Genomic DNA, 57671 nt, shown 5'->3' with positions numbered 1-57671 from the left:
TCCTTGAGGCATGTGACCTTAATGTGATGGGCATGAGAAGGGCTATGTGGCAGATGAAAAATGCAGGATGGTTTTCAAATGTAAAGGGCTTTCTTATCGGACGCCCGGCGCACTTCGGAGAGGAAATGTTTGGCATAGACCACAGACAGGCGCTTTCATCACTGCTTAGAGAGTTTAATGTGCCAATCATCATGGATCTGGATATAGGTCATATGTCACCGATGATGCCTGTGGTATGCGGAAGCATGGCAGATGTCAGCTTCGACGGAAGCAACTTTACAATTTCGTATGATATAGAGCAGTAGATTGGAGGAAAAATGATTAGATTAATAAAGAAAAAAGCAAAGAGTATTGTATGTAGCGTGCTTGCTGCGGTGACACTGTTTACGATGAATCCGGCAGTATTTGCAACAGAGACAGCTACGCAGACTGATACAGTTTCAAGCGTTGATGTATCAGGCAGTGACAGCAGTGACGCAGCTGATAAGAGTAACACAGACAGTACTGCAGACAGCACAACGACAGCCGGCAGTGAGGCAAACGACAAGGTGACCATCAGCAAAAATGATAAGCCATACTTAAGTCTTGGAGCAGACCTCACACCGGATCAGAGAGCGACAGTGCTTGGATTTATGGGAATCGAGCTCACTGATCTGGACAAATACGATGTGGTCTATGTAAATAATGATGAGGAGCACAAGTACCTCGATTCATACATCAGCAAGAGCGAGATTGGCAAAAGATCACTTTCCTCAGTACTCATTACAGAGGATAAAAAGGGCGCGGGTCTTAGTGTTTCCACGCACAATATCAATTACTGTACGGTAGGAATGTACAAGAATGCGCTTGCCACAGCAGGCATAGCTGATGCTAAAATCATAGTCGCAGGCCCTTTCCCTATTTCCGGAACGGCAGCACTTGTAGGCACACTAAAGGCATACGAGGAGATGACAGGCAAGAAGCTTGACGACAAGGTGACAGACGCAGCGATGGATGAGCTTGTCACAACAGGAGAGCTCAACAAGAGCATTGACGGCGATTCGAAGGATATCGAGGCAATGATTGCAGACCTAAAGAAGCAGCTTGCCGATGGAAGGCTCAAGGATGAGAGCCAGATAAAGGATGCGATAAAGGAGGCTGCAAAGGATTACGACCTGAAGCTTTCTGATGATGATATTGCAAAGCTGACATCGCTTCTTATGAAGCTTAAGGATGCCAATATCGACTGGGATTCAGTCATCAACCAGGCACAGGACTGGGCATCAAAGCTTGGCGATAAGATAAATGACCCGGGCTTCTGGGAAAAGCTTGGTAACTTTTTCATGGATTTATGGGATAAGATAAAATCACTGTTCAGCTAGAAAAAGCTACAGGAGACAGTAAGAATAAGCAGAATATGAATCAGGCAACTCCCTGAAACGTAAGCATGTGCTACACGTTGAAGGGAGTTTTTTTATCATTAATAAAAAAATAATAAATTTCTGCCGAATACATTGATACAAAGGTCATATTCTATTATAATTAAATGGATAATGGATTAATGTAAACAATGCACATAAGAAAGATGGGATTTGATGATAAAGATAAATAAATTTCTGGCAGCCTCTGTCGTAACATTGTCATTAGCCGCATGTGACCTGGCACCATACAGCAGCATAGCAGTTTATGCGGATCAGGCGGCTAAGGTTGTGTGTGATGAGAGATACTGGGTAGCGGCGAGAAGCGGACCGGGCACAGAGTATGAGCTGGAGCACAAGCTTTCAAACGGTAAGGATATTATTATTCTTGAGCAGACCACAGGTGCAGACGGCAAGGTGTGGTACAAGGCAAAGTACAATCTGGCAGCAAATAACGAGGAGTGTGTAAGCTATATCAGGTCTGATTTTGTATCAGCAGGTACCGGCACAGCTGCATCAGACAATGCGCAGACAGGGGATGCTTCAGCAGACACCGGCAATGCGGATGCCATACAGCAGAATAATGAGGAACAGCTTGCCCTTGCAACCGCATCGGGAGCATATGCTACAGGTACGATTACAGGTGGCAATGTGTATGTCCGCAATGCAGCAGGCACATCTGGCACTACCAAGGTTGTCTCACTCAACTGGAACCATCAGGTTGACATAATTGGAGAGACCAGGGTAAACGGTGTGGTCTGGTATAATGTCAAGGGTACTTTAAACGGCAAGGCATTTACGGGCTGGACTATCAGTACATACATAAAGGTGACATACAATAATAGTGGAGACAATACTGATTTTGTCACGGCTATGAAGAATGCAGGCTTTCCAGACAGCTATATTCCAAACCTTACAGCTCTTCACAATAAGTATCCAAGCTGGACATTTGAGGCTGTAAATACAGGTTTGAATTGGGATACGGTGATTGAAAATGAAAGTGTAAACGGACTTAATCTGGTATCCAAATCAGCAGACAATGCCAAGAAATCCACAGCTGCCGGAGCATATAACTGGTCAACAAATACGTGGGTTGAGTATGAGCCGGGCTGGGTGTCAGCAAGCAGTGCTTATATTGCTTATCTCATGGATCCAAGGAACTTCCTTGATGAGACCAATATTTTTCAGTTTCAGAGTCTGGCATACAGTCCGAATGAGGCACTTGAAGGTGTCAAGTCCATAGTAAAAGGCACATTTATGGAGGGAACAAAGACCTATTCCAACAATGGTGAGAAAATCAATTATGCAAGCACGTTCATGGATGTGGCAAAGAGCAGTGGAGTAAGTGCATACCATATAGCATCGCGTATAAAGCAGGAGCAGGGACAAAAGGGAACGAGCCCTCTTATTTCGGGTACATATTCCGGATATGAAGGATATTATAATTATTTTAATTTTAGTGCAACCGGAAACACGAAGGATAAGATTTATAAAAATGGTCTGGCTTTTGCCAAGAAGCAGGGCTGGAATACAAGAGCAAAGTCCATAAGCGGCGGAGCTGTAAAGGTGGGCAGCAATTATATAAATAAGGGTCAAAATACACTGTATTTTGAGAAGTTTAATGTAGTAAATACAAGCTCGCTGTATTTCCATCAGTACATGGGCAATGCCACAGCGGCTCTTACTGAGGGACAGAGTCTGGCTAAAGGATATTCAGACAGGAATCAGGCTTTTGTATTTAAAATACCTGTATACAACAATATGCCATCGTCAGCAGTGGGCTTCGATAAAGCTGGCGATACCAATAACTATCTGCAGTCGCTTGCGATAAGTGGTGTAACACTCACACCGGCCTTCAATGGAGCGACAACAAGCTATTCAGCAGTTGTTTCAAATGCCATAAGCTCAGTGACTGTTTCGGCAGATGCAGTTTCAGGAAACAGTGGTGTTTCAGGCACAGGAAGCTATTCGCTTGCTGTCGGAAATAATACAATTAAGGTAAAATGCAAGTCGCAAAGCGGTGATACAAGAACATACACTATCAATATAAACAGGCAGGCGGCATCTGCAAATAATGCAGGTGACAATAATAATCAGAACAATAATAACCAAAATAATACAGATGTAAACATAACATCAGGTAAATACAGTATAGGTACTTATATTACAGGCATTGAGCCTGGAACCGGTGCAGCTGATTTTGTGAAGAATATAGCAGTATCAGCATCAGGTACTGTAAAGCTTTTGACAAGCTCAGGCTCAGAAAACAGCGGAAAGATTGCAACAGGCAATAAAGTGGCTGTTTATGATGCTTCAGGTAATCTGAAAAAGACATACGATATTGTTATATATGGAGATATCAATGGTGATGGTGCTGTAAATGCTCTTGATATGATTAAGCTCAACAGACATATCTTAGGAAAGGGAACACTCACAGGTGCTTATCTGGAGGCAGCTGATGCTAACAGAAAGCGTGATGGTGGAAATGCCCTTGATATGATAATCATGAACAGACATATACTGGGCAAATCAAAGATATCGCAGAATTAGAAATGTGAGGAAAAATATGAAGAAATTATTTGGATGTATATTATCACTTGTTATGGCGGTGATGCTTGTTTTCGCACCTGCCGAGCATGTATATGCGCAGGGACTTGGATTAAGTGTCAGCTCAAGCTCTGTAGCTGTTGGAAAAACAGTCAAGGTGACGGTTTCTATGCCGTCAGGATATTTTGGTACAGTAGTTATCTCAAGCTCTGACGAGGGAGTGCTGAGTAACGGAGGCGATGGTGTGGCAAATATTGGTGACGCTGCCGGATATCCTACATCGCAGTCATTTTCATTTACAGCGAAGGGCGCAGGAAGCTGCACTATAAAGGCGTATTGTACAGTGGTAGGAGATGCAGAGGGTAACGATGCCGGAGGCACAATCACAGGTGCCAGCACGAAGGTGACCGTAACAAGTGCTTCATCAAACAACGATTCAAACAGCAACAAGGACAATTCGGGCAGCAATACAGGAAATGACAGCGATGCAAATAAAGATAATGAAAACAAAGAGGAAAAGAAATCCTCAAACGCATCTCTTGGCTCACTTGTTATTTCAGCAGGTACACTTTCACCTGAGTTTTCTGCTGCGACAAAGGATTACACAGCTACAGTAGATTACAGCTGTTCAAGCCTTGCGGTTACAGCAAATCCGGCTGATTCCAAGGCGAGTGTGACATCTGTCACAGGCAATGATTCACTTGAGGTTGGAGAGAATACAGTAAGCGTTGTTGTGACAGCAGAGGACGGCAGTACAAGCACATACAATATAGTAGTTACCAGAAGAGCCGAGGATGATCCGGAGAATGCGGATAAGCAGGATAACTGGAAGAAGTTCAATATAAATGGAACAGAGTGGACTATGGTAAATGACATTCCTGAGGATGTTGTTCCTGAAGGCTTTGAGCACTCAAAGACAGTGATTGACGGTCTTGAATACAATACCCTTCATGGTACCTTTGGTGATATCACACTTGTGTATTTACAGTCAGAAAGCGGCAATGGGCTTTTTGTATATGATGCTGCCCAGAATGCAGCGTATGAGTATGTCCGTATCAATTCCGAGTCACATTTTATCGTAGTTTTACTGCCTAAGGTGGATGATGTGCCTGAAGGATATAATGAGGTCTCGCTCTCCATAGAGGGCAAGGGTGTGGCAACAGCATACCAGACTAAAGCCGAAAAAAAAGATGATCAGACGAAGGATTTTTACCTCGTATACGCCATGAATGACAATGGTGAGAGTGGCTGGTACACATATGATAGCGTAGATGGCACATATATGAGAACCGAGCTCAGTACACCTACAGTGGCACAGGAGGAAAACGATACAACAAAGAGCGAGCTTGTCCCGGGAATTGCCAATAAATATCTTGTTTTAGCTGCAATACTGGTTCTTATTATCATTATTCTGTTACTGTTGCTTATTGTATCAGCTGTGAAAAACAGAAAATATAAGGCAATGGACTATCATGATGACGATGATGATGTAGATGATGCAGCAGAAGATGTATCAAATGAAGCTTTGGAAGAAACAACTGATGAAACTGCGGACGAGATAGCAGATGAGCCGGAAGAAGAGGTTACAGAAGAGTCGTTAGATGAAGTGGAAGAAGAAGCTGCAGAAGAGTCGGTGGATGAAGCTGCAGAAGAAACAGCAGATGAAGCTGTAGAAGAGCCGGCAGATGAAGTCGCAGAAGAAACAGCGGAAGGTGCTGCAGATGAGCAAAAGATGGCTACGGATGAAAATATATCAAATGCATCCTATGTCGGAAGAACCGTAGAAATTACACCTGATTCTAAGAAAGCTGTTGAGAATGAAAACTCTGAGTTTGATTTAAAAGACGATTCAAGGCAGGAAAACGTTTCTGACACAGAAAACGATGCTGATGAGGATGCTTTAAAGAATCAGCTTCAAAGGGCACTTGATGGATTTGTCAATGAGGGAAATAAGCCGTCTGAGACTATAGACAGCAGTGCAAAGGATGACAATGAGGATGACAGCGAGGATGATGATTTGCAGTTCATCGACTTAAATTAGTGAATATGACTGGAGGATATGACTTGAAACCATATACAAGTAAGGCTAAAAAAGCAATAGATTTGGCTGCACGTATATCAAAGAAAATGAATTACAGCTATGTTGGAACAGAGCACATACTGGCTGGCCTTATAAAAGAGGGCACCGGTGTGGCAGCTGAGGTTCTAACAGCCTGCAATGTGGAATATGATAAGCTTATTTCGATGATTGAAGACCTGATTTCACCGGGGGATAACATCGAAGTGATGGACAGGGATGGCTATTCACCAAGGACACAGAGAGTATTGGAGCGTGCATCGGAGGAAGCCGATAGATTTGAGTGCAATGAGATAGGGACAGAACACTTGCTAATGGCTATAGTACTGCAGGGAGACTGTGCAGCTGCAAGACTTTTAAACACCATGGGTGTTAACAGTCAGAAGATGTTTATAGATATTCTTGGTGCGATGGGTGAGGATCCGTCTGCATACAGGGATCTGATGAAAAGCTACAGTACATCATACAATTCTGCGACTCCTGTATTAGATCAGTATTCCAGAGATTTGACAGATATGGCAGAGGCAGGGCTTCTTGACCCTGTTATAGGCAGAAAAAAGGAGATGGAGCGCGTTATCCAGATACTTTGCCGCCGTGGCAAAAACAATCCATGTCTGATTGGAGAGCCGGGAGTGGGCAAGACCGCTATAGTAGAAGGACTTGCGCAGGATATAGTCAGTGGCAATGTTCCGGATATTCTTTTGGGAAAGAGACTGGTTTCCCTTGATATGTCCGGGCTTGTAGCCAAATCAAAGTATCGTGGTGAGTTTGAGGAGCGTATCAAGAAGGTGATAAGCGAGGTTTCAAATGCCAAAAATGTACTGCTTTTCATTGATGAGCTTCACACTATAATAGGTGCAGGAGGAGCAGAAGGTTCGTTAGATGCATCTAACATATTAAAGCCTGCGCTTGCCAGAGGCGAGGTACAGGTAATCGGCGCCACTACCATAGAAGAGTATCGCAAATACGTGGAAAAGGATGCTGCGCTTGAGCGCCGTTTCCAGCCGGTGATGGTTGAGGAGCCGGGTGCGGATGAGACAATAGAGATACTCACAGGATTAAAGGGAATCTATGAAAAGCATCATGGTGTCATCATAACAGATGAGGGTGTGAAAGCAGCAGTAAACCTTTCTGCACGATATATAAATGACAGATTTTTACCTGATAAGGCGATAGACCTGATGGATGAAGCGGCAGCCAGGATAAGGCTTAAGAATCTGACATCATCTGACGAGTTGCTTGCTCTGAAAAAAGAGATAACAGATAAGCAGAACCAGGTGGAAAATGCTTTATCGAATGGAGATCTCGCAGCTGCCGGCGCGCTTATGTCAGAAAAGGAAGTACTTGAAAATAAACAGCAGAAGCTTATGAGAAAGAACCGTCGCACAGGAGCCAAAAACCAGCCTGTAGTCGGCGAAAATGAGATAGCGGATGTAGTATCGGGATGGACCAAAATACCTGTAAATAAGCTTACAGAGTCAGAGGCAGGACGACTTGCAAAGCTTGAACAGATACTTCACAAGCGTGTAATAGGACAGGAGGAGGCTGTTTCTGCTGTCGCAAAGGCAGTCAGACGAGGCCGTGTTGGTTTAAAGGATCCTAAGAAGCCGATTGGCTCATTCCTGTTTTTGGGACCGACAGGAGTAGGTAAGACGGAGGTGTCAAAGGCGCTTGCTGAGGCTGTCTTTGGCAAAGAAGATGCCATGATACGTGTTGACATGTCAGAGTACATGGAAAAGCATAGTGTTTCAAAGATGATTGGTTCACCACCGGGATATGTGGGCCATGAGGAGGGTGGACAGCTCTCAGAGAAGGTCAGACGCAATCCTTTTTCTGTTATACTGTTTGATGAGATAGAAAAAGCACATCCTGATGTGTTCAATATACTTTTACAGGTGCTTGATGATGGTAGAATCACTGATTCACAGGGGCGCACGGTTGATTTCAAGAATACAATAATCATCATGACATCAAATGCAGGAGCTTCTTCTATTATAGAACCAAAGCGCCTTGGCTTTGGCGCTGGTGAGGATGAAAAGCAGGATCACGAGCGTATGAAGAACAGTGTCATGGAGGAGGTACGCCGTATATTTAAACCTGAGTTTTTGAACCGAATCGACGAGACTATTGTATTTAGAGCTCTCAACAAGGATGACATGAAGCATATAGTGACACTTCTTGTAAAGGAGCTTAAGAAACGCTGTAAAGAACAGCTTGATATAGAGCTCACAGTGCGCGACAGTGCAAAATCCTTTATCGTGGACAAAGCCTATGACAGAAAATATGGCGCAAGACCTCTTAAACGAAAACTTCAGGAGGAGATTGAAGACCGTATGTCAGAGGATATTATTACCGGCAAAATTAAGCGCGGCAATAAGGTAATAATTTCTACGAAAAACAAACAAATTTCATTGACTGTTGAGTAGAATTGGATTTATAATTAATATATCAATATAGCTACGGGAGGATAAAAATGGCTGTAATAAGTGAATTAATCCGTACTGAGGAAAACGGAAAGCTCAGCTTCGGAGATTATACATTGGCTGCAAAGGCAAAGCTTGACAATTTTGAGAAGGATGGAGATATCTACAAGGTAAAGACCTTTAAGGAGATTACAAAGCTCGAAAGAAACGGACTCTTTGTATACGAGTCTGTTCCGGGAACAGCGGTTATGGATTTCGAGGAGACTGCTGATACAGTGACATTTACTGTGGAGGGACCTGAGGATGCTCAGATTACTCTTGGCCTTGAAGAGGAGACAGAGTACGAAATTGATATAGCTGGAGCTGTTGCAGGTACTATGAAGACAAATCTCGGCGGCAAGCTCAGCTTAAGCGTAGAGCTTGAGGGTGTTGATTCAGTCGATATCAAAGTATCAAGAAAATAGAGCATATTTTTAGCCCGGTGAAAGCCGGGCTTTTTGTATTTTATAAAGGAGAACAATATGGCAAAAGGAAAGACCTCTGTATTTTTCTGCCAGGAATGTGGTTATGAATCGGCAAAATGGATGGGACAGTGCCCGGCCTGTAAGGAATGGAATACATTTGTAGAGGAAACCGTAGATAAAAAGTCGATAAGCTCGTCGGGAAAAGTAAAAAAAGAATCAAAGGCGGCACAGGTTCTGCCTCTTTCGGCAGTAAAAAGCGAGAAAGAGGAGCGTATAGTGACAGGTATAGCCGAGTTTGACAGAGTGCTTGGTGGAGGAATTGTGAGGGGGTCACTTGTGCTTGTGGGAGGAGATCCGGGTATAGGAAAATCCACGCTACTACTTCAGGTATGCAGGGAGCTTTCACAAAAAAAGGTGCCATTACTTTATGTGTCAGGTGAGGAATCCCTGCATCAGATAAAGATGCGTGCCGACAGACTTGGCGATTTTACGGATTCACTGGAGCTTTTATGTGAGACAAGTCTTGATATAGCAAAAGACGTGATTCAACGAAAAAAACCGGAGGTTGTTGTAATAGATTCCATCCAGACTATGTACAATGAGGAGATAGCGTCGGCACCGGGCAGTGTCTCACAGGTCAGGGAGACAACCGGAGTGCTTATGCAGCTTGCAAAGACTCTGGGTATTTCTGTCTTTATAGTAGGACATGTGACAAAGGATGGTGCGGTTGCGGGGCCGAGGACGTTAGAGCATATGGTTGATACTGTGCTTTATTTTGAGGGTGACAGGTATGAGTCGTACAGGATACTTAGAGGCGTTAAGAACAGATTTGGTTCGACCAATGAGATAGGCGTATTTGAAATGAAGGCGGAGGGACTTGTTGAGGTGGAAAATCCGTCGGAGTATATGCTTAGCGGTAAGCCCGAGGGAGCATCAGGATCAATTGTCACATGTTCCATAGAGGGAAGCCGCCCGATACTTCTCGAGATACAGGCTCTTGTATGTCACAGCTTTTTTAATAATCCAAGGCGTACAGCAAATGGTACAGATTATAATAAAGTAAATCTACTCATGGCGGTCCTTGAAAAAAGAGCCAACCTGTCACTGTCAGACTGTGACGCTTATGTGAATATAGCAGGCGGTATAAGGATGAACGAACCGGCGATAGACCTTGGGATAGTGCTTGCAATCGCATCAAGCAAAAAGGATATTATAGTGCGTGAGGATACCATATGCTTTGGAGAGGTGGGCTTAAGCGGAGAGGTGCGCGGAGTTACCATGTCCGAGCAGCGTGTTGCTGAGGCAAAGAAGCTTGGCTTTAAAAAGTGTATTGTTCCCAAAGTGTGTCTTGCAGGAGTCTCGCATATTAGTGGAATTGAGATTGTCGGTGTGGCAAATATCAAGGAAGCGATAGATGCTGTCAGATAGTAATTGTGAGAATTGCATATAATAAACAGACAATTTAGAAAATTTGTGTTTTTTAAGATAGTTATACTACTTTAATTAATTGCAGTAAATCCGTTGACATATGTGTGCCGGGATGATATTATATCAAAGCTGACTCGCGGGACACATTGAGTTGTAGAGCTTGTGAGTTACATTTTACAGACATGACTTTATAATATTGCTTTGAAAGAAGCTGATTAAATAAGTTATGAAAAAAGTTCTTGACAAATGAAAAACATTTTGATAGAATAAACAAGCTGTCGCAAGACAGAGAACTTAAAACAGAGTTCAAAAAAATAAAAAAGTGCTTGACAAACGAACAGCGATTTGATAAAATAATCAAGCTGTCGCAAGAGAGCAAAACAAAGAACATTGATAACTGAACAGTGAGAAACCTTGAAAGATTTTGAGAATCAATCAGAACGCTTCAATGAAAATTGAAGACCTTTAAAACAGTAAATTCAGATTCTATCTGAATGAACGAATTAGCCAAGTTTAACTTGACTGAGATCAACTTTTAACATGAGAGTTTGATCCTGGCTCAGGATGAACGCTGGCGGCGTGCTTAACACATGCAAGTCGAACGAAGCACTTTATTTGATTTCCTTCGGGACTGATTATTTTGTGACTGAGTGGCGGACGGGTGAGTAACGCGTGGGTAACCTGCCTTGTACAGGGGGATAACAGTTGGAAACGGCTGCTAATACCGCATAAGCGCACAGCATCGCATGATGCAGTGTGAAAAACTCCGGTGGTATAAGATGGACCCGCGTTGGATTAGCTAGTTGGTGAGGTAACGGCCCACCAAGGCGACGATCCATAGCCGACCTGAGAGGGTGACCGGCCACATTGGGACTGAGACACGGCCCAAACTCCTACGGGAGGCAGCAGTGGGGAATATTGCACAATGGGCGAAAGCCTGATGCAGCGACGCCGCGTGAGCGAAGAAGTATTTCGGTATGTAAAGCTCTATCAGCAGGGAAGATAATGACGGTACCTGACTAAGAAGCACCGGCTAAATACGTGCCAGCAGCCGCGGTAATACGTATGGTGCAAGCGTTATCCGGATTTACTGGGTGTAAAGGGAGCGCAGGCGGTGCGGCAAGTCTGATGTGAAAGCCCGGGGCTCAACCCCGGTACTGCATTGGAAACTGTCGTACTAGAGTGTCGGAGGGGTAAGCGGAATTCCTAGTGTAGCGGTGAAATGCGTAGATATTAGGAGGAACACCAGTGGCGAAGGCGGCTTACTGGACGATAACTGACGCTGAGGCTCGAAAGCGTGGGGAGCAAACAGGATTAGATACCCTGGTAGTCCACGCTGTAAACGATGAATACTAGGTGTTGGGAAGCATTGCTTCTCGGTGCCGTCGCAAACGCAGTAAGTATTCCACCTGGGGAGTACGTTCGCAAGAATGAAACTCAAAGGAATTGACGGGGACCCGCACAAGCGGTGGAGCATGTGGTTTAATTCGAAGCAACGCGAAGAACCTTACCAAGTCTTGACATCCTTCTGACCGGTACTTAACCGTACCTTCTCTTCGGAGCAGGAGTGACAGGTGGTGCATGGTTGTCGTCAGCTCGTGTCGTGAGATGTTGGGTTAAGTCCCGCAACGAGCGCAACCCTTATCTTTAGTAGCCAGCGGTCTGGCCGGGCACTCTAGAGAGACTGCCAGGGATAACCTGGAGGAAGGCGGGGATGACGTCAAATCATCATGCCCCTTATGACTTGGGCTACACACGTGCTACAATGGCGTAAACAAAGGGAAGCGAAGCTGTGAAGCCGAGCAAATCTCAAAAATAACGTCTCAGTTCGGACTGTAGTCTGCAACCCGACTACACGAAGCTGGAATCGCTAGTAATCGCAGATCAGAATGCTGCGGTGAATACGTTCCCGGGTCTTGTACACACCGCCCGTCACACCATGGGAGTTGGGAATGCCCGAAGCCAGTGACCTAACCGAAAGGAAGGAGCTGTCGAAGGCAGGCTCGATAACTGGGGTGAAGTCGTAACAAGGTAGCCGTATCGGAAGGTGCGGCTGGATCACCTCCTTTCTAAGGAAATCGAGTAGAGAGTTTTTCACTGTTGAGTTATCAAGCTCAATCTTTCCGGTGGCGATGCGCTTTTGGGAAACACCCGTCCACATCCCGAACACGATGGTTAAGACTGAAGCGGCCGATAATACTATACTGGTAACGGTATGGGAAGGTAGGTGGCTGCCGGATTTATAAAGAACAGCATAGCATATATGCTTTCAAAATAGAACAGGCTCGAAAGAGCTAACCTACATCAGCAGGGAAGTGCTGTTTAGATAGCTGGTTTTACCAGTGATTAGAGATTTTAAGATATTAAGATTTCTAATGACTGATAAAACAGTCAAAAGTCTGTGAGAACTAAAACTGGTAATCACAGCAATGTACCTTGAAAACTTCATACAAATAATTTGATGAATAAATATTCTATTCTTAAGAATATCTAACAATCAAGACATCCGAGAAACAAAACCAAGTTGTGAACAACAACAAAGTTCTTTAAGTTATTAATGATGCAACGCTATGCATCGAAGAGATTAAGCAAAGAAGAGCGCAGGGTGGATGCCTTGGCACTAAGAGCCGAAGAAAGACGTGATAAGCTGCGAAAAGCTGCGGGGAGATGCAAATAATCCTTGATCCGCAGATGTCTGAATGGGGAAACCCGGTACGAAGAACTCGTATCATCCATACGCCAATCCATAACGTATGGAGGGGAACCCGGTGAACTGAAACATCTAAGTAGCCGGAGGAAGAGAAAGAAACATCGATTTTGTTAGTAGCGGCGAGCGAAAGCGAAAGAGGCCAAACCGGAGTGCGTGCACTCCGGGGTTCGGACCGCATTTAAGATTCAGTGATTCTAGCAGAAAGGTTTGGGAAAGCCTGCCGGAGAGGGTGAAAGCCCCGTAAGCGAAAGAAGAGCTGACTGAGCGGGATCCAGAGTACATCGAGACACGAGAAACCTTGATGGAATGAGCGGGGACCACCCCGTAAGCCTAAATACTACTTAGTGACCGATAGCGCATAGTACTGTGAAGGAAAGGTGAAAAGGACCCCGGGAGGGGAGTGAAAGAGAACCTGAAACCCTGTGTTTACAAGCTGTGGAAGTTCTTTAAATGAACAACCGCGTACTTTTTGTAGAACGGTCCGGCGAGTTGCGGATACTGGCAAGGTTAAGCACTTAAGGTGCGGAGCCGAAGGGATACCAAGTCTTAACAGGGCGTTAAGTCAGTATACGCAGACCCGAAACCGGGTGATCTATCCATGTCCAGGTTGAAGTTGTCGTAAAAGACAATGGAGGACCGAAGCCACATCCGTTGAAAAGGGTGGGCATGAGGTGTGGATAGGGGAGAAATTCCAATCGAACCCGGAGATAGCTGGTTCTCCTCGAAATAGCTTTAGGGCTAGCCTCGATTTAGTCTTATGGAGGTAGAGCACTGAATTTCCGCGGGGGCGTCAAAGCTTACCAAAGAATATCAAACTCCGAATGCCATGTAGATGATGATCGGGAGTCAGACTGCACGAGATAAGTTGGGCAGTCAAAAGGGAAAGAGCCCAGACCACCGGCTAAGGTCCCAAAGTGCGTGTTAAGTGGAAAAGGATGTGGGAATTCGAAGACAACTAGGATGTTGGCTCAGAAGCAGCCATACATTCAAAGAGTGCGTAACAGCTCACTAGTCGAGAGTTCCTGCGCCGAAAATGTCCGGGGCTGAAACACGACACCGAAGCCGTGGACTCGCAATGCGAGTGGTAGAGGAGCATTCTTAAAACCGACGAAGCTGTACCGGAAGGAGCAGTGGAGGGATAAGAAGAGAGAATGCCGGAATGAGTAGCGAGAGAAAGGTGGGAATCCTTTCGGCCGAATATCTAAGGTTTCCAGAGTAAAGCTGATCTGCTCTGGGTAAGTCGGGGCCTAAGCACAGGTCGCAAGACGTAAGCGATGGATAACAGGTTTAGATTCCTGTACCACGCATTATCAGAACTGTAGGGACGCATGTGGAAAGCACGAGCCGGGAATGGAAAAACCGGTACAAGCGAGGTAGGTGTACAATAGGCAAATCCGTTGTATAATCCGAAGACGTGATGTGGAGTGAAATAAAGTAGCAAAGCGTGTGAGCCATGTGCCGAGAAAAGCTGCTATTGTGTAATGCGTGCCCGTACCGTAAACCGACACAGGTGGATGAGGAGAGAATCCTAAGGCCGGCGGAAGAAGCATTGTTAAGGAATTCGGCAAAATGACCCCGTAACTTCGGGAGAAGGGGTGCCTGCGAGAGCAGGCCGCAGAGAATAGGCTCAAGCAACTGTTTAGCAAAAACACAGGTCTATGCGAAACCGAAAGGTGAAGTATATGGGCTGACGCCTGCCCGGTGCTGGAAGGTTAAGAGGAGAGGTTAGCGTAAGCGAAGCTTTGAATTTAAGCCCCAGTAAACGGCGGCCGTAACTATAACGGTCCTAAGGTAGCGAAATTCCTTGTCGGGTAAGTTCCGACCCGCACGAAAGGCGTAATGATTTGAGCACTGTCTCGACAATGCATCCGGTGAAATTGAAGTACCAGTGAAGATGCTGGTTACCCGCGCCAGGACGGAAAGACCCCATGGAGCTTTACTCCAGTTTGATACTGGGATTCGGTACTGCATGTACAGGATAGGTGGGAGACGGAGAAGGATGGACGCCAGTCTGTCCGGAGTCGCTGTTGGGATACCACCCCTGTAGTACTGGGTTTCTAACCAGTTGCCATGAACTGGCAATGGGACAATGTCAGGCGGGGAGTTTGACTGGGGCGGTCGCCTCCGAAAGGGTATCGGAGGCGCTCAAAGGTTCCCTCAGAATGGTTGGAAACCATTTGAAGAGTGCAAAGGCAGAAGGGAGCTTGACTGCGACACCGACGGGTGGAGCAGGTACGAAAGTAGGACTTAGTGATCCGGTGGTATAAAGTGGGATTGCCATCGCTCAACGGATAAAAGCTACCCTGGGGATAACAGGCTTATCACTCCCAAGAGTTCACATCGACGGAGTGGTTTGGCACCTCGATGTCGGCTCATCGCATCCTGGGGCTGTAGCAGGTCCCAAGGGTTGGGCTGTTCGCCCATTAAAGCGGTACGCGAGCTGGGTTCAGAACGTCGTGAGACAGTTCGGTCCCTATCCGGCGCGGGCGGAGGATATTTGAGAGGAGCTGTCCTTAGTACGAGAGGACCGGGATGGACGGACCACTGGTGTATCTGTTGTCGACCAACGGCATGGCAGAGTAGCCAAGTCTGGAAGGGATAAACGCTGAAGGCATCTAAGCGTGAAGCCCCCCTCAAGATGAGATATCCCTCCTTCGGGAGTAAGACCCCTTGAAGACTACAAGGTAGATAGGGCAGAGGTGGAAGCATGGCAACATGTGGAGCTGACTGTTACTAATAGGTCGAGGGCTTAATCTGGTTAATAACGGAGAAAAACAAATCGGATTTGTATGAAGTTTTGAAGGTATATTAAAATAAGACGTAATTCCTATTGCGTCCTTTTTCTATATTTGATATAATATTTAAATATAGGGGATTGGTCAAATGGTATGACAGAAGTCTCCAAAACTTTTAGCGGGAGTTCGATTCTCTCATCCCCTGTTCTTAGACCTTGAAGCAAGATAGTTGTTTCAAGGTTTTTTTTGTTTAAAAATGAAAATAGATGTATTATAATGGGCATAAAGTATTTATTTTAAATGATATTAATTTTGTATTTCAAAATGGATTACAAATGTAAGGAGGATTTTTAAATGAAGGAAAAGCTTAAGATTAATGTGACGAAGCCACAATATGTGCAGGTGTCTGATATTACATATGCGCAGGTGGATTCGTGGTATGATCACTGTCGCAGGGATTTAAAACTCGATTTAATATATCCGGAAGATATGTCTGACAAGCGTTATCCTTGTATAGTATGGATATGCGGTGGTGGATGGATGAGGATGGATAAGTCAGCACATCTATCATATCTTAGCACGCTTGCTCATCAGGGGTTTGTTGTTTGCAGTGTGGAATACCGCACATCAAATGAGGGTTGCTATCCTATGCAGATAGAGGATGTGAAGGCTGCAATCAGGTATTTGAAGGCACATGCAGATAGATACAGAATTGACAAGGAACATTTTGGTGCGATGGGAGAATCAGCCGGAGGATTTTTGACATGTATGGCGGCATTGGATCATGATAAAGCTCGTGATGTTGGAGAATATCTTGAAGAGTCAAGCAGTATTCAGGCAGCATGTCCATGGTATCCACCTACTAACCTTAGCACATTTAAGTATAAAGATGCCGAAGAATGCGCAGCATCTATGGAGTCACTTTTACTCGGATATAATATTATGAGAAATATCAAGGAAGCATATAACAGTTCTCCGGTGTCTAAGGTGACAAAAGATGCTCCTCCATTTTTGATTATTCACGGTATAAATGATCAGACAGTTCCGTTTGAGCAGAGTGAAGAGCTTTATGACAAGCTTATTGAAAATGGCTGTGATGCAGATTTGATTGCATTGGAAGGCGCTGACCATGCAGATATGCAGTTTTTCCAGGATGAACTGTGGGATAGGATAATCGAGTTTTTTAAGACTAAATTGGGATAAAATCATGTCATACAGTAGCTCTTAAGAAAATTTTTTTAGTCGGAATAAAGTCTGTTTATAAAGGCTACGATATTTTTTGCAACTGAATAGTTACGATAATTATTATAAATAAAAACCATAGTATCTTAATGCATTTAAGATATCTATGGTTTTTGTGCTTATGAACCATAACAATATTTTTCCAAAAATTTTCACTTGATTTACCCGAACATATGTTGTATAATGCAAACAGATGTTCGAAATGATGTGAGGAGGTCTTATGTTAACGTCAATCAGTGCTGATATTATGGAAAAACTTAAGATTCTGTCTGATGCGGCAAAGTTTGATGTTGCATGCACTTCCAGTGGTGCATCCCGTTCGGGTAATGGAACTGATATGGGGAGTGCATTTGCCAGTGGAATATGTCATTCGTTTACAGCTGATGGCAGGTGTATATCGCTTCTCAAGATACTTTTTACAAATGAATGTATTTATGATTGTAAATACTGTATCAACAGATGCACTAATGATGTTGAAAGAGTGACATTTACGCCTGAGGAGGTATGTAAGCTTACTGTTGAGTTTTACAGACGCAATTATATAGAGGGACTTTTCTTAAGCTCTGGTATCATAGAATCGCCCGAGCATACCATGCAGCTTTTATATACCACGCTTTTTCTTTTGAGAAACAAATATCATTTCAATGGGTATATACACATCAAGGGTATACCGGGAGCCTCCTCTGAGGTCCTTGAGATGATTGGATATCTTTGTGATAGGATGAGTGTTAATCTGGAGTTGCCCACAGCGGAAGGGCTTAGGGCAGTTGCTCCGAATAAGGCGCGTAAAAACATTCTTACACCTATGAGATTTATTCAAAATGGTATAAAGGACAGCCGAATGTATCATGGCAATAGCAGTATGAAAAACCGTATGTATATAGATGAGCAGGCATATTATGAGCAGATGGCCGAAATAAAAGATAGTACTGCAAGATTATCAGAGTATCACAGAAGCCTTAGGGTTGCTACAGATTGCGGGAAGGCTGATAAGCTTGCACAAAAAAGCTGGGAATCAGGCTTAAGTATCAAAAGACCGGACAGATATTATGTGCCGGCGGGGCAGAGTACACAGATGATTGTGGGAGCAACCGGAGAGAGTGATTATCAGATTATATCTGTAGCAGAAGCAATGTACAACAGGTTTGATATGAAGAGAGTATTTTACTCGGCTTTTGTGAATGTTAATATGGATGAGTCATTACCGGGTATCGGGCAGCCGCCACCGTTAAAGAGAGAGCACAGGCTTTATCAGGCAGATTTTCTTATGAGATTTTATGGCTTTAAGGCAGGAGAGCTTTTGTCGGAGGATAATCAGAACTTTAATGATTATATTGATCCAAAGTGTCAGTGGGCTGTAGGTCATCTGGAGTGTTTTCCGGTTGAGATTATGACGGCGGATTATTATACACTTCTCAGGGTCCCGGGAATAGGCACTAACAGTGTCAGGCGTATTATAAAAGCCAGAAAGCATGCAAAGCTTTCGTTTACAGATTTAAAGAAAATGGGTGTCGTGCTCAAAAGAGCACTGTACTTTATCACCTGTGATGGTCGTATGATGTACAATACAAAGCTTGATGAAAGCTATATTACAAGGCATCTCATATATAACGAAAGGCCGGATACTATGCTTTTAGCTGATAATAAATCATGTACTTATGAGCAGATGAGTATATTTGATTTTATATCTGAATAGACAATATTTTGTAAAGCTGCAGGGAGAAGGATGCATGGATAATATAATACTTAGATGTGATAATAATATAAATGGGATTTTTACCGCTATATATGATGCTTTTGTATACAAAAATCAAATGCAAAAAGAAAATCACGAAGTATACCGGGACAATATTTCTATTGAGATAGGCATTGGAGGAAACTATACACTTTTTTCAAAGATGATAGATATTGAAACAGATGAGGTAAAGGTCCAAAAGACAATTTTGACAATTCAAAAGAAGCTAGGTTTTAAGATATATGAGACTGTATTTGATGCTTTGTGCCATTATTCTGGTAATAGAGCAACAATAGTGCTTGGATTTCTTGTCAGAGCATTTAAGGTGGGACAAAGGATTATGGAGCATATGACCGATAAATATGTTATGGAGGTATTTGAGCTTTCAAGAAAGGTAAATAAAGAGGCTGACAAGATAAGAGGGTTTATTCATTTTAGTGATAATGGAAACTATCTGCTGGCGCACTTTGAACCAAAATGCGATATGATACCGGTTGTTATGTGGCATTTTGTGGACAGGTATCCCGGGGAAAATTTTGTAATCTATGATGATAGAAGAAGGTATGCAGTGGTCCACCCGAGGCTTAAGGAGTGCTTTTATATCAATGAAAGTGAATTTAAGCAGCTTGAGATAAGTGTGCCGGTGAAGACAGACAGTTTTGAGCAGTTATGGAAGGTGTATTTTGAGCACACTGATATAAGGGAGCGGTTCAATCCACAATGTCAGCGCAATCTTTGTCCAAAGTGGTATAGGAAGAATATGGTGGAATTTACCTGATTTTTGAAAGAAATCAATTGTTGCGGTTACACTGTGGTGTGTGAACAGTAATATAGTGACAGAAATACCAATAAATGATACAATTTATACATGTATACTTAAACATAACGATACTATATCAGGGTGATGCTATGCAGATATCAAATTTGGTAAGTCAATACAACAATTCAGTGGCAAATGGTGAGCCTATGACAGGAGCAAAGGGCGTTGAAAAGCTGGTATCTTCTTTAAATGAAATGTCAAAAGGGATGATATTTGAGGGAACAGTAAGCAGTGTCCGTGGCAATCAGGTTAAGCTTGCCTTGTCAAATGGTCAGCAGATTTTGGCAAGGCTGGCAGGAAAGTTTTCATTTGAACAGGGACAGTCTGTGTTTTTTCAGGTGAAAAATAATGATGGAGGCACTATAGAAATAAAACCATATACAGTTGATGGCGAGGGAGCCAACCTCACACTTATGGATGCGCTAAAGGCTGCAGGTCTGTCGGTAGATGGCATAAATTTGTCGATGGTGAACAAGATGATGGAAGAGCATATGCCAATTGATAAGACAAGCCTTAATCAGATGTATCAGCTTGTGCAGGATAATAAGGATATTAATGTGACTACACTTGTTGAGTTAAAGAGGCTTGGAATTGAAATTAATCAGGTAAATGCGGCTCAGTTTGAAAATTATGCTAATGACAAACAGGCTATTACAATTGCTATGGATAGTTTGATAGATGAACTGCCGAATGCTCTTTCAGCCGAAGATTTATCAATGTATAAGCTTGTAACCCAGGCGAGGGATATTTTAAATATTGTTACAGAAGGGCTGCCGGAAGAGGCATTTATATCAAGTGAAGCTTCTGATATGTCACAGTATGAGGCAATAATGCGTGATAATAAATCGGCACCTGTAGTAAAAAAACACTTTAATATTGCTGAATTATTTGAATCATTAAACAGTGTTTCCGGTGAATCACAGGATATTCACACAACGCAGAAAATAAACAATGCTCCGGCAACAGATACCATCCTTTTACAGGAGAATGAAACAAAATCAAATACTATTGGATTTCTTTTATCGGATAAGCAGATAGAAGAGCTTAATGAACAGGTCAGGATGCTGCTTCCGGATTTACAGGAAAACAATATTTCTTTGTATTCAGAGGATAGCAGTGTCGTAGGAATACTTAACGATATAAAAAGTATGTTGGAAAATACACCGGCAAATGCCGATACACTGAGACATTTGTTTTCAGGAGAAGCCTTTAAGCTTATGTTGAAGGAGGCTTTAGAACAGCAATGGATGATTAAACCGGGAGATTTAGAGAAGAATCCTAAGAAGCTTGATGGCTTGTACGACAAAATTGAAAAACAGATAACAAATATGGAAATTATTTTGAAAACATCAGGAGTGGTGAATCCTAAAGCAGAGGCACTGGCAGATAATATCCGTGGAAATATTGAATTTATGAATCAGATAAACGAGGCATATACATATGTGCAGGTTCCATTGAAGATGAATGAAAAAAACGCCAGCGGACAGTTGTATGTGTATACAAATAAGAAAAGTATGTCCAATCCGGACAAAGAATTATCAGCATTTTTACATTTGGATTTAGAGCATCTCGGTGGGACAGATGTGTCAATTAAAATGCTTCATAGGAAGGTTACAACTAATTTCTATTTGGATAGTGATGAGTCATATGCACTGGTAAAGCAATTTCTGCCGGTGTTGGAAAAGAGATTACAGGATAAGGGCTATAATTGTGAATTGAATGTAAATAGTGGTTCGAAACAGATGAATTTTGTCGCTGGATTTCTGAAAAAGGATTTGCCACCTACCGGTCAGGTGCATAGATATTCCTTTGACATTAGGGCGTAGCAGTGTATAAGATAATTTACGAATAGTCACAGATGATTAAAACTTACTTCAGAAGGACAGGTGAGTTGTATGCATGGCGAAAATGATAATCGCAACAATAATGGAATAGACATAGGCAAAACAGCCGTAGCTATAGAGTATGTGCCGGGAGAAGCAGCACCTAAAATACTAGCTACAGGCAAGGGCGTTATTGCTGACAAAATTATTGAGAGGGCTAAGGAAAGCAATGTGCCTACATATAAGGACGATAAGCTTGCTGATACACTGTCTAGGCTTAAAATAGGTGATATGATTCCAACGGAGTTGTATGAGGTTGTTGCAGAGATACTTGTTTTTGTTAATGATCTGGATAAGCTTAAGGCAAAAATTGACCAAAGATAGTGTTTAGATTATATGATATGTGAGGCAGTTATGAATAAAAGAAGTGTTGGAAGTATATATGAGCAGCTTGCAGCTGAGCAGTTAATAAATATGGGATATAGTGTACTTGCCTGCAATTACAGAAACCGCTTTGGAGAGATAGATATAATAGCAAAGGATGGAGATACAATATGTTTTTGTGAGGTGAAATATCGTAGAGATAACGGCTGTGGCAGGGCTCTTGAAGCAGTTGGTTATAGCAAGCAGAAAAAAATTATATCAGTTGCAAGGTATTATCTTATGAAACATGGTTTGGATGAGTGGACACCATGCAGATTTGATGTGATAGCAGTGGATGATGACGAGGTTACTGTGTTGAAGAATGCATTTGAGGGCAGTTAATAACTATTGGCTTGGCAGTTACGGACAGGTATTACACAACCGTATATTTCTGTACTTAATAGTTACGAAGTAACTATAAATATCAATTATAAACAGCAATAGTTATCGGTAATATATAGTTGCATAGATATAAATATGAAGACAGACATTGATAAGAATATAAAGATTGATGAGAATATAAAGAAGGATAAGAATATGCAGGCTGAAAACATACACAAAAATGTTGATGAAATTACTATAAATGATTTTGTTGCAAAGAATGATAAAGATGTTCTGGAATTAAAAAAGCACGTCCTTTCAAGCGGAAGTGTTGTTCCTTTGTTATATTTTAAGAAGTTAAATGAGCTTTCTATGATAGAGCATTGCTTTACAACACGTCTTGGTGGACTCAGTGAAGGGATGTTTGAAAGCTTAAATTTAAGCTTTACACGTGGAGATGACGAGGAAAAGGTCTTAGAAAATTATAAAAGGGTGGCGGAGGCAATCGGAGCAGAGGCAGGACAGATTGTTACGACAGACCAGACACATACTACCAATGTTTTGAGAGTTGGAAAAAAGCAGTGTGGCATCGGGGTGACAAGAAAGAGACCATATACAGATGTGGATGGACTTATCACGAATGAGCCAAATGTTGTGCTTGCCACATTTTATGCTGATTGTGTACCGCTTTATTTTGTTGATCCGGTACATAGGGCAATAGGGCTTAGCCATTCAGGCTGGAGAGGTACTGTAAATCGCATGGGAAAACAGACACTTATTGCTATGAACAGGGAGTTTGGTACCGAGGCACATGATGTTATAGCTGCGATAGGACCTTCAATATGTCAGGACTGCTATGAGATAAGTCAGGATGTTGCAGAGCATTTTGTGGATGAGTTTGCGACAACAGACGATCCTCATGCGAGTGATATTCTGCTCTATAAGGGAGACGGCAAATATCAGCTTAATCTTTGGGAATGTAACAGGAGAGTACTTGTGGAGGCAGGAGTACAGGAAGACAATATTGCCATAAGCAATATATGCACTTGTTGTAATCCCTCTCTTTTATTTTCGCATAGAGCAAGTCATGGAAAGCGTGGAAATCTTGGAGCTTTTATGTTTCTTAAGTAATTTTCGCACAATCTATTAAGGAAATAATAAGAAATGCCTAAAGCTATATGTGTTAAAATAGGTGTATCACGTTGGATAGTACACTGTGCGGGAACTGATGCTGCCAGACAGTTTTTGGTTCTTTGAGTTAATATAAAAGTCACAGCGGTACTGGCGTATATGAACAGGGGAGAACGATATGCAGTTAAATTATCGAGATTCAAAGCCTATTTATGAACAAATTAAGGAAGGCATCAGACGAATGATTGTTATGAATGTTATTAAGCAGGACGAAAAGCTACCGTCTGTACGTGTGCTTGCCTGCAAGTATGCAATCAATCCTAACACTATCGCAAAAGCATACAGGGAACTTGAGGAGGAAGGCTATCTTTATACTAAAAGTGGTAAAGGAACCTTTGTTGCTGATGCTAAGACAGCCAGGCAGAGTCTGACAAGGAATTTGAAAATACTCTTTGACCAGGTGGTGACAGAGTTATTTGTGCTTGAAACACCTGTTGAGGAATTGAAAACAAGAATGGATGATGCGAAAGAGCAGCTGAGCATGGAAGATGACTTAGTCAGATTTGTAACACAAGATATGCAGACAGAAGATGTTGTGACAGAGGGTAATGATGATACAGATAAATAATTTAGTGAAAAAATTTGACGATTTTACGGCACTTGATGGTGTGAATATGAACGTGGAAAAAGGAGCTGTCTATGGGCTTGTGGGCCCAAACGGAGCCGGCAAATCTACACTTATCAGGCATATTACAGGAGTAATGAGACAGGATGCAGGGGAAGTGTTTATTGATGGTGAGCCTGTATATGAAAATGCAAGGATTAAAGGGCAGATGGCTTACATTCCGGATGATATGTTTTATTTTTTGCAATCTGATACAATTAATATGATGCATTATTATAAGGGAATGTATCCAAATTTTGATGAGAAGCAGTTTTACAGGATGCAGGAGTTTTTCCCATCTATAGATGTTAAAAGAAATATCAGAAAGCTTTCAAAGGGGATGCAGAAGCAGGTTGCCTTCTGGCTTGCACTGTGCTGTAAACCAAAGCTTATTGTACTTGATGAGCCTGTTGATGGGCTTGATCCTGTTATGAGAAGACAGATATGGTCTATCATGCTTGATGATGTAGCTGTTAATAATACCACAGTTGTTGTATCGTCCCATAATCTGCGTGAGCTGGAGGATGTATGTGATCATGTAGGTATTCTTAATAATGGAAAGATTATGATAGAGAGGTCACTCACGGAGCTGCAGGGCAATATTTCAAAGATTCAGATTGCGTGTCCGTATGGTATGCCTAAGATACCACAGGATTTTAAAGTACTTCATATGTCAAATATAGGAAGAGTATACACAGTTATTGTGCGTGGAGAGCCAGATGCTGTAGTAAAGGCGATTACAGATGGCAAAGACAGTCCGCAGGTAGTGGATGTACTGCCTCTTACTCTGGAGGAAATATTTATCTATGAGATGGGAGGAGAGGACTATGAAGTCAAAGATATCATTTATTAATAGAACAATGCTGCAAAAGAATGTAAAGCTTTACTGGCCAATCTGGACACTGTATACAATAGTGCTATTACTCAACGGTCCGTTTTCCATGTGGAGCAGATTTAAGAATGCAGAGTTTATTTATGGCAAAAACTGGCATAAGTATATGCTTGATATAATATCCCCGGCTATCAGCATGGAGGCGGATATGATTTTTATTTTTGTCATGGCATTGGTTACAGGCATGGCAATGTTCAGTTACCTGTATAATTCGAGAGCTTGTAATATGATTCACTCTATGCCTGTGACGAGGCGGCAGCTTTTTTCGACCAATGTGTTGACAGGTCTGCTGTTTATGTGGATTCCGCAGATAATTAAGTACATTATGTCGTTTGTTATATGTATATCATATGGAAATACTAAGGTGGTACATATTGGAATCAATCTGCTTGCTACAATGGGAATATCTTTTTTTATGTACAGCCTGGTGTGTCTGTGCGCAATGATTACAGGACAGCTGGTTTCTGTAGCAGTGATGTATGCGGTTGTCAATCTGCTGTATGGTGGAGCGGTTATTGCTATTGCCAATGTGCTCACATATGTATCATACGGGCTTTCATATATGGAATTTGTAAGGAAAATAAGTGCTACGTGGTTTGCACCCATGCTACAGCTTCTCAATCGGGTAGGCTTTCATCCGACCATGAAGAATGCAGGGGATGATTATTACTGCATTAAATATACCTTCAGAGGCACAAATACTATCGTAGTCTATGTCATCGCGGCTGCAGTTATATACTTTATTTCTTATAAGATTTATAAGCATAGAGATTTGGAAAATGCAGGAAGTTTTATAGCTATTCCAAAGCTTAAGCCGGTTTTCAGATGGGGGCTTGGCAGTTTGGGAGGATTGATTTTATCTATTGTTGCAGCGTCGCTTTTGCTTGGACTTAGAATCAGCATTGGTGTTCCTACAATTATGATGCTGGCAGTGGTGCTTGGAATCATAGCCTTCTTACTTTTAGAGATGATTATAAGGAAGAATTTTAAAATTTTTTCTAAAGCACTATTTAAGGAAATCATTGCTTTTGGTGCTTTTGTTGTAGTTGTATTTGGAGGTATAACAGTTTACGGAAATGTGCAGGAAAATTATATACCGAAGCTTGCGGATATTGATTCTGCCTGTATAGCCATAGATTTTGATATCAATCTGGAGGGAAAGGATGTTGAAAAGATTTTAGAGACTCAAAAGATACTTATGGCGCAGAAAAAGGATTATTTTAAAAAGAGATATGATGATTCCGGGTATATTACAATCTCATATACATTAAAAAATGGAGAAAAGGTCAACCGTGTATATCATACAACGGATGATTTTAATCCACATAAGCAGTGTAAGGCGATTATGGCGGAGGAAAATAAACCACAGAATATTATTAATGCTATAATGCAGTGTGATACGACAGATATTACCTTTATCAATGGCTCGGCAGAGCAGTATAATGATAAATATGTAGATGTGCTGAATGAGCGCTTTAACGGAAAAGTTGCTGCGGATATTTTTGATGCTGTAAAGAAGGATGTTGAGGCCGGTGTGATGCAGGAATATAATTTGCAGAGAATGCTTGACGGAGTTGATAAGGATACCAGCTATATGTACAATCTTATGCTGAATTTTACAGTGCCAAAGGGCAACAGGATTGGAAAAAGCTGGAATGTCGATGGCTTCACATGGTATGAGGAGCTGTTGGATATACTGGGTGTGACAAAGGAGTATTCTGATTTTGGGGATGCCCGTTCCGATGGTATTGAAACGTATTCGGTCAACATTAGTTTTGGCGAAAACTGTACTAATCTGATAGCTGTTCTTAAAGAAAATGGATTAATTTCATCAAAAGAACCACTTTTGACATATGAATAGTTGTCTCTGTAAATGGTATTGTGATATAATTACTCTGTTATAGATGTTTTGTTTATTATTTTATCATTATTCTGAATAGTTACAATTAGTCTATAATCTAATATGAATTTAGAACAGGAGAGTATATGAGCAGACCAGTAGTGGCCATCGTTGGCCGTCCAAATGTTGGAAAATCTACTCTCTTCAATGCGCTTGCAGGAGAGAGGATATCTATAGTAAAGGACACTCCGGGTGTCACAAGAGACAGAATCTATGCAGATGTATCATGGCTTGATTATAATTTTACCATGATTGATACAGGTGGTATTGAGCCGGAATCCGGAGACGTGATACTGTCACAGATGAGAGAGCAGGCACAGATTGCTATAGACACCGCAGATGTTATTATTTTTATTACAGATGTGAAGCAGGGACTTGTTGATTCTGATTCAAAGGTGGCGGATATGCTTCGTCGTTCACACAAGCCGGTTGTATTAGTTGTCAATAAGGTGGACAGCTTTGAAAAGTATATGACGGATGTGTATGAGTTTTATAACTTAGGAATTGGTGATCCACATCCTATATCTGCAGCTTCGATGCTTGGACTCGGAGATATGCTTGATGAGGTTGTAAAGCATTTTCCGGATTCATCTAAGCAGGACGATGAGGATGACAGACCGAGAGTTGCTATAGTAGGTAAGCCTAATGTAGGTAAGTCATCGCTTATCAACAAGCTTGCCCGTGAGGACAGGGTAATAGTGTCAGATATAGCAGGCACCACAAGAGATGCTATCGATACAGCCATAAAATATGATGGTAAGGAGTATATATTTATCGATACAGCCGGTCTCAGGCGCAAGAATAAGATAAAAGAGGATATAGAGCGATACAGTATTATACGTGCAGTTTCCGCAGTTGAGAGAGCTGATGTTGTCATTGTAGTGATAGATGCTACAGAGGGAGTTACTGAGCAGGATGCTAAAATTGCGGGTATTGCACACGAAAGAGGCAAGGGAATTATCATTGCTGTCAATAAATGGGATGCTATTGAAAAGGATAATAATACCGTAAAGCAGCACACAGAGAAAATCCGACAGATATTAAGTTTTATACCATATGCAGAGATACTGTTTATTTCGGCAAAATCAGGTCAGAGACTCAACAAGATATTTGAGCTCATCGATGTTGTTATAGAAAATAACTCAATGCGTGTTGCAACAGGAGTGCTAAATGAGATCGTTACGGAGGCAGTTGCCATGCAGCAGCCGCCTACAGACAAGGGCAAGAGACTTAAGATATACTATGTGACTCAGGTTTCGGTTAAGCCGCCTACCTTTGTAATCTTTGTAAACGACAAGAATCTTATGCATTTCTCATATACCAGATATCTCGAGAACAGAATCAGGGATACATTTGGTTTCAGGGGAACTGCACTTAAGTTTATTACAAGAGAACGAAAGGAAAATGAGTAAAATGATACTGGCTAGGATTTTAGCATTGGTCGTAGGGTATTTCTTTGGAACCTTTCAGACCGGATATTTTTATGGTAAGGCACATGGAATAGATGTAAGAGAGCATGGAAGCGGTAATTCAGGCACCACCAATACACTTCGGACACTTGGATGGAAGGCCGGTGCAGTTACTTTCTTTGGTGATTTGTTCAAGGCAATCATAGCGGTTTTGATATTTTATTTCATATATAGAAATACATATCCACAGGCTGTTAAATGCATAGAGCTGTATGCAGGCTTTGGAGCGGTGCTTGGACACAATTTTCCGTTCTTTCTCAATTTTAAGGGAGGAAAGGGAATAGCATGTACATCAGGTGTGATACTTGCTGTATGTCCGATTGCGGCTCCGATATGTCTGGTATTGTTTATTCTTGCTGTAGCCATAACAAGATATGTCTCGCTTGGTTCTATACTGGTTGTTATATCGTTTCTGATTCAGGCAATTGTGTTTAACCATATGGGGCTGCTTGGAGTAAGTGGCAATTATGCGGTCGAGTTTGATATACTTGCTGCTTGTTTTACGGCGATGGCTATCTGGCGACACAGAGCCAATATCAAGAGACTTTTAAGTGGAACTGAAAATAAATTTGGTCAGAAGGCAAAGTAATAATAGTTTTTGATTATAATAATTATATAAAATACGAGGCATAGAAAATGAGTAGAGTAGGTATTATAGGTGCAGGAAGCTGGGGTACAGCATTATCCCTGGTGCTTGCAAATAACGGACATTCTGTTGAAATATGGTCAATTGTGGAGAGCGAGATTGAGATGCTTAAAGAAAAGCATGAGCATATTGATAAGCTTCCTGGAGTAAAGCTTCCGGATAGCATTACCTTTACAACAGATATAGAGGAAACAATCAAAAATAACGATATACTTGTACTTGCGGTACCTTCTGTATTCACCAGAAGCACAGCAGTAAAAATGGCTCCGTTTGTGAAGGAAGGACAGATAATTGTCTGTGTGGCAAAGGGAATTGAAGAAAACACTCTTATGACAATATCTGATGTGGTAGAGAGTGAGATACCTTGCGCTGATGTGGCTGTAATGTGTGGACCTTCACATGCAGAGGAGGTCGGACGGCTGCTTCCTACGACTGTTGTTGCAGGAGCAAGGACACAGAAGACCGCTGAGATAGTACAGGATCTTTTTATGAATGAGGTATTTCGTGTGTATACCAGTCCTGATGTGCTTGGAATGGAGCTTGGAGGCTCCCTCAAGAATGTCATAGCACTTGCAGCAGGCATGGCAGACGGACTTGGCTATGGAGATAATACAAAGGCAGCGCTTATTACCAGAGGAATTGCAGAAATATCTGTGCTTGCGATTGAGATGGGAGCAAAGGCGGAGACACTTTTTGGACTGACAGGTATCGGAGACCTTATTGTTACATGTGAGAGTCGTCACAGCCGTAATAGAAAGGCCGGAATGCTCATAGGTCAGGGCTACACAATGGATGAAGCAACAAAAGAAGTCAAGATGGTTGTAGAGGGCATCTATTCAGCAAAGGCTGCACTTGCCCTTGCAGAAAAATATGATGTAAGGATGCCGATTATCGAGGAAGTAAACAGAGTGCTTTTTGAGGATAAGCCGGCAAAGGAGGCTGTCTCAGAGCTTATGCTTCGTGACAGGAAGATTGAGCACTCAAGTCTGGAGTGGAAATAATTAGTTAACAGGTTGGGTAATAAATGGCTATAGACGGTCATATATAAAATTACATCAGGGGAAATTATAAAATGAAAATAAATATAAAAAAATTGACAACCACAGCCAAAATCCCTACAAGGGGAAGTGAATATGCAGCAGGCTATGATTTATATGCCGACATTACTAAGGATCTTGTCATTGAGCCACACGAGACAGCAAAGATAGGCACGGGGCTTTCGATAGAGATTCCTGACGGATATTTTGGGGCAGTTTTTGCCAGAAGTGGCTTAGCTGCAAAGCAGGCACTTCGCCCGGCAAACTGCGTGGGTGTGTGTGACAGTGATTACAGGGGAGAGTATATTGTGGCTCTTCACAATGATGGAACGCAGGCACGCACTATTAATCCCGGAGATCGCATAGCGCAGCTTGTGGTCATGCCATATCTGGCTGTTGAGTTTAATGAGGTGTCAGAGCTTTCTGATACGAAGCGTGGTGCCGGTGGATTCGGTTCTACGGGAGCTAATTAATCACAAATGAGTTACAATTAAAACTAATCTTTACTTAAAAAGGGGGACTTATCATGGAAAATCGTATTGTAAAATTTAAATCAAAGGAGAGTGCAGGCTTAAACTTACACGCTATACCGGGACATTTCGCTACAAGTCATTCGCATATTAATTATTATGTAGATGTGACAAGCATCAAGACCCGTGTGTCCGAGGCAAAGGAAGCTGCAAAGGCTCTTTACACCAAGGTACCGCATCATTCATATATAGATACAATAGTATGTATGGATGGAACAGAAATGATTGGTGCATTCTTAAGCCAGGAGATTGAGCGAAACGGACTTATGTCTGTGAATAAGCACGAGACAATTTACGTTGTATCGCCTGAGATTAACAACGGACAGATGCTTTTCAGGGATAACAATAAGGGCGCTATAGATGGCAAGCATGTTGTACTTCTTCTGGCAACTACCACGACAGGTGAGACGATCAGAAGAGCGATGGAGTGTATCAACTATTATGGCGGTATGGTCACATGTATTGCGTCCATATTCTCAACCATCGATGAGGTCAATGGAGTAAAGATTGATAAGCTGTTTGATGACGATGATGTGGTAAACTACCAGACATATCCTGTTACAGAGTGTCCATTCTGCAAGAAGGGGCTGCCGATTGAGGCTATGGTCAATGGCTTTGGATATTCTAAGCTGTAATTAGTACGTTTATTGCAGTAATTACCTTGTAATTGTTTCGATATCAGACTGTGTTTCGTCATAATGACAACAACACGTTAAATTATTTGGCGGATTGACTATAGCCAATTGACGATATGTTTTGTATTATAAAGATACAAAGAAACAAGGTAACAGACAGTCAAGGCACTGAACAGTTACATATATGTACATAATACTTAGGAGGTATTTTTAAAATGGCAAGTTTATCATTAAAGAACGTTTGCAAAGTTTATCCAAACGGATTTGAGGCAGTTAAGGATTTCAACCTTGAAGTAGAAGATAAAGAGTTCATCATCTTCGTAGGACCTTCAGGATGTGGAAAATCAACAACACTTCGTATGATCGCAGGTCTTGAGGAGATTTCTTCAGGAGAGCTTATCATCGACGGAAAGGTTATGAATGACGTAGAGCCAAAGGATCGTGATATCGCAATGGTATTCCAGAACTACGCTCTTTACCCACATATGACAGTATTTGACAACATGGCATTTGGACTTAAGCTTAGAAAAGTTCCAAAGGATGAGATTAAGGCAAAAGTTGAGGAGGCAGCAAGAATCCTTGACCTTGAGAAATTATTAGACCGTAAGCCAAAGGCTCTTTCAGGTGGACAGAGACAGCGAGTTGCCATGGGTCGTGCAATCGTTCGTAATCCTAAGGTATTCCTTATGGATGAGCCTTTATCAAACCTTGATGCAAAGCTTCGTGTACAGATGAGATCTGAGATTTCTTCATTACATAACAGATTAGGTGCAACAATCATCTACGTTACACATGATCAGACAGAGGCTATGACACTTGGAACAAGAATCGTTGTTCTTAAAGATGGTGTTATCATGCAGGTAGACAGCCCACAGAAGCTTTACAATCAGCCAAACAACCTGTTCGTTGCAGGATTCATCGGATCACCACAGATGAACTTTATAGATGCTCAGTGTGTTGTTGAGGGAGCAAAGGCATTCCTTAAATTCGATAAATACCAGGTTGAACTTCCAGAGGCAAAGGCTAAGAAGCTTATCGATGGCGGTTATGCTGGAAAGAACGTAGTATTCGGTATCAGACCTGAGGATATCTACGATTCAGCAGAGCATCTTGATAAATTTGCTACATGCAAGATTGATTCAGATGTTACAGGATATGAGTTACTTGGTGCAGAGGTATTATTATACTTCACAGTTGCAGGCGCAAATATGTCAGCAAGAGTTGATTCAGATACACCGGCTCGTTACGGTGATCACATTGAGCTTGCATTTGATCCACACAAGATTCATGTATTTGATAAAGAAACTGAATTGACAATTACCAACTAGTTCGTTAAAATTAAATAGTTGTAAATTGACAGACCGGGTGTATAATTTACACCCGGTTTTCTTTTGCGAATGTGTGTGAGGTTCTGAAAAGTTAAGTTACGGTGTTAAATTATAGCAGGGTTACAGCTTATGACTTGTGGAAGCTTTTTACTTGCCTACGTCAGAACAGTAATGAGAGGATAAGAATATGATTACGAATCAGAAACTGAAAAAATCACTTGAGGAAATAAAAAATATTACTTCGTTTGATGCGATTTTATACTCAGCCAAGGGAAAGCATCTGACAGGTACGGTGGAAGAGCCGGAACATAGCGACATTTTTGTGAAGGAGTTTATAGTATCCGAAGAGGATGTTAGGGAAAAAAACGATGCAATCGCATTTGCGGTTGAAATTGATTCAGAGCTTGAGTATGTGCTCGTAATGTTCTGCCCGTATACGAGTGAGAATCTTGTAATAGGCAGGATGGCAGTTTGTCAGCTTCGTACACTTGTGCTCGGTGAGTCAGAGCGATATGACAGAAATAATTTTATTCAGAATATTCTTCTTGGCAATATGCTTGGTTCTGATATAATAAACCGTGCCAAGAAATTACATATAGAAAACAGAAAACGAGTAGTATATGTTATAGATACCGGAAAGAACAGCAATGAGATAGCAGTTGAGCTTGCAAAGAATCTGGCAGATATCAGAAGCGGTGATTTTGTGGTGGCGATGGATGAGCATAATGTAGTGCTGGTAAAGGATGTTGAGGACATAGATTCACCAAAGCTTCAGGAAAAGCTTTCATCTATTGCAGGAAGTCTGGTTGACAATCTGCTTGCAGAGGCTATGATTAAGGTACGGGTGGGCTATGGCAATCCGACGGATGTTCTTCCAAAGATTACAGAGTCTTATCAGGAGGCAAAAATGGCGCTTGAGGTTGGCAGGCTGTTTTACGTGGAAAAGGAAATTATGGCATATGACAGGCTGGGCATAGGAAGACTTATTTATCAGCTTCCAATGAGTCTGTGTGAGATGTTTATCCGTGAGGTTTTTGGTGATGAGGTGCCACAGATACTTGATGACGAGGAGGCAATGTCTACAATCTCCAAGTTCTTCGAGAACAATCTGAACATTTCAGAGACTGCAAGACAGCTTTATGTGCATAGAAATACGCTTGTGTACAGGCTAGAGCGTATTGAGAAGTCGATAGGTCTTGATATCAGAACCTTTGATGATGCTATGATATTTAAAATAGCTACGATGGTGTTAGCGCATATCAAGGATAGCAGGCAGGGCAGATAATATAATTATTACGCAATTTAAAGAAGTAGGAGACAAGTATGGCCAAGAAGCAAACATACGATGAGAAAAGCATAGCAATTTTAGAAGGACTTGAGGCAGTCAGAAAAAGACCGGGTATGTATATAGGAAGTGTCACAACCAAGGGACTAAACCATCTGATATATGAGATTGTGGACAACTCCGTAGATGAGCATCTGGCAGGTGCCTGTGATACCATAAGGGTAACTCTTGAGAAAAACGGTTCGTGTACGGTGGAGGATAACGGACGTGGAATACCTGTAGGTATGCATGCTAAGGGGGTATCTGCAGCGCGTGTTGTATTCTCGACACTGCACGCAGGAGGTAAATTCGACAATTCTGTATATAAGACCAGTGGAGGTCTGCACGGAGTTGGTTCGTCGGTTGTAAATGCATTATCCACATATATGGATGTGGAGATAAGCAGAGATGGCTATATCCACCATGACAGATATGAAAAGGGTGTTCCTGTCGTGGAGCTTGAAAATGGCCTGCTTCCTACTTTAGGCAAAACCAAAAAAACAGGAACAAAGATTAATTTCCTGCCGGATCCGGAGATTTTTGAGAAGACAAGATTCAGGGAAGAGGATGTAAAGAACAGACTGAAGGAGACTGCATATCTCAATCCGAAGCTTACAATCATATACGAGGACAAACGAGGTGATGCGACAGAGCATATTGAGTATCATGAGCCTGAGGGTATTGTTGGTTTTGTAAAGGATTTGGATAAAAATATTGAAAAGCTGCATGATGTCATTTACTTTACAGGAGAGAGTGAGAATATAAAGGTTGAGGTGGCTTTTCAGTATACAAGCGAGTTCCATGAGAATATTCTAGGTTTTTGCAACAATATATACAATTCTGAGGGTGGAGCGCATATCACAGGCTTTAAGACTGCGTTTACAGGTATTATCAATTCATATGCCAGAGAGCTTGGTATATTAAAGGACAAGGATGCGAATTTCAACGGAGCAGATGTCAGAAACGGCATGACTGCTGTAGTGTCAGTAAAGCATCCTGACCCTAGATTTGAGGGTCAGACAAAGACAAAGCTTGACAATCAGGATGCAAACCGTGCAACTGCCAAGGTGACAAATGATGAGGTACCGCTTTATTTTGACAAGAATCTTGAGGTTTTAAAGACGGTAATATCATGTGCTGAGAAGGCCGCAAAGATTAGAAAAGCTGAGGAGAAGGCAAAGACCAATCTGCTCACAAAGCAGAAGTTTTCCTTTGATTCAAACGGAAAGCTTGCAAACTGTGAGAGCAGGGATGCTTCTAAGTGCGAGATTTTCATAGTCGAGGGAGATTCGGCCGGAGGCTCGGCAAAGATGGCAAGAAACCGTATGTTTCAGGCAATCATGCCGATTCGAGGCAAGATTTTGAATGTTGAAAAGGCAAGTATTGATAAGGTACTGGCAAACGCTGAAATAAAGACAATGATAAATGCGTTTGGCTGCGGATTTTCGGAAGGGTATGGAAATGATTTTGATATAACAAAGCTTCGCTATGACAAAATCATCATTATGGCCGATGCTGATGTGGACGGAGCTCATATCTCCACACTGCTTTTGACTCTGTTCTTCAGGTTTATGCCTGAGCTTATTTTAGAGGGACATGTATATGTTGCCATGCCTCCGCTTTACAAGGCTATTCCGTCAAAGGGCGAGGAAAAATATTTGTATGACGATGCGGAGCTTGACAAGTACAGAAAGACACATACAGGCAAGTTTACGTTGCAAAGATATAAGGGTCTTGGAGAGATGGATGCGGATCAGCTCTGGGATACCACACTAAATCCCGCAACAAGGATGCTAAAGCGTATTGAAATAGAGGATGGGCGCCTGGCAAATGATGTGACATCACTGCTTATGGGTAGTGATGTGCCACCGAGAAAAGAGTTCATATACGAGCATGCGCATGACGCGGAGCTGGATGTGTAAGCATGACGATTTTGCTTTTGGTTCTCAGTGGTTCTGAATAGTTAAGCAGTATTTATAATCGGAGAAAGACATGGATAGAAATATAGATAACAATGTAGACAACAATATAATTCAGACCGAATATTCGGAGCTGATGCAGAAATCATATATTGACTATGCGATGAGTGTCATTATAGCAAGAGCCCTGCCGGATGTGCGCGATGGGCTTAAGCCTGTACAAAGGCGTACACTTTATGATATGCATGAGCTGGGCATCAGGTACGACAAGCCATATAGAAAGAGTGCGCGTATAGTCGGTGATACAATGGGTAAATATCATCCACACGGCGATTCATCAATCTATGATGCGATGGTTGTTTTGGCACAGGACTTCAAAAAGGGCATGCCGCTTATCGATGGACACGGTAATTTTGGCTCAATCGAGGGAGACGGAGCCGCTGCCATGCGTTATACTGAGGCAAGACTTCAAAAAATCACACAGGAAGCATATCTTGCTGATCTTGACAAAAATGTGGTTGATTTCATTCCAAACTACGACGAGACAGAAAAAGAGCCAGAGGTGCTTCCGGTCAAGGTGCCGAACCTTTTGATAAATGGAGCTGAGGGTATAGCAGTCGGCATGGCGACAAGCATTCCGCCACACAATTTTGGCGAGGTGGTGGACGGTGTGATTGCTTATATGAAAAATCCTGATATCACCACAGCCGAGATGATGCAGTATATAAAGGGGCCTGATTTTCCGACAGGAGGCATTGTTGCAAATCAGGATGATCTTGCAGCAATATATGAGACCGGACAGGGAAAGATAAAAATCCGTGGAAGAATCGAAATAGAGAAGGGGAAGGCAGGAAAGGACAAGCTTGTCATTACGGAAATCCCATATACAATGATTGGTGCCAATATAGGAAAATTCTTAAATGATGTCTATTCACTTGTCGAGTCAAAAGCGACAACGGATATTGTGGACATAACCAACCAATCATCGAAAGAGGGAATAAGAATTGTCTTAGAGCTTAAAAAAGGTGCTGATGTTGAGGCACTTAAGAACCTTTTGTATAAAAAGACAAAGCTGGAGGACACTTTCGGTGTAAATATGCTGGCCGTCGCAAATGGAAGACCTGAGACGCTTGGTCTTGTACCAATAATAAGGCACCATGTCAATTTCCAGTATGAGATTGCAAAAAGAAAGTATGAGACACTTCTTGCAAAGGAGCAGGAGAAAGAAGAAATACAGCAGGGACTCATAAAGGCCTGCAACGTGATAGATCTGATTATTGAAATATTAAGAGGAAGCCGTGACCAGAAAATGGCAAAGGCATGTCTCATAAACGGAGAGACAGAGGGAATTAAATTCAAGTCAAAGGCTTCAGAGGCCATGGCAGCCCAGCTTTGCTTTACTGAGCGTCAGGCAGCTGCTATCCTTGAAATGCGTCTGTACAAGCTGATTGGACTCGAAATTGAGGCTCTGATTAAGGAACACGAGGAGACCAGGGCAAAGATTGCAGAGTACAGCGATATTTTAGAGCATCGCTCGTCCATGGCAAAGGTCATTATGAAGGAGCTTAAAGCGTTCCGCAAGGAATATGCAAGGGACAGACGCACAGAGCTTGATAATCTCGAGGAAGCAGTTGTAGTCAAAAAAGAGCTTGAGGTATCGGATGTAGTGCTGCTTATGGACCGCTTCGGCTATGTGAAGACAGTAGATACTTCAACCTATGATAGAAACAAAGATACAGCTGACGCAGAGAACAAGCTGATATTAAAGGTCAAAAATATAGATAAGCTGTGCATTTTCACAAACAACGGAAACATGCATCTTGTCAAGGTATTAGACCTGCCTTACGGCAAATTCCGTGACAAGGGCACACCTATTGACAATGTAAGCAACTATGACAGCAGTAAGGAGGATATAGTATTTATAGCACCTCTTATGGATGTTGAAAAGCACAAGCTTATATTTGGAACGAAGTCAGCCATGATAAAGCTCGTGGATGGTGCTGAATTTGTGGTGACACGAAAGACCTCGCAGGCCACAAAGCTCATGGATGATGATGAGCTGTTGTTTGTTGACATGCTTTCAGAGAATGCTACAATGGTAATGCGTTCAAAGAAGGAGATGTTCCTTCGAATCGACTGTGGCACTATTCCTGAAAAGAAAAAGGCAGCAGTAGGTGTCAGGGGAATGAGGCTTGACAGAGAGGATGAGCTTACTGACATTTATCTGCTTAATGACCAGGATGAAAAAGAGGTCGAGGTAAAGGGTAAGCAGGTGGCGCTTCACAGGCTGCACATTGCAAACCGTGACACTAAGGGCGTGAAGAAATAATATATCACATGACAATATAACGTAAAGCATAAACTGTGTACGGTTTTGAGTATGTATGGCCTGGAGCAGTTAAAATATCTGACATGAAAGGAAGCGATGAGCTTGTTGGACAAATTAAGAGAGCTTGGCATTTCAGAAAATCTGATTAAGGAAATTGAAAAGTTTCGCTCGCAGTATCCGGTGGACAAGGAGTATGAGTCAAGAATCCCCGTGCCTACACAGTTTTATTACGGAAGCGATGTGTGGGAACAGGCTATAACAGCTGTTTTGTGTGGAGAAAATCTGCTTTTAGTAGGAGAAAAGGCCACAGGAAAGAATCTTTTCGCAGAGAATCTGGCAGGTGTATTTAACAGACCACGCTGGGATGTGTCATTTCACGTAAATATGGATGCAGCATCACTTATCGGAACGGATACGTTTAGCGCCGGAGAAGTAACTTTCAGACCGGGACCTGTGTATACAGCGGCAAAAACCGGCGGCTTTGCGGTGCTTGATGAGATAAATATGGCAAAAAGTGAGGCTATGGCAGTGCTTCATGCCACACTTGATTTCAGACGTACAATAGATGTGCCGGGCTATGACAGACTGTCGCTTCATCCGGCAACAAGATTTATTGCCACGATGAATTACGGCTATGCAGGCACAAAGGAGCTAAATGAGGCTCTTGTATCACGTTTTGCGGTAATCCGGATGCCTATGATTTCAAAAGAGAGCCTTGTGAAGCTCATAAAGGAACATTATCCTACAATACGTGAAGCGGGAGCAAATGAGCTTGCGGAGGTATTTCTTGAACTGCATACCAAGTGTAAAAATGGCGAAATATCATCAAAGGCACTTGATCTGCGTGGTCTCATCGGTTCAATTGGTATGATGGAAAAGGGCTTAAATATATATGCAGCTCTGGATATGGGTATAACAAACAAGAGCTTTGATGAATATGAGCAGACGCTTATCCGTGATACAATCCGTGCAAGAATCTCAAGGAAGATGAGCAGAGAGCAGCTGTTTTGTTGATATGAGCTTGTGACATATGAAGGAATGGAACATATGGAAGAACAGGATATAAAGGAAGCAAAAAGAGCAAGAAACTTCATATGGATGGCGGCCTGTGATTATGACATAGAGCCGCTTTTTCTGGCATTTGCACCTGATGGATCCGCTGATATTTATCTGAATCTGATTATTGGGCTTGAATACAAGTGGTATGAGCATGACAAGATAGATGCTTTATTCAATCAGCTGACAGGAAAAAACGCTACGTTGTATGAGGGTCTTTTATGGATAGGTTTGGAAAATGTCCTGTATGAAAAGGAGAGACAAACGAGGCCTGCCTTATATGATTTAAGGCTTGAGTACGCGAAAAAGAGCCTTGCAGGAGTCAATAAAAACAGGGAGTATTCGAGGATTGATATAATCAGAAATGCACATTGCAGAAGGATACTTGGAAAACCATCAGGTCTTTGCAAAGAGGATGAAGAGATACTGCATGCTTTTTGTTTTACACCTGATATGACAACGGATGAGATTATAGAAAAAACGAGAGAAAATCTGTGGAAGTATTTCTCGTATAAGCCGATAAAGGTGGTAAAGCCGCAGGGCATATATTTCTTGCAGAAGGTAGCAGGGGCATTTCACTCAATAGGAAAAGTCAGCACACAGTATGTCAGAGCGAATAGCTTTTATGATAAAAATATGGCCTCGGACACAGCAGCTTTGTCTATGGAGCATTCAAAGAGATATCTGTTGCAGTTTGCATTGCAGAAAGATCCAATAGAAGCAAAGCGGTATGTGACAGCCTGCTTTGGAAAAAGCATGTATTCTGACAGGCAGCAGGCCGAGATGGAGAAAAAGCTCTGTGTAGGAAATCACAAAAACTGTCACTTGCTTTTTACCAGAGGTATTTCATCGGAGAAAAAGCAGACTGTACCTGATGAGATTGACAACAAAAGAGAGCGCAGGGAAATTCTTGCATTTAAAAAAGAGACAGCCATGCAATATGACAAGAATAAAGAGCATTTTGAAAAAAACATGGCAGTGTATCAAAACAGTATAAGGAGACTTACAGAAAGCCTTAGAATGCACCTGGAGACAGCAGATGAGACATTTATGGATGCTTCAACACACGGCCGTATAAAGCCTTCGAGAGTATGGAAGGCGCTGTATTTGGACAATCCGCGTGTTTTTGAGCGAAAAGATGAGGTGGAGACGCCGGGCTTTTCTGTCGACATACTGATGGATGCGTCTTCTTCCAGAAAACAGATGCAGCAGAAGATAGCAGCACAGGCATATGTACTGTCAAAGAGTCTGACTAATTGTGGCATACCGGTGCAGATTTACTCATATTGCAGCATAAGAGGCTACACGGTGATGCATATTTTTAAGGAATATGATGATTATGGTGTGGAGGATGAGTTGTTTCATTTTGTTGCGGCAGGAAATAACAGGGATGGCCTTGCTCTGCGCGCGGCATCACATCTGATGGAGCTAAGTCCAAAGCCAAAGAAGTTACTTTTCATGTTTTCGGATGCAAGTCCCCAGGATGATCAGATAGCAGGGGAGGGAGCCTTTTATAAGGACAGGGAGTACACTGATGCTCTTGCTGTTAAGGACACCGTAAATGAGGTGCAGAGGCTTAAAAACCATGGAATAGACGTAATTGGCATCTTCATGGGAAGTGCGCATGACAGTGAGCTTGCAACAAAGATATTCGGCAGAAGTCTCGTGAAGATAAAGAGTATCAACGAGTTTGCCGATGCTGTCGGACGAGTGTTAAATGAGATACTGAACTAGCATTTTAATTAAAAGTACAATAAATTTAAAGCAATGGAGATAACAAATGAAAGCAATATTATTTGATTTGGACGGAACGCTGATTGACTCATCAGAGGGCATCACAAAGTCGGCACAATATGCACTTTCACACTTTGGCATAGATGAGCCTGACAGAAACAGTCTGTTTTTCTTTATAGGACCGCCGCTCATAAACACATTTATGGAGCATTACGGATTTACTAAGGAGAGAGCACTTGAAGCGGTCGAAAAGTACAGAGAGCGCTATAACAAAATAGGTATATTTGAATGTTCGCTTTTTCCAGGAGTAAAGGAATGCATAGAGGCGCTTAAAGCAGCCGGCTATAGGATAGGACTTGCATCATCGAAGCCGGAAAAATCGTGTGAGCGTATTTTGGAGCATTTTGGAATACTGGATATGTTTGATGAGGTGGTCGGAGCTACGTTTGACGGCAGGATAGATACAAAGGAAGAAGTACTTAACGAGGTGATGCGCCGGTGGTCAGACATTCCAAGGGATGAGATGTGTTTAATCGGAGATACTATGTTTGATATCGAGGGAGCAAATCGTGTCGATGTGCCAAGCATAGCGGTAAGCTTTGGCTTCGGCGATGTTAACGAGATGGTGAGTGCAGGAGCGAAAGCTGTGATAGATGATTTAAGGCAGCTTCTGGATGTACTTTCCAAGCTTTTCGATTAGCTTTTATGAAAATGCAATGCATTGAGACCTAAGGTTATAAACAGTAGATAGGAATGGGATTTCATGAATAAGAATTTAAAATTAAGAGCGATAGTGTGGGAGATAATTGTCCCGATTGTGCTTTACTACATTGTTTTTCTGAGCGCAATGTACTTTATTTTTGCGTTCATCGGACACACAGCTTCGACATACATGATAGCGCAGATAATATCTGCGGCAATTACAATACCATTTATGTATTTTGCAAGCTATAAGCCGACACAGCAGATGTTTGTTAAAAAACCAAAGATAGACAGGGTACTTTTTATAAATGTGCTCTGGGTGATTGTGATTACACTTTTTATTTCATTTGCGCTCAATAATATCATCACAATGTCACCGCTTATCGGGCTCTCAGAAGGATATGCCAGGGCGAATGAGAGCTTTTATGCAAGCACTCTTGTAATTGAGCTGATTGGCTCGGCAATTCTTTCTCCGATTATGGAGGAGCTTGTTTTCAGAGGCATTGTATTTGGAAATATGCGCAAAATAATGAATGTGCCACAGGCGGTATTTTTGTCGGCGCTTTTGTTTGGGCTCATTCATTTTAATATAGTGCAGTTTGTCTATGCTTTTTTACTTGGCCTTGTGCTTGCAGCTTTCATGTATAAGTCAGGGCATGTGTATGCGGCTATGATTGGTCATATTACCGCAAATGCGTTTGCTGTTATAAGGACAGAGACCGGTATTTTGAAGTGGACTGTTGATGGCAGTGTAATGGCATGGGTGGTATCTGTCATGTGCCTTGGTGTTGGTGCTGTGATATTTTATTATTATGCGAAGCACACAGAAGGAACTGTTTAGCATGGACCAAAACGGAGTGCACACAAAGTACAAGTATCGTGCAGTTTTACGAATATGAGCAATGCGATTTAGGATAGTTACTGGATGTTTATAAAAATCAGCTATACAATAAAAAGTGTAGCTGATTTTTTTATGATATAAGACATGAAAAGCTACGGTAACACATGCACAATTCAGACACAATTTGTTATTAGGACGTTTTTTAACATAAGTTATTGAAAAAAGTTTTGGAATTTTAAAAAGTAAATTGTACGTATAACCTTATAAAAAAGATAATAATACGGCTATAGTCAGAAAAATAACTTTATAATATTAAGTTATCAAATAATCAGACAATAGCAAGAAAAAAACTATTTACATTGAGCTTTCATAGTTGTAAAATCATAAACAGGAAATGATTCACTTCTTAATAAGTTATCCGTTAACAAATTTACACTAGGAAAGGAAGAACCTATGAGTAAACAATGGAATGAAAGCACAGCCACAGCTAAGGGATTATATGATCCTCGCTACGAGCATGATAACTGTGGAATTGGTGCAGTAGTAAATATCAAAGGTATCAAAACACATGAGACAGTCGAGAATGCTTTAAAGATTGTTGAGAACTTAAAGCACAGAGCCGGAAAAGACGCTGATGGTAAGACCGGAGACGGTGTAGGAATCCTGCTTCAGATTTCTCATAAGTTTTTTAAGAAGGTTACAAAGCCACTTGGAATAGAGCTTGGAGACGAGAGAGATTACGGTGTGGGAATGTTTTTCTTCCCTAATGATGAGTTCAAGACTATTCAGGCAAAGAAGATGCTTGAGGTTATCGTGGAGAAGGAAGGCCTTGAATTTCTCGGATGGAGAGAAGTGCCTACAGAGCCTGATAAGCTTTCTAAAAAAGCCAGAGACTGTATGCCATGCATCATGCAGTGCTTTGTAAAGAGACCTGAGGATGTTGAGAGAGGACTTGAGTTTGACAGAAAGCTTTATGTTGCAAGACGTGTTTTCGAGCAGTCAAACGACAATACATATGTGGTTTCCTTCTCAAGCAGAACAATAGTATATAAGGGAATGTTCCTTGTAGAGCAGCTCAGACAGTTCTTCATGGATTTACAGGATCCTGATTATGAGTCAGCAATCGCCACAGTACATTCAAGATTCTCTACAAATACAAACCCAAGCTGGGAGAGATCTCATCCAAACAGATTTATCGTACACAATGGTGAGATTAACACTATTCTTGGAAACTCTGACAAGATGTCAGCCCGTGAGGAGAACATGGAGTCTCCAAAGCTTAAAAAAGAGTTCCAGAAGGTTTTGCCTGTTATCAATGCGGCAGGATCTGACTCAGCAATGCTTGATAATGCGCTTGAATTCCTGGTAATGAGTGGTATGGAGCTTCCACTTGCCGTTATGATAATGATTCCTGAGCCATGGGCAAACAATTCAATCATGACTCAGAAGAAGAAGGATTTCTACCAGTATTACGCTACAATGATGGAGCCATGGGATGGTCCGGCTTCAATCGTATTTTCAGATGGTGATTTAGTCGGAGCAGTGCTTGACAGAAACGGACTTCGTCCATCACGTTACTATGTGACAGATGATGATTATCTTATCCTTTCATCTGAGGTCGGAGTGCTTGAGATTGACCCTACAAAGATTGTGAAAAAGGATCGTCTCCGTCCGGGAAAGATGCTCCTTGTGGATACTGTTGCAGGAAAAATCATAGATGATGATGAGCTCAAGGAGAGATATGCAGACAAGCAGCCTTATGGTGAGTGGATTGACAGATACATGGTAAATCTTAAGGATTTAAAGATTCCTAACCAGAGAGTACCTGAGTATACAAAGGAAGAGCGCCAGAGAATGCAGAGAGCCTTCGGTTACACATATGAGTCACTCAAGGATTCAATCCTTCCGATGGCTAAAAATGGTGTTGAGGGCACAGCAGCAATGGGTACTGATACACCGCTTGCAGCTTTATCCGGTAACAGGGAGCCGTTATTCAACTATTTTAAGCAGCGCTTCGCACAGGTAACAAACCCGCCTATCGATTCAATCCGTGAGGAGGTTGTCACATCAACCACACTCTATATCGGTGAGGCCGGAAACGTGCTTGAGGAAAAGCCGGAAAACTGCCGTGTACTTAAGATTAACAATCCAATCCTTACAAACACCGACCTTATGAAGATTAAGAATTTAAAGGCCGATGGCTTTAAGGTAGAGGTTTTACCTATTATATATTACAAGAACACAAGTCTTGAGAAAGCTGTAGACAGACTTTATATAGAGGCTGACCGTGCATACAGGGACGGAGCCAACATTATTATCCTTTCAGACAGGGGTGTTGATGAGAACCACGTTGCAATTCCTTCACTGCTTGCAGTTGCTGCATTGCAGCAGTATCTTGTAAAGACAAAAAAGAGAACATCTCTTTCTCTCATTCTTGAGTCAGGAGAGCCGAGAGAGGTTCATCATTTTGCTACACTGCTTGGCTTTGGTGCAAGTGCAATCAACCCTTATCTGGCACAGGATACAGTTAAGCAGCTTGTTGACGAGCATATGCTTGACAAGGATTATTATGCAGCAATCGATGATTACAACCATGCAATCATCACAGGTATTGTAAAAATTGCAGCAAAGATGGGTATTTCAACCATCCAGTCATATCAGGGCTCAAAGATTTTTGAGGCAATCGGTATTGACAAGAGTGTTATTGATAAGTATTTCACAAATACAGTAAGCCGTATCGGTGGAATTACATTACAGGATATCGAGAACGATGTGAATGAGCTTCACTCTGCGGCCTACGATCCGCTCGGACTTGAGACAGATGTTACACTTGACAGCAAGGGAAGACACAAGATGAGAAGCGGAGCTGATGACCATCTGTACAATCCGGCTACAATCCATCTTCTCCAGCAGTCGACACAGCGCGGTGACTACAATCTGTTCAAGCAGTACACAGCACTTGTGGATGAGGAAGAGAAAAATACAAACATCCGTGGACTCATGGATTTCAACTATCCTAAGAAGGGGGTCAAGCTCGAGGAGGTTGAGAGCGTTGACTCAATTGTGACACGTTTCAAGACAGGTGCTATGTCATACGGATCTATTTCCAAGGAAGCACATGAGACACTTGCAATTGCCATGAACTATCTGCACGGAAAATCAAATACCGGCGAGGGTGGAGAGGACAAGGATCGTCTCACAATCGGAAAAGACGGAAAGAACCGCTGTTCAGCAATCAAGCAGGTTGCTTCAGGACGTTTTGGTGTCACAAGCAGATACTTAACAAGCGCACAGGAGATTCAGATTAAGATGGCACAGGGCGCTAAGCCGGGCGAGGGTGGACACTTACCTGGAAAGAAGGTTTATCCTTGGATTGCAAAGACAAGACTTTCAACACCGGGTGTTGCACTCATCTCTCCACCACCACACCACGATATTTATTCTATCGAGGATTTGGAGCAGCTTATATTCGACTTAAAGAATGCAAACAGAGATGCAAGAATCTCAGTCAAGCTCGTTTCTGAGGCCGGTGTAGGAACTGTTGCGGCAGGCGTTGCAAAGGCCGGAGCACAGGTAGTGCTTATCTCAGGCTACGACGGAGGAACAGGAGCCGCACCTAGCAGCTCAATCCACAATGCGGGACTTCCATGGGAGCTTGGACTTGCAGAGACACACCAGACTCTTCTTATGAATGGTCTTAGAAATAAAGTAAGAATTGAGACAGACGGTAAGCTGATGAGTGGCCGTGATGTGGCAATAGCAGCGTGTCTTGGAGCCGAGGAATTCGGTTTTGCGACAGCTCCGCTTGTAACAATGGGCTGCGTAATGATGAGAGTATGTAACTTGGATACATGTCCGGCAGGAATTGCTACACAAAACCCTGAGCTTCGTAAGCGCTTTGCAGGAAAGCCGGAGTACGTTGAGAACTTCATGCGTTTCATCGCTGAAGAGCTTCGTGAGTATATGGCAAAGCTTGGCGTAAAGACAGTGGATGAGCTCGTTGGACGTGGAGATCTCTTAAAGAAGCGTGATAATCTAAGCGAGAGACAGTCAAAGATTGACCTTGACTGCATACTTAATAATCCGTTTGACGGCAAAAAGCAGAGTGTTATATTCGATCCTAAGCAGGTATATGACTTTGAGCTTTCAAAGACAAAGGATATGACTGAGATCATGACACAGCTTAAGAGCGCACTTGAGAGCGGACAAAAGCGCGCGATTGAGATTGAGGTAACAAATACAAACAGATCTCTCGGAACAATATTTGGTTCTGAGATTACAAAGAAATATGACGATACGCTGGATGAAGACACTTTTGTTATCAAGTGTAACGGTGCAGGCGGACAGAGCTTTGGAGCATTTATCCCTAAGGGACTTACACTTGAGCTTGTCGGAGATTCAAATGATTACTTCGGAAAGGGTCTTTCAGGTGGAAAGCTCATCGTATATCCACCTGCAGGAGTCAAGTTTGAGAAGGATGATAATATCATCATCGGAAACGTAGCACTTTACGGAGCTACAAGCGGTAAGGCCTTCATAAACGGTGTTGCCGGTGAGCGTTTCTGCGTAAGAAATTCCGGTGCAACAGCAGTAGTTGAGGGTGTCGGCGATCATGGCTGTGAGTACATGACAGGTGGCCGCGTAGTTATCCTTGGAAAGACCGGAAAAAACTTTGCAGCAGGTATGAGCGGTGGAATAGCATATGTGCTTGATGAGGACAATGACCTTTACATGAGAACCAACAAGCAGATGGTATTTACTGAGGAGGTCTCAAACAAGTACGATGTATTAGAGCTTAAGGAAATGATAAAAGAGCATGTAACACTTACAAACTCAGAAAAGGGTAAGGAAATCCTTGATCATTTCAGTGAGTATCTTCCTAAGTTCAAGAAGGTTATTCCTTACGATTACAACCGTATGCAGATGGCTATTGTACAGATGGAAGAAAAGGGTCTTAACGCAGAGCAGGCACAGATTGAGGCATTTTATGCCAGCACAAGAGGCTAAGGAGGACGCAGATAATGGGAAAACCAACAGGATTTATGGAATATGACAGATGCGAAGCAGCGTCTGTAGAGCCAAAGGAGCGTATTAAGAACTTTAACGAGTTCCATGTGTTCCTTTCAAAAGAAAATCAACAGAAACAGGCTGCCCGTTGTATGGACTGCGGAGTTCCTTTCTGCCAGTCGGGAATGACAATAGCAGGCATGACATCAGGCTGTCCTCTGCACAACCTGGTTCCGGAGTGGAACGACCTTGTATACACCGGCAACTGGGAGCAGGCATATAATCGTCTGCACAAGACCAATAATTTCCCTGAGTTTACATCAAGAGTCTGCCCGGCATTGTGCGAGAAGGCATGTACATGCGGACACTGGGGCAGTCCGGTGTCAGTCAGGGACAATGAGCATGGTATAATAGAGACTGCATATGCAAACGGATATGCAGCTCCAAAGCCACCAAAGGTCAGAACCGGCAAGAAGGTGGCAATCATTGGTTCGGGTCCTTCAGGACTTGCGGCAGCAGACCAGCTTAACCAGAGAGGCCATGATGTTACAGTATATGAGAGAGAGGACCGCGTCGGTGGCCTGCTCATGTATGGTATTCCAAATATGAAGCTTGATAAGAGCATTATTGACAGAAAAGTTAATATAATGAAGGAAGAGGGCATTCATTTTGTCACAGGCTGTGATGTCGGAAAGGATATAAAGCCGGCAGAGCTTTACAAGAAGTATGACAGGGTAATCCTTTGCTGTGGTGCTAAAAATCCAAGAGACATAAAGGCAGACGGAAGAGATGCAAAGGGTATTTACTTTGCTGTTGATTACCTTACCCAGAATACAAAGAGTCTTTTGAACTCTAACCTGACAGATGGCAAGTTTGTATCTGCAAAGGGCAAAAATGTAGTCATTATCGGTGGCGGTGACACAGGAAACGACTGTGTCGGAACTGCAATCCGTCAGGGCGCCAAATCAGTCACACAGCTTGAGATGATGCCTTGTCCGCCTACAGAGCGTGCCGCAAACAATCCGTGGCCACAGTGGCCGAAGGTCTTAAAGACAGACTACGGCCAGGAGGAAGCCATTGCGGTATTCGGACATGATCCACGTACCTACAAGACAACCGTAAAAGAGTTCCACAAGGACAAAAACGGCAACCTAAAGGAGCTTACAATTGTAAGTCTTGAGAGTAAAAAGGACGAGAAGACAGGCAGGTTCATGATGGTTCCGGTAGAGGGATCAGAGAAAAAGCTTCCGGCAGAGCTTGTGCTTATAGCAGCAGGCTTCCTTGGAACAGAAAGCTATGTGGCAAAGGCATTTGGTGTAGAGCTCAATGCCAGAACAAACGTAAGTACACAGGAGGGACATTACGCTACAAACGTAAAAAACGTATACGTGGCAGGTGATAACCACCGTGGACAGTCCCTTGTAGTATGGGCTATCAGAGAGGGACGTGAGGCTGCCAGAGAGGTTGATGAGAGTCTCATGGGATATTCATATCTCTCAGTACAGTAACAAATTATTATAGCAATTCTTCTTAATAAATTTTATTTCATACATTTTATAGCAAAATCCCGGTGCATTGCACCGGGATTTTTGACATACAAAATTATTGCTTTCTAGAGGTATTGGTACTGTGGATAAACTGATTGAAATTTGATTTATAAGATGTTAAGATAGCAGTGTTTGACATGATAATAAAGATATTAGGAGCAGCAAATGAGTAAAACAGTATTTTTTGACATAGACGGAACAATATGGGACGATGACATGGTAATTCCTGAAAGCACCCTAGAGGCTGTGGCAGCCCTCAAGGCAAACGGACATCTGGCATTTATATGTACAGGACGTGCCAGAGCCAGTGTGAGGTCAGAGAAGCTATTAAATATGGGTTTTGATGGAATAATTGCGGCATGTGGCAACTATATTGAAATGGATGGCAAAGTAATATACGAAAATGACCTGAGCGCAGATATGGTACAAAAGGTCATAAGGGTGCTTTCTGAGTGTAAAATGCCTGTAGTGCTTGAGGGCTCCACAGACTATTGGATAGATGACGAGGGCTTTGAGGATGATCCGTATGTGGATTACCTTTTTGAGTCACTTGGTGAGCATGCACATATAATAAGAGGATATGACGGCGAAATAAGAATTAATAAATTCTCCGCTGACGTGATAGATGGTACTGATTATGAGCGTGTGAAGGCAGAGTTTGCCGATGATTTTCTGATACTTGAGCATGTGGAAAATGTCGTGGAGTTTGTGCCGAAAGGAACCTCAAAGGCAACCGGCATCAAATGGCTGTGCAATCATCTGGATATCCCGCTTGATGAAACATACGCGATAGGCGACAGTGTAAATGACCTTGAAATGCTTGAGAGTGTAGGACATGGAATCGCGATGGGCAACTCAATGCCACCGGTTAAAGAAATTGCGGAATATGTCACATCGGATATTTCAGATGATGGAGTGAAAAATGCGTTAAAGCATTACGGATTGATATAGAAAATGTAAAATAAATATTAAAATGAAATATCACTGTTGACATTGAAATGCAATAGTGATATTTTATTTACAGAAAGAAATTAGCACTCGAAAGAAATGAGTGCTAACAGAGATAAAAGGAGGCAATACAATGAAATTAGTTCCATTATCAGACAGAGTAGTATTAAAGCAGTTAGAAGCAGAGGAAACAACAAAATCGGGAATCATCCTTACAAGTTCAGCACAGGAGAAGCCACAGGAGGCTGAGGTTATCGCAGTAGGACCTGGCGGAATGGTTGACGGCAAGGAAGTTAAGATGCAGGTAACAGTCGGACAGAAGGTTATTTATTCTAAATACGCAGGCACAGAGGTTAAGCTTGACGGAGAAGAGTACATCATCGTTAGACAGAATGATATTCTTGCAGTAGTAGAGTAAGATTAATTTACGGATAGAAGCTAAAGATCCGGTACGTTTTACATATCTGGTCATAGCTGCTTACATTTTGGAATTAAATATCAAATATATAAATAGAAAGGTCGTATAAATCATGGCAAAGGAAATTAAATATGGCTCAGAAGCCAGAGCAGCACTTGGAGCTGGAGTAGATAAATTAGCAAATACAGTCAGAGTAACACTTGGACCAAAAGGAAGAAACGTAGTACTTGACAAATCATACGGTGCACCACTCATCACAAACGATGGTGTTACAATCGCAAAAGAGGTTGAGCTTGAGGATGCTTTCGAGAACATGGGAGCACAGCTTGTCAAGGAAGTTGCCACAAAGACAAATGATGTAGCAGGAGACGGAACAACAACAGCTACAGTTCTTACACAGGCAATGGTTCAGGAAGGAATGAAGAACCTTGAGGCAGGAGCAAACCCAATCGTGCTTCGTCGTGGTATGAAGAAGGCTACAGACAAAGCTGTTGAGGCACTTAAGGATATGAGCCAGAAAGTAAAAGGCAAAGAGCAGATCGCTAAGGTTGCAGCTATCTCAGCAGGAGATGAGGAAGTTGGTAATCTCGTAGCAGACGCTATGGAAAAGGTTACAAACGATGGTGTTATCACAATTGAAGAGTCAAAGACAATGCAGACAGAGCTTGACCTTGTAGAAGGTATGCAGTTCGACAGAGGATACCTCTCAGCATATATGTGCACAGATATGGACAAGATGGAAGCAGTACTTGATGATCCGTATATCCTTATTACTGACAAGAAGATTTCTAACATCCAGGATATTCTTCCATTACTTGAGAAGATTGTTCAGGCCGGTGCAAGACTTCTTATCATCGCTGAGGATGTTGAGGGCGAGGCTCTTACAACACTTATCGTTAATAAGCTTCGTGGTACATTCAATGTAGTAGCTGTAAAGGCTCCTGGATATGGTGACAGAAGAAAAGCAATGCTTGAGGATATTGCAATCCTTACAGGTGGTCAGGTGATCAGCTCTGATCTTGGACTTGAGCTCAAGGATACAACAATCGATATGCTTGGCCGTGCTAAGTCAGTTAAGGTTCAGAAGGAGAACACAGTCATCGTTGATGGTGCCGGAGACAAGGATGCTATCGCAGGCAGAGTAAGCCAGATCCGTGGTCAGATTGATGAGACAACATCTGAGTTTGATAAAGAAAAATTACAGGAGCGTCTTGCCAAGATGGCAGGCGGTGTAGCAGTTATCCGTGTAGGTGCTGCAACAGAGACAGAGATGAAAGAGGCAAAGCTTCGTATGGAGGATGCCCTTAACGCTACAAGAGCAGCAGTTGAAGAGGGAATCATCGCAGGTGGTGGATCAGCATATATCCATGCATCAAAGAAGGTTGCAGAGCTTGTTGATACACTTGAGGGCGATGAGAAGACAGGTGCAAAGGTTATCCTTAAAGCACTCGAGGCTCCACTTTACTATATCGCTGCAAATGCAGGACTTGAAGGTGCAGTAATCATCAACAAGGTAAAGGAGTCAGCTCCTGGAACCGGCTTCAACGCAGCTACAGAAGAGTATGTAGATATGGTTGATAACGGAATCCTTGATCCTGTAAAGGTTACAAGAAGTGCATTACAGAATGCAACATCAGTAGCTTCAACACTCCTCACAACAGAGTCAGCAGTAGCTACAATCAAAGAGGACACTCCAGCAATGCCAGCCGGAGCCGGCGCCGGAATGGGCATGATGTAATCGTAGACAATGAGGAAAAAAGAAACCCGTGGTCACACTCGTGTGAACCGCGGGTTTTCTTTTTGACGAATGTCCGGATATGAGCAAGTAGCACGTGAGTGCGGATTGCGAATATACGGAGGCTGGTGTAAGCCAGCCGTGTCTACTATGTAGGTAAAATAACGCCACTGTCCATCAAAAACTTCTTTTCAAACAATTACACCTATGGTATAATGAGCGGTGTTGGAAAAAATACGACAATGAAAATTTATATCGGAGTGAGAATTAATGAGTAAGGTTATAGTAGTTACCGATTCAAACAGCGGTATCACACCTGACGAGGCAAAGAAGCTTGGAGTTGAGGTGATTCCAATGCCTTTTTACATCGATGAGCAGATGTATTATGAGAATATCGATCTGACGCAGGAGCAGTTCTATGAGAAGCTTACGGCAGGCGGCGATATCAAGACATCTATGCCTTTGGTTGGTGATGTAACAGATAAATGGGATGAGTTTTTAAAGGAAAATGATGAGATTGTATACATTCCAATGTCATCAGGTCTTTCAAGCTCATGTGAGACAGCATATATGCTCTCGCAGGATTATGACGGCAAAGTGCAGGTAGTCAATAATCAGAGAATATCAGTTACAATGCGCCAGTCGGTTATAGATGCGAAGAACCTGGCAGAAGCAGGAAAAAATGCAGCTGAGATAAAGCAGATATTAGAGGATGCAAAGTTTGAGTCTTCCATATATATCATGGTAGATACTCTTAACTACCTCAAAAAGGGTGGTAGAATCACGCCTGCAGCGGCAGCTCTTGGCACACTTTTAAAGCTTAAACCGGTGCTTCAGATTCAGGGTGAGAAGCTTGATGCATTTGCAAAGGCACGTACCGTAAAGCAGGCAAAGAGCATCATGATAGATGCCATGAAATCGGATTTTGAGAAGCGCTTCAATAATCCGGATGGCAGCCAGATAAATCTTGAAATGGCATACACGCATGATATTGCAGCTGCGGAGGCATTTAAGGAAGAGGTTCAGGCAGCATTTCCAAATAACGAGATAGTCATGAATCCGCTTTCACTTTCGGTCTCATGCCATATAGGACCCGGAGCGCTTGCAATAGCCTGCTCTAAGAAGATAGAGTATTGTAATAAATAATTATAAATAATTATTAATAGTTACAAAGCATAATAAATATACCACTAAAATCAAGCAGTAACATGGCACAATGTGTCGTGTCAGAAAATACAAGGGAGGCATGTAAAATGTCAAAGGTAGATGTAGTAATAGGATGTTTCTATGGTGATGAAGGAAAAGGTAAGGTAATTGATTACCTTGCAGCAGACGCTGATGTAGCAGTAAGATGCACAGGCGGAGACAATGCCGGTCACACAATCAAAGCAAACGGTGTTAAATATGCAATGCACCTTATTCCGTCAGGTCTCTTATCAGGACATACAATCGGAGTGATCGGAAACGGAGTAGTTTTAAATCCGCAGGTTCTTTTAGAGGAAATCAACAACCTGAAGGAGCACGGATATGATGTAGATAAATACTTAAAAATCAGTGACAAAACGCATGTCATTTTCCCATATCACAGTAAGCTTGATGTAGCGCTTGAGAAGGCGAGACAGGCAAAGAAAATCGGTACTACAGGAAAGGGTATCGGACCTTCATACTGCGATAAGTATGAGAGAAGCGGAATCAGAATGGGGGATTTATACGCACCTGATTTCAAGGAGCGCCTTAAGGAGCAGACAGAGCTTAAGCTTGCACTTCTTAAGGTATATGATCCTGAGACTGATTATACAAAGGAGCTTGATTTCGACAAGATGTTTGCAGAGTACAGTGACTATGCAGCACAGCTTGAGCCATATGTATGTGATACAATCACCCTCTTACACAAGGCACTTGAGGATGACAAAAAGGTGGTTGTTGAGGGAGCACAGGCTACACTCCTTGACATCGACTTTGGTTCATATCCATATGTTACATCATCAAATCCTACAATCGGTGGTATTCTTACAGGAACAGGTCTTTCTGCTTCAGATATCGGAAATGTATACGGTGTCATCAAGGCATACTCAAGCCGTGTAGGTGAGGGACCATATGTGACAGAGCTTCTTGACGCAACCGGAGACAGAATCCGTGAGCTCGGACATGAGTACGGCACCACAACAGGCCGCCCGAGAAGATGCGGATGGTTAGACCTTGTCACCTTAAAATATGCCAAGCGTCTTAACGGACTTACAGCACTTTCTGTAAACCATCTCGACACAATCGGCAAGTTTGATACAATAAAAGTCTGCACCGGCTACGATGTAAACGGTGAGGTAACAGAGGACTTTACCACAAATCTCAAGGTTTTAAACAACGCAAAGCCTGTATATGAGGAGCTAAAAGGCGGCTGGGGCGATGAAATCGCAAGCTGTAAGACTTTCGAGGAGCTTCCTGAGAATGCACAGAAATACATCAGTTTCATAGAGAAATACATCGGAGTACCTGTTAAGTTCATCGGAACAGGTGCTGACAGAGAAGCTATGATTGTGCGCGCAGACAATTAGTACCCAGACAATTAGTACAGTTAAAATATCATAGTATTAAAATTATAAATAATGTACAAAAGAGTGTTCAAAATTCACAAGTTGAACACTCTTTTTTTATACTCTAATATCATAACAATTTAGTAGGAGGAGTATTACTGTGATAGAAATTAGTAATCTCGTAAAGAAATATGGCGACCATATGGCCGTGGATCATCTTTCGCTGACTGTTGAGCCGGGAAAGATATACGGACTTTTGGGACCAAACGGCGCCGGAAAGTCAACCACCATGAATATTGTTACCGGATATATCGGTGCTGATGGTGGAACAGTAAAGATAAACGGCTATGATATATTTGCACAGCCTGAGGAGGCAAAAAAATGTATCGGATACCTGCCGGAGATACCACCGCTTTATGTGGATATGACGGTATATGAGTATCTCAAATTTGTGGCAGAGCTCAAAAAGCTCGACAGGAAAAAGAAAAAAGAAATGATAGCAGATGCCATGGACATGACCGGCATCACGGAGGTGAAAAACCGTCTCATAAAGAACCTTTCCAAGGGCTACAGACAAAGAGTGGGCTTCGCCCAGGCACTTCTTGGCTACCCGGAAATCATCATATTGGATGAGCCTACAGTTGGACTTGATCCAAAGCAGATAATAGAGATTCGTGAGCTTATTAAAAAGCTTGGAGAAAATCATACGGTGATACTTAGCTCGCATATTTTAAGTGAGATAAGTGCAGTGTGTGATCATGTGTTTATCATATCAAAGGGTAAGCTTGTAGCAAGTGATGCCACAGAAAACCTGATTAATCTCATGTCAAAGAACCAGGAAATTAACCTTGTCCTCAAATCAGACGAGATTGGTGCAAGAGGAATGCTTGAGAAGATAGTAAATGTTGATAAGGTCACATTTGAAAAGTCTGAGGAAGAGAATACAGTGAAGGCTATGGTTATAGCAAAGGCAAACTGCGATATACGTGAGGAAATATTTGAGCTTGCAAGTGCAATGCATATGCCAATCCTTGAGATGCATACTGTTGTGAAGTCACTCGAGGATGTATTCCTTGAGCTTACAGGGGAAGGAGATGAGAAATAATGCTTGCAATATTTAAAAGAGAATTCAAATCATATTTCCAAAACGTTATAGGATGGCTGTTTGTTGCAGCACTTCTTGCAGTGTATGGCCTATATTTTTATGTATACAATCTGAAAAACGGTTATCCGTATATATCATATGATTTAAAGGGAATCGGTTTTATTATGATGATTGCAGTGCCAATCCTCACGATGAGATCGCTTTCTGATGAGAAAAAGACAAAGACAGATCAGCTCATGCTGACATCGCCTGTATCTGTCGGAAGGATTGTAGCAGGAAAATATTTAGCGATGGCAGCGGTATACACCATAGACATAGCGCTTTTTGCACTTTCACCGCTCGTGTTGTCAATTTACGGCAAGGTTGCGCTCAGTGAAGCGTATGTGGCTTTGTTTGGCTACTGGCTTTACGGTTTATCATGCATCGCCGTGGGACTTTTTATATCGTCCATATCTGAGAGTGTGATAATATCTGCAATACTTACATTTGCGGCATTATTCCTCTCATACATGATGCAGTCCATCACAGGGCTCATCTCGTCAAGTGGGAATCTGCTCACAAAGGTGCTTAATTGCTTTGATTTGTACACACCATTTGAGAATTTTGTGAGTGGCTGCTTTAGTGTCACATCGGCAGTTTATTATGTGACGGTTATTTTGCTTTTATGCTTCTTGACGACGCAGTCTATCCAGAAGAGAAGATGGGCATTTTCAAAGAAGATGATAGGCACAGGGGCATTTTCAGCAGGAATGATTGTCATAATGTGTGCAATCTGTGTGGTTGTAAATCTTGTAGTGACAGCGCTTCCTGCTAAGTACACATCAATTGACTGTTCGGCTACAAAGCTGTACTCGCTCACAAACGATACAAAGGACAGGGTAAGTAAGCTCGATGAGGATATCACAATCTATGTTTTGAATTCCAAGAAATCAAAGGATGCAAAGATAGATGAGACAATCAACAGATACAAGGATCTTTCGAGTCATATAAAGGTAAAATATGTAGACCCGGCGACAAGCCCGAAGTTTTATCAGGATTACACAGACACGACACCTACCACAAACAGCCTTATCATCGAGAGCAAAAACCGTTCAAAGGTGATTGATTACAATGATATATATGAATATGACAGCTCATCATATTATTACGGATACCAGTCGCAGTCTAGCATCACAGGCTATGATGCCGAGGGACAGATTACAAGTGCCATAGAGTATGTCACAATGGATGCAGATGAGCTCCCGGTAATTTATCAGATAACCGGACACAATGAAACGGAAATAGGAAGCAATTTCCAGAATGTTGTAAGCAAGGCAAATGCAAATCTTAAGAGTTTAGAGCTCTTTAACGAGGAAAAGGTGCCGGAGGATGCAACAGCCATTATCATTAATTCTCCGACTGTTGATTTCAACGAGGAAGACGCACAGAAGGTGATTGATTATTTAAATGGCGGTGGAAAGGCACTGATTGTCGGCTGCTATGCATATAATGACGAGCTTGCAAACTTTAACAAGATACTTTCGGCTTACAATGTCAGCTTCAAGACCGGTGTGGTAGCTGAAAATGACAGCTCAAAATATTATCAGAATCCTCTCTACCTGCTTCCAACGGTTGAGACGACAGATTACACCTCAGATGCAACAGACGGATATGTATTCCTGGCAGGAAGCTGTGCAATCAGTTATCCTGAGGATACAGATGATGTGACATATACAAAGCTGCTTTCTACATCAGACAGCGCAGTTTTAAAGAAGGACTGGAAGAATATCACCACATCGAAGGCAGAGGACGCAGATGAGAACGGACCGTTTACTACAGGTCTTGCTGTAAATGATTCAAGCACCGGCGCATCGATTGTTGTGTTTGGTACGCCTTATGTGGTTGATGATTCATATGACAATGCCGTTTCCGGCAACAATGCAGACATGTTCAAGGATGTTATCACATCAATGACCGGAAATGTTGAGCTTGCATCAAGTGTGATACCGGTGAAGGATTACACCTTAAGCAATATCACTATAAATACGCTGCAGGCGGTTGTTACGGGACTTATCATAATGATTGCTGTACCGATACTGCTTATAATCATAGGAATCGT

The 57671-nt window shown here is 42.3% G+C and carries 39 protein-coding genes, 1 tRNA gene and 3 rRNA genes (2 of these 43 only partly in view); all 43 read left to right on the top strand.

What is annotated here, in order from left to right; translation table 11 throughout:
- Nucleotides 1-305: the 3' end of a S66 family peptidase gene (locus EUBREC_RS10435; RefSeq protein ID WP_012743140.1), read on the top strand. The gene continues 733 nt to the left of window position 1, outside the view; the window shows 305 of its 1038 coding nt (coding positions 734-1038); its start codon lies off the left edge, out of view; the stop codon is at nucleotides 303-305.
- 12 nt (nucleotides 306-317) lie between these two features.
- Nucleotides 318-1361, top strand: coding sequence for a DUF1002 domain-containing protein (locus tag EUBREC_RS10430; protein WP_012743139.1), 1044 nt, complete (start codon nucleotides 318-320; stop codon nucleotides 1359-1361).
- Nucleotides 1362-1574: 213 nt separating this feature from the next.
- Complete coding sequence (locus EUBREC_RS10425) at nucleotides 1575-3947, top strand: dockerin type I domain-containing protein (protein ID WP_012743137.1); 2373 nt, start codon at nucleotides 1575-1577, stop codon at nucleotides 3945-3947.
- Between the two features lie 16 nt (nucleotides 3948-3963).
- The gene (locus EUBREC_RS10420; protein WP_012743136.1) at nucleotides 3964-5985 is read left to right on the top strand and encodes a cadherin-like beta sandwich domain-containing protein; all 2022 of its coding nucleotides are present in this window, start codon (nucleotides 3964-3966) and stop codon (nucleotides 5983-5985) included.
- Between the two features lie 5 nt (nucleotides 5986-5990).
- Nucleotides 5991-8447, top strand: a complete 2457-nt coding sequence (locus tag EUBREC_RS10415) for an ATP-dependent Clp protease ATP-binding subunit (protein WP_012743135.1) — start codon at nucleotides 5991-5993, stop codon at nucleotides 8445-8447.
- Between the two features lie 47 nt (nucleotides 8448-8494).
- Entirely contained in the window at nucleotides 8495-8908 is a 414-nt protein-coding gene (locus EUBREC_RS10410; protein ID WP_012743134.1) for a hypothetical protein, read from the top strand.
- A 57-nt stretch (nucleotides 8909-8965) separates the two neighbouring features.
- Complete coding sequence (gene radA, locus EUBREC_RS10405; protein WP_012743133.1) at nucleotides 8966-10336, top strand: DNA repair protein RadA; 1371 nt, start codon at nucleotides 8966-8968, stop codon at nucleotides 10334-10336.
- A 536-nt stretch (nucleotides 10337-10872) separates the two neighbouring features.
- Nucleotides 10873-12405: ribosomal RNA gene (locus tag EUBREC_RS10400) — 16S ribosomal RNA — on the top strand.
- Nucleotides 12406-12458: 53 nt separating this feature from the next.
- Nucleotides 12459-12576, top strand: a 5S ribosomal RNA gene (rrf, locus tag EUBREC_RS10395).
- A 342-nt stretch (nucleotides 12577-12918) separates the two neighbouring features.
- Nucleotides 12919-15803, top strand: a 23S ribosomal RNA gene (locus tag EUBREC_RS10390).
- Together the 16S, 23S and 5S rRNA genes with 1 tRNA gene alongside form the textbook arrangement of a ribosomal RNA operon.
- A gap of 112 nt (nucleotides 15804-15915) precedes the next feature.
- Nucleotides 15916-15986, top strand: a tRNA-Trp gene (locus EUBREC_RS10385).
- A 149-nt stretch (nucleotides 15987-16135) separates the two neighbouring features.
- Nucleotides 16136-16984, top strand: coding sequence for an alpha/beta hydrolase (locus tag EUBREC_RS10380; protein ID WP_012743131.1), 849 nt, complete (start codon nucleotides 16136-16138; stop codon nucleotides 16982-16984).
- Between the two features lie 259 nt (nucleotides 16985-17243).
- Nucleotides 17244-18719 carry a putative DNA modification/repair radical SAM protein gene (locus tag EUBREC_RS10375; RefSeq protein WP_012743130.1) on the top strand — a complete coding sequence of 492 codons (1476 nt, stop codon included), beginning with the start codon at nucleotides 17244-17246 and terminating at the stop codon, nucleotides 18717-18719.
- 34 nt (nucleotides 18720-18753) lie between these two features.
- Entirely contained in the window at nucleotides 18754-19536 is a 783-nt protein-coding gene (locus EUBREC_RS10370; RefSeq protein ID WP_049757255.1) for a TIGR03915 family putative DNA repair protein, read from the top strand.
- 131 nt (nucleotides 19537-19667) lie between these two features.
- Nucleotides 19668-21404 carry a flagellar hook-length control protein FliK gene (gene fliK, locus EUBREC_RS10365; protein ID WP_041254134.1) on the top strand — a complete coding sequence of 579 codons (1737 nt, stop codon included), beginning with the start codon at nucleotides 19668-19670 and terminating at the stop codon, nucleotides 21402-21404.
- Nucleotides 21405-21473: 69 nt separating this feature from the next.
- Nucleotides 21474-21785, top strand: a complete 312-nt coding sequence (locus EUBREC_RS10360) for an EscU/YscU/HrcU family type III secretion system export apparatus switch protein (RefSeq protein ID WP_012743127.1) — start codon at nucleotides 21474-21476, stop codon at nucleotides 21783-21785.
- 30 nt (nucleotides 21786-21815) lie between these two features.
- Nucleotides 21816-22166, top strand: a complete 351-nt coding sequence (locus EUBREC_RS10355) for a YraN family protein (protein WP_022293721.1) — start codon at nucleotides 21816-21818, stop codon at nucleotides 22164-22166.
- Nucleotides 22167-22301: 135 nt separating this feature from the next.
- Nucleotides 22302-23276, top strand: a complete 975-nt coding sequence (gene pgeF / locus EUBREC_RS10350; protein ID WP_012743125.1) for a peptidoglycan editing factor PgeF — start codon at nucleotides 22302-22304, stop codon at nucleotides 23274-23276.
- Nucleotides 23277-23454: 178 nt separating this feature from the next.
- Nucleotides 23455-23904, top strand: coding sequence for a GntR family transcriptional regulator (locus tag EUBREC_RS10345; RefSeq protein WP_012743124.1), 450 nt, complete (start codon nucleotides 23455-23457; stop codon nucleotides 23902-23904).
- Entirely contained in the window at nucleotides 23888-24793 is a 906-nt protein-coding gene (locus tag EUBREC_RS10340; protein ID WP_041254132.1) for an ABC transporter ATP-binding protein, read from the top strand. The genes EUBREC_RS10345 and EUBREC_RS10340 overlap by 17 nt, the downstream gene beginning before the upstream one ends.
- On the top strand, nucleotides 24768-26693 hold the full coding sequence (locus EUBREC_RS10335; RefSeq protein ID WP_012743122.1) for an ABC-2 transporter permease: 1926 nt from the start codon (nucleotides 24768-24770) through the stop codon (nucleotides 26691-26693). The genes EUBREC_RS10340 and EUBREC_RS10335 overlap by 26 nt, the downstream gene beginning before the upstream one ends.
- A 125-nt stretch (nucleotides 26694-26818) precedes the next feature.
- Nucleotides 26819-28144: a ribosome biogenesis GTPase Der gene (der, locus tag EUBREC_RS10330; RefSeq protein ID WP_012743121.1), complete on the top strand. Its 1326-nt coding sequence runs from the start codon at nucleotides 26819-26821 to the stop codon at nucleotides 28142-28144.
- Nucleotides 28137-28790 (top strand): glycerol-3-phosphate 1-O-acyltransferase PlsY, encoded by a 654-nt coding sequence (plsY, locus tag EUBREC_RS10325; protein WP_012743120.1) that lies wholly within the window; start codon nucleotides 28137-28139, stop codon nucleotides 28788-28790. The genes der and plsY overlap by 8 nt, the downstream gene beginning before the upstream one ends.
- Nucleotides 28791-28837: 47 nt before the next feature.
- A complete protein-coding gene (locus EUBREC_RS10320; protein ID WP_012743119.1) occupies nucleotides 28838-29848 on the top strand; it encodes an NAD(P)H-dependent glycerol-3-phosphate dehydrogenase in 1011 nt (336 codons plus the stop codon).
- 71 nt (nucleotides 29849-29919) lie between these two features.
- Entirely contained in the window at nucleotides 29920-30357 is a 438-nt protein-coding gene (gene dut / locus EUBREC_RS10315) for a dUTP diphosphatase (protein ID WP_012743118.1), read from the top strand.
- Nucleotides 30358-30410: 53 nt separating this feature from the next.
- Nucleotides 30411-31049 carry a type I phosphoribosyltransferase gene (locus EUBREC_RS10310; RefSeq protein ID WP_012743117.1) on the top strand — a complete coding sequence of 213 codons (639 nt, stop codon included), beginning with the start codon at nucleotides 30411-30413 and terminating at the stop codon, nucleotides 31047-31049.
- Nucleotides 31050-31264: 215 nt separating this feature from the next.
- The gene (locus EUBREC_RS10305) at nucleotides 31265-32377 is read left to right on the top strand and encodes an ABC transporter ATP-binding protein (RefSeq protein ID WP_012743116.1); all 1113 of its coding nucleotides are present in this window, start codon (nucleotides 31265-31267) and stop codon (nucleotides 32375-32377) included.
- 187 nt (nucleotides 32378-32564) lie between these two features.
- On the top strand, nucleotides 32565-33662 hold the full coding sequence (locus EUBREC_RS10300) for a PucR family transcriptional regulator (protein ID WP_012743115.1): 1098 nt from the start codon (nucleotides 32565-32567) through the stop codon (nucleotides 33660-33662).
- Between the two features lie 38 nt (nucleotides 33663-33700).
- The gene (locus EUBREC_RS10295) at nucleotides 33701-35623 is read left to right on the top strand and encodes a DNA gyrase/topoisomerase IV subunit B (RefSeq protein WP_012743114.1); all 1923 of its coding nucleotides are present in this window, start codon (nucleotides 33701-33703) and stop codon (nucleotides 35621-35623) included.
- A gap of 70 nt (nucleotides 35624-35693) precedes the next feature.
- The gene (locus EUBREC_RS10290; RefSeq protein ID WP_012743113.1) at nucleotides 35694-37949 is read left to right on the top strand and encodes a DNA gyrase/topoisomerase IV subunit A; all 2256 of its coding nucleotides are present in this window, start codon (nucleotides 35694-35696) and stop codon (nucleotides 37947-37949) included.
- Between the two features lie 96 nt (nucleotides 37950-38045).
- The gene (locus EUBREC_RS10285; RefSeq protein ID WP_012743112.1) at nucleotides 38046-38963 is read left to right on the top strand and encodes an AAA family ATPase; all 918 of its coding nucleotides are present in this window, start codon (nucleotides 38046-38048) and stop codon (nucleotides 38961-38963) included.
- Nucleotides 38964-38996: 33 nt separating this feature from the next.
- Entirely contained in the window at nucleotides 38997-40739 is a 1743-nt protein-coding gene (locus tag EUBREC_RS10280; protein WP_041254129.1) for a vWA domain-containing protein, read from the top strand.
- Between the two features lie 46 nt (nucleotides 40740-40785).
- Nucleotides 40786-41439 (top strand): HAD hydrolase-like protein, encoded by a 654-nt coding sequence (locus EUBREC_RS10275; protein ID WP_012743110.1) that lies wholly within the window; start codon nucleotides 40786-40788, stop codon nucleotides 41437-41439.
- Nucleotides 41440-41502: 63 nt separating this feature from the next.
- A complete protein-coding gene (locus EUBREC_RS10270) occupies nucleotides 41503-42282 on the top strand; it encodes a CPBP family intramembrane glutamic endopeptidase (RefSeq protein ID WP_012743109.1) in 780 nt (259 codons plus the stop codon).
- A 453-nt stretch (nucleotides 42283-42735) separates the two neighbouring features.
- Nucleotides 42736-47289: a glutamate synthase large subunit gene (gene gltB, locus EUBREC_RS10265; protein WP_012743108.1), complete on the top strand. Its 4554-nt coding sequence runs from the start codon at nucleotides 42736-42738 to the stop codon at nucleotides 47287-47289.
- 14 nt (nucleotides 47290-47303) lie between these two features.
- Nucleotides 47304-48797, top strand: coding sequence for a glutamate synthase subunit beta (locus EUBREC_RS10260; RefSeq protein ID WP_012743107.1), 1494 nt, complete (start codon nucleotides 47304-47306; stop codon nucleotides 48795-48797).
- A gap of 204 nt (nucleotides 48798-49001) precedes the next feature.
- A complete protein-coding gene (locus EUBREC_RS10255; RefSeq protein WP_012743106.1) occupies nucleotides 49002-49787 on the top strand; it encodes a Cof-type HAD-IIB family hydrolase in 786 nt (261 codons plus the stop codon).
- A 130-nt stretch (nucleotides 49788-49917) separates the two neighbouring features.
- Entirely contained in the window at nucleotides 49918-50202 is a 285-nt protein-coding gene (locus EUBREC_RS10250; RefSeq protein ID WP_015516725.1) for a co-chaperone GroES, read from the top strand.
- 112 nt (nucleotides 50203-50314) lie between these two features.
- Nucleotides 50315-51940, top strand: a complete 1626-nt coding sequence (gene groL, locus EUBREC_RS10245; protein WP_012743104.1) for a chaperonin GroEL — start codon at nucleotides 50315-50317, stop codon at nucleotides 51938-51940.
- A 267-nt stretch (nucleotides 51941-52207) separates the two neighbouring features.
- On the top strand, nucleotides 52208-53083 hold the full coding sequence (locus EUBREC_RS10240; RefSeq protein ID WP_012743103.1) for a DegV family protein: 876 nt from the start codon (nucleotides 52208-52210) through the stop codon (nucleotides 53081-53083).
- A gap of 107 nt (nucleotides 53084-53190) precedes the next feature.
- Nucleotides 53191-54489 carry an adenylosuccinate synthase gene (locus EUBREC_RS10235; RefSeq protein WP_041254127.1) on the top strand — a complete coding sequence of 433 codons (1299 nt, stop codon included), beginning with the start codon at nucleotides 53191-53193 and terminating at the stop codon, nucleotides 54487-54489.
- 139 nt (nucleotides 54490-54628) lie between these two features.
- On the top strand, nucleotides 54629-55573 hold the full coding sequence (locus tag EUBREC_RS10230) for an ABC transporter ATP-binding protein (protein ID WP_012743101.1): 945 nt from the start codon (nucleotides 54629-54631) through the stop codon (nucleotides 55571-55573).
- A protein-coding gene (locus EUBREC_RS10225) for an ABC transporter permease (RefSeq protein WP_012743100.1) crosses the window boundary here: on the top strand, nucleotides 55573-57671 show its 5' portion. The gene runs 28 nt beyond the window's last position; 2099 of the gene's 2127 nt are visible here — the first part of the coding sequence; it begins with the start codon at nucleotides 55573-55575; its stop codon lies beyond the right edge, outside the window. The genes EUBREC_RS10230 and EUBREC_RS10225 overlap by 1 nt, the downstream gene beginning before the upstream one ends.

Origin of the sequence: Agathobacter rectalis ATCC 33656 (genome assembly GCF_000020605.1) — a bacterium.
Classification (GTDB): domain Bacteria; phylum Bacillota; class Clostridia; order Lachnospirales; family Lachnospiraceae; genus Roseburia; species Roseburia rectalis.
Note: the sequence above shows the minus strand (reverse complement) of the source record. Positions and strands in the feature narration are given on the sequence as shown.

What these genes read in the sequence shown, in the direction of transcription:
- EUBREC_RS10430 (WP_012743139.1), top strand. Translation starts at nt 318, where the DNA reads ATGATTAGATTAATAAAGAAAAAAGCAAAGAGTATTGTATGTAGCGTG.
- EUBREC_RS10425 (WP_012743137.1), top strand. Translation starts at nt 1,575, where the DNA reads ATGATAAAGATAAATAAATTTCTGGCAGCCTCTGTCGTAACATTGTCA.
- EUBREC_RS10420 (WP_012743136.1), top strand. Translation starts at nt 3,964, where the DNA reads ATGAAGAAATTATTTGGATGTATATTATCACTTGTTATGGCGGTGATG.
- EUBREC_RS10415 (WP_012743135.1), top strand. Translation starts at nt 5,991, where the DNA reads ATGACTGGAGGATATGACTTGAAACCATATACAAGTAAGGCTAAAAAA.
- EUBREC_RS10410 (WP_012743134.1), top strand. Translation starts at nt 8,495, where the DNA reads ATGGCTGTAATAAGTGAATTAATCCGTACTGAGGAAAACGGAAAGCTC.
- radA (WP_012743133.1), top strand. Translation starts at nt 8,966, where the DNA reads ATGGCAAAAGGAAAGACCTCTGTATTTTTCTGCCAGGAATGTGGTTAT.
- EUBREC_RS10380 (WP_012743131.1), top strand. Translation starts at nt 16,136, where the DNA reads ATGAAGGAAAAGCTTAAGATTAATGTGACGAAGCCACAATATGTGCAG.
- EUBREC_RS10375 (WP_012743130.1), top strand. Translation starts at nt 17,244, where the DNA reads ATGTTAACGTCAATCAGTGCTGATATTATGGAAAAACTTAAGATTCTG.
- EUBREC_RS10370 (WP_049757255.1), top strand. Translation starts at nt 18,754, where the DNA reads ATGGATAATATAATACTTAGATGTGATAATAATATAAATGGGATTTTT.
- fliK (WP_041254134.1), top strand. Translation starts at nt 19,668, where the DNA reads ATGCAGATATCAAATTTGGTAAGTCAATACAACAATTCAGTGGCAAAT.
- EUBREC_RS10360 (WP_012743127.1), top strand. Translation starts at nt 21,474, where the DNA reads ATGCATGGCGAAAATGATAATCGCAACAATAATGGAATAGACATAGGC.
- EUBREC_RS10355 (WP_022293721.1), top strand. Translation starts at nt 21,816, where the DNA reads ATGAATAAAAGAAGTGTTGGAAGTATATATGAGCAGCTTGCAGCTGAG.
- pgeF (WP_012743125.1), top strand. Translation starts at nt 22,302, where the DNA reads ATGAAGACAGACATTGATAAGAATATAAAGATTGATGAGAATATAAAG.
- EUBREC_RS10345 (WP_012743124.1), top strand. Translation starts at nt 23,455, where the DNA reads ATGCAGTTAAATTATCGAGATTCAAAGCCTATTTATGAACAAATTAAG.
- EUBREC_RS10340 (WP_041254132.1), top strand. Translation starts at nt 23,888, where the DNA reads ATGATACAGATAAATAATTTAGTGAAAAAATTTGACGATTTTACGGCA.
- EUBREC_RS10335 (WP_012743122.1), top strand. Translation starts at nt 24,768, where the DNA reads ATGAAGTCAAAGATATCATTTATTAATAGAACAATGCTGCAAAAGAAT.
- der (WP_012743121.1), top strand. Translation starts at nt 26,819, where the DNA reads ATGAGCAGACCAGTAGTGGCCATCGTTGGCCGTCCAAATGTTGGAAAA.
- plsY (WP_012743120.1), top strand. Translation starts at nt 28,137, where the DNA reads ATGAGTAAAATGATACTGGCTAGGATTTTAGCATTGGTCGTAGGGTAT.
- EUBREC_RS10320 (WP_012743119.1), top strand. Translation starts at nt 28,838, where the DNA reads ATGAGTAGAGTAGGTATTATAGGTGCAGGAAGCTGGGGTACAGCATTA.
- dut (WP_012743118.1), top strand. Translation starts at nt 29,920, where the DNA reads ATGAAAATAAATATAAAAAAATTGACAACCACAGCCAAAATCCCTACA.
- EUBREC_RS10310 (WP_012743117.1), top strand. Translation starts at nt 30,411, where the DNA reads ATGGAAAATCGTATTGTAAAATTTAAATCAAAGGAGAGTGCAGGCTTA.
- EUBREC_RS10305 (WP_012743116.1), top strand. Translation starts at nt 31,265, where the DNA reads ATGGCAAGTTTATCATTAAAGAACGTTTGCAAAGTTTATCCAAACGGA.
- EUBREC_RS10300 (WP_012743115.1), top strand. Translation starts at nt 32,565, where the DNA reads ATGATTACGAATCAGAAACTGAAAAAATCACTTGAGGAAATAAAAAAT.
- EUBREC_RS10295 (WP_012743114.1), top strand. Translation starts at nt 33,701, where the DNA reads ATGGCCAAGAAGCAAACATACGATGAGAAAAGCATAGCAATTTTAGAA.
- EUBREC_RS10290 (WP_012743113.1), top strand. Translation starts at nt 35,694, where the DNA reads ATGGATAGAAATATAGATAACAATGTAGACAACAATATAATTCAGACC.
- EUBREC_RS10285 (WP_012743112.1), top strand. Translation starts at nt 38,046, where the DNA reads ATGAGCTTGTTGGACAAATTAAGAGAGCTTGGCATTTCAGAAAATCTG.
- EUBREC_RS10280 (WP_041254129.1), top strand. Translation starts at nt 38,997, where the DNA reads ATGGAAGAACAGGATATAAAGGAAGCAAAAAGAGCAAGAAACTTCATA.
- EUBREC_RS10275 (WP_012743110.1), top strand. Translation starts at nt 40,786, where the DNA reads ATGAAAGCAATATTATTTGATTTGGACGGAACGCTGATTGACTCATCA.
- EUBREC_RS10270 (WP_012743109.1), top strand. Translation starts at nt 41,503, where the DNA reads ATGAATAAGAATTTAAAATTAAGAGCGATAGTGTGGGAGATAATTGTC.
- gltB (WP_012743108.1), top strand. Translation starts at nt 42,736, where the DNA reads ATGAGTAAACAATGGAATGAAAGCACAGCCACAGCTAAGGGATTATAT.
- EUBREC_RS10260 (WP_012743107.1), top strand. Translation starts at nt 47,304, where the DNA reads ATGGGAAAACCAACAGGATTTATGGAATATGACAGATGCGAAGCAGCG.
- EUBREC_RS10255 (WP_012743106.1), top strand. Translation starts at nt 49,002, where the DNA reads ATGAGTAAAACAGTATTTTTTGACATAGACGGAACAATATGGGACGAT.
- EUBREC_RS10250 (WP_015516725.1), top strand. Translation starts at nt 49,918, where the DNA reads ATGAAATTAGTTCCATTATCAGACAGAGTAGTATTAAAGCAGTTAGAA.
- groL (WP_012743104.1), top strand. Translation starts at nt 50,315, where the DNA reads ATGGCAAAGGAAATTAAATATGGCTCAGAAGCCAGAGCAGCACTTGGA.
- EUBREC_RS10240 (WP_012743103.1), top strand. Translation starts at nt 52,208, where the DNA reads ATGAGTAAGGTTATAGTAGTTACCGATTCAAACAGCGGTATCACACCT.
- EUBREC_RS10235 (WP_041254127.1), top strand. Translation starts at nt 53,191, where the DNA reads ATGTCAAAGGTAGATGTAGTAATAGGATGTTTCTATGGTGATGAAGGA.